Source organism: Streptomyces sp. NPDC002476, from assembly GCF_042889785.1.
GTDB lineage: Bacteria > Actinomycetota > Actinomycetes > Streptomycetales > Streptomycetaceae > Streptomyces.
The window spans coordinates 1-55,289 of sequence record NZ_JBIARH010000003.1; the positions used below are offsets into that span (position 1 = coordinate 1).

The following is a 55,289-nucleotide window of genomic DNA, read 5'->3' on the forward strand; positions in this document are numbered from 1 at the left end:
GCACCGCGCAGCGAAGCGGGAACCCACCCGACACCGCAGCCTTCAACGGCGCGGTAGACGGGAATCGCCCTCGTTCACGGGGGCGAGGATGTCAAAGAGTCAGGCCGTCTTCGAGCGCGCCCAGCGCCTGCCGGATGAGCGCCGGCAGATCGTCCTGCTGACCGTGCTCGCCCCAGTACAGAGTCACCTCGCGCAGCACGCCCAGCGCCGCCGCGACGAACACCCGGACCACCAGGTCGTCGGCGCCGCGCCCGCTGCGCTCGGCCAGCACCCGGGCCAGCATCCTCGCCGTGTCCGACATGGTCTCCGTCATCCGTGCCCGGACGGCGGGGACCTCCACCACCAGTCGGGTGCGCCGACACACCTCCTCCTCGTCGCTCACGAGGAACGTCGGCAGTATCTCGGTCATGACGATCCGCAGCGACTCCAGCGGCGGTTCACCGGCCGGCCGGTCGCGCAGCCCGGCCTCCAGGACCGGGCCGTACGCGTCGGTGAGGACGATGTCCTCCTTGGTCGCGAAGTAGCGGCACACCGTGCTCGGCGACACCTCGGCCGCCTCCGCGATCTGCTCGATCGTCGTCGTCTCGTACCCCTGCTCGGCGATCAGCCGGTACGCCGCCCGGCGGATCGCCGTCCGGGTCTTGAGCTTCTTCCGCTCGCGCAGCCCCGGCTGCGACGGAATCCCGGACACGGCGGACTGTCCCCCGGACACGGTGGACGGCGCCCCGGGAACGGAAACGGAAGGGGTACGGGAGGTGACGGCCATGGTCGTCATTGTCGGCCATCCATGGGTCCGGGGGCCATGGACGGCCATGAAAACGGCCCCGAACGAGGCGTGGCCGCGGCTCGGGAGCCACGGCCACTGGGCGAGGACGACGGGTAACGGCGGACGGGTAACGGCGGGAAGCGGAAGGCCAGGGAGCGGGCCGGGCGGGTCGGCGGGGCCACGAGGGTCGGGAAGCGGGGGAGCGGGCCCGCATGGGAAGACGTGGGCGGCGCGGGAAGGCGTGAGTGCGCAGCCGGGTGAGGCTGGGCGGCTCAGGAGTGGTTGTAGGCCACCAGCGAGATGCCGACGTAGTGCACGATGAAGGCCGCCAGCGTCAGCGAGTGGAACACCTCGTGGAAGCCGAACCAGCGCGGTGACGGGTTCGGCCGCTTGATGCCGTAGATGACGCCGCCGGCGCTGTAGAGCAGCCCGCCGACGACGACCAGCACCAGCACCGCGATCCCCCCGGTGCGCAGGAAGTCCGGCAGGAAGAACACCGCGGCCCAGCCCATGGCTATGTAGCAGGGCGTGTAGAGCCAGCGCGGGGCGCCCACCCAGAACACCCGGAAGGCGATGCCCGCGGCCGCCGCCGCCCACACCGCCCACAGCAGCGGCCGCGCGGTCGACTCGGGCAGCAGGAGCAGGGTCAGCGGGGTGTAGGTGCCCGCGATGATCAGGAAGATGTTGGCGTGGTCGAGGCGGCGGAGCACCGCCTCGCCGCGCGGGCCCCAGGTGCCGCGGTGGTAGAGCGCGCTCACCCCGAACAGCAGGCACGCGGTCAGGGCGTACACGGCACAGGCGATGCGGCCCCGGGCGCTGTCGGTCAGCGCGATCAGCGCGATCCCCGCGACGATCACGGCGGGGAACATCCCGGCGTGCAGCCAGCCACGCAGCCGTGGCTTCAGCGGGACGGTCGGTGCGGTCGGGACAGTCGAAACGGCGTCGGGTGCGGCTGTGTCCGGTCCGGCCGGCTCGGGCGCGGCTGTGGCGGAAGTCATTCCCGCATCGTACCTACGGGACCGTAGGTAACGGACGGAAGTGGCCATGCTCACGTGTGCGGCCCTCTGGACATATGGGCACAAGGGTCGGATGATCAAATGAGTGCGGTCGGCACCGGATGAGCGCCAACGAATTCGAAGGGGACGAAGCGTCCGGGTCGCAGCCCCCACGGGGCCGAACAGCAAATACCCTCGACAAGGAGCGATCGTGGCGCGCGACATCGCGGCTCCCCTCACTGCCCCCACCAACCATCAGGCCCTCGTCTCCTGGGTGAACGAGATCGCTGCCCTCACCGAGCCGGACCGGGTGGTCTGGTGCGACGGTTCCGAGGCCGAGTACGAGCGCCTGTGCGGGGAGCTCGTGGCCAAGGGAACGTTCAAGAAGCTGGACGAGACCAAGCGTCCGAACTCGTACTACGCCGCCTCCGACCCCAGCGACGTCGCCCGGGTCGAGGACCGTACGTTCATCTGCTCCGAGAAGGAGGAGGACGCCGGTCCGACGAACCACTGGAAGGCCCCCGCCGAGATGCGGGCCATCTTCACCGGTGAGAAGGGGATCTTCCACGGCTCCATGCGCGGACGCACGATGTACGTCGTGCCGTTCTGCATGGGCCCCGTCGGCTCCCCGCTCTCCGCGATCGGTGTCGAGATCACCGACTCCGCGTACGTCGCCGTCTCCATGCGCACCATGACCCGCATGGGCCAGGCCGTCCTCGACGAGCTGGGCACCGACGGCTTCTTCGTCAAGGCCGTCCACACGCTCGGCGCGCCCCTGGAGGAGGGCCAGGAGGACGTCCCGTGGCCGTGCAACTCCACCAAGTACATCTCGCACTTCCCCGAGGACCGCGAGATCTGGTCCTACGGCTCCGGCTACGGCGGCAACGCCCTGCTCGGCAAGAAGTGCTACGCACTGCGTATCGCCTCCGTCATGGCGCGTGACGAGGGCTGGCTCGCCGAGCACATGCTGATCCTCAAGCTCACCCCGCCGCAGGGCGAGGCGAAGTACATCGCCGCGGCGTTCCCGTCCGCCTGCGGCAAGACCAACCTCGCCATGCTGGAGCCGACCGTCCCCGGCTGGACCGTCGAGACCATCGGCGACGACATCGCCTGGATGCGCTTCGGCGAGGACGGCCGCCTCTACGCCATCAACCCCGAGGCCGGCTTCTTCGGCGTCGCGCCCGGCACCGGCGAGCACACCAACGCCAACGCCATGAAGACCATGTGGGGCAACTCCGTCTTCACCAACGTCGCGCTCACCGACGACGGCGACGTCTGGTGGGAGGGCATGACGGAGACCGCTCCGGCCCACCTCACCGACTGGCGGGGCAACGACTGGACGCCCGCGTCCGACACCCCGGCCGCCCACCCCAACGCCCGCTTCACCGTCCCGGCCGGCCAGTGCCCGATCATCGCGCCCGAGTGGGAGGACCCCAAGGGCGTGCCGATCTCCGCGATCCTCTTCGGTGGCCGCCGCGCCTCGGCCGTTCCGCTGGTCACCGAGTCCTTCACCTGGCAGCACGGCGTCTTCCTCGGTGCCAACGTGGCCTCCGAGAAGACCGCCGCCGCCGAGGGCAAGGTCGGCGAGCTGCGCCGCGACCCGTTCGCCATGCTGCCGTTCTGCGGCTACAACATGGGCGACTACATGGCCCACTGGCTGAAGGTCGGCGCGGACAAGCCGGACCAGTCGAAGCTCCCGAGGATCTACTACGTGAACTGGTTCCGCAAGAACGACGCGGGCAAGTTCGTGTGGCCCGGCTTCGGCGAGAACAGCCGCGTCCTGAAGTGGATCGTCGAGCGCCTGGCGGGCAAGGCCGAGGGCGTCGAGACGCCGATCGGCATCCTGCCCACCAAGGACGCCCTGGACACCGAGGGCCTGGACCTCTCCGACGCCGACCTGGACTTCCTGCTCACGGTCGACAAGGACGTCTGGCGCGAGGAGGCGGGCCTGGTCCCCGAGCACCTCAACACCTTCGGCGACCACACCCCCAAGGAGCTGTGGGACGAGTACCGCGCCCTGGTCCAGCGACTGGGCTGACCCCACGGGGCGCGCCCCGTGGGCGGGCGCGCCCTCGCACGCCCCGTGGCCGGGCCATCGGACATCCGCCCTGACCTGTGGGGCCGACGGCCCGCCGCGGTCCGGCCCCCGGAACCCCCTCACGGTTCCGGGGGCCGCCCCAAGGACAGCACTTGGCTCGCCCGTCACCCCCGTACAACGGCGTACGGGGGTGACGGGTGTACGGTCCCGCGCCCAGGGCGGAGTACGGGTGGTGCGGGAGGCGGAGGGACGCGGCCCGCACATGGATCAGTGGCGACGCAGCCGCTTGCGGACCTTCCGCGCGACCGTGCGCCAGTCCGCGGCGACCAGCACCACACGCCCGTCCGGCCGCTGTGCCATCCGTGCCGCCATCGGCCGGACCCCGTGCGCGTACAGCCGTTTGGCGCGTGCCCGGTTCGGGAGGGGGCGCCGCTTCCCGCCCCCGTCGGGTGCCGGGAGCAGCAGTGGCACGTCATGGCTGCCCGGGCCGACGTCGGCCGTCACGCGAAGCAGGATCTCCCACCGGCCGGGGCGGTGGGCGTACCGGTGGAGGTCGAGCGGGTCCAGGACGACACGGGCGGTCAGCGGGGCGTCGGTGGGCGTGGCCCTCCCCACGGGAATCAGCACCTCGTGGCCGTCGGCGTGGCGCAGCACGACGCTGTGCCGGACCCGTCGCGAACCGGTGCCGCGGTAGTGCGAGCTGCGTACCAGCAGGGCCGTCCGCCGTCCGCCGTCGAGCCATTCCAGGGCGTCGGGGCCGGGTTCGAGTTCGGCCCAGGCGAGGCTGTCGTGGCGGGACAGGGAGCGCAGTTCATCGATCCGCCCGCCCTCGCGCAGCAGCCGGGCGCGCAGCTGGACGAGCGGTGAGAAACCGGTCATGACCTCCTGCGGGATGAACTCGCGCAACACCTCGCCCGCGATGCGGGCGTACGACTCCTGGCGCTCGGCGGAGGTCCAACGGTGGTAGTTCGGACCGAACTTCGCCATCAGCTCCACCTTGGCGAACCGCACGAGCAGCTCGTTGCGCCGCTCGCCGGGCTCGGTCAGTTCCACGATCGAGCCCAGGGCCGCGCGCACCGCCGAGTAGAACGACTCGGCCGGTGGCTGCTGCTTCGTCAGATGGGCGAACCCCTCGCGATCGACGAGGTAGTAGCAGTCGTAGTCGGCGACCACCGAGATCGCCCGCGCCCGCAGATAGGCGGGGACGATGAACGGCTGTTCCTCCGCCAGCCGCACTCCTTCGGCGAAGCGCAGACCGTGTTCGACCACGAGCGAGCGCCTGAAGAGTTTCTGCGGGGTCAGGCTGAACATCGCCCTGGTCGACCACACGTCGCCCCGTTCGACGGTCGCGGCGAACGGCTCGGTCGGGGCGCCCCGGCCCACGCCCCGGATCCGGCCCAGCACCACGTCCGAGTCGTTGCGCTCGGCGATCTCCACCATCCGCCGCAGCGCGTCCGGGCCCAGGTAGTCGTCCGGGTCGGCGAAGAACAGGAACTCGCCCCTCGCCATGTCCATACCCCGGTTGCGAGGACCGCCGGGGGCCCCGGAATTGCTCTGGTGCACGACCCTGACGTTGGTGTGCCGCTCGGCCCACCCGTCCAGTACCGCACCGCCGGCGTCGGTGGAACCGTCGTTCACGGCCACGACCTCGATGCGCTCGAATCCCAGGCTCTGCCGCGCGATCGACTCCAGGCATTCGTCCAGGAAATCGGCAGCGTTGTAGACCGGGATGATCACGGTGACCGCTACGTCACTCATGTCGACCTCTCCGCAGTTGCTCTCACGCTCCGGACGGGCGTGACACCGTCCAGACGGTCGGTGTGCGGGGAGGGTTGCCCGCTGCGGACAGCGGATCCCAACGATGGCGCGCGTGACATCTGTCCGTCCGCGGCCATTCACCGGGGCGTTCGAAGAAAGCGGCGAAAGGGGTATTTCTCCGTTAGTTGAATGACGCCCGGTCCGCCGTGCCTCGGCGGCCCGTGGACCGGCGCCGTCAGAGGGCGCCGACCAGTCGTGACGGGGTGCCGGACGCGGTGGGCGAGGCCATCGCCGCCGTGTGGGCGTCCATGCGCTCGGCCGCGAGGATCGCGGCGACGGTGTCGGCGCGGGACGCGGCCACCACCAGCGCCCGGCCCGCGAGGGCGTGTGCGCGGCGGTGGAGGGCGGGCGCGGGTGCTTCGCTCCGGCCGGCGTGCCGGGTCGGCGGAGTACCGCGCAGCCGGGCGACCTGCTCGGCGATGCGGTCGCCCGCCGCGTCCAGCCCCAGTTCGTCGGTGACCGCGAGCAGCGCGGCCAGGTGTCCGGCGAGCTGGATGTCCAGCTCCTCCTCACGGGAGCGGTGCGGGAAGTCGCCGGCGCGGTCGGCCGGTGTGTGGACCGATTTGGTGCGGATCGGTTCGTACATGGATGGCCTCCTGGTGTCGCTGTGAGACCATCCTACATTGGATCTAGTCTAAAGTTGTCTGTGATCGAGGCGGGGGTGATGTCCGGCCGCGGCGGGCCCGAGGGCTGCGGCGGGGCCGTACGCCGTGGCCGGTCTGTTCGGCGTGGCGGGGTCCGTTCGGCGTGGCGGGCATCGACCCGTCAAGGCTGGCCGTATCCGTCCAGGAAGTGCGCGATCCTGGTCACCGCGTCCGCCAGGTCCTCGGCCGAGGGCAGGGTCACGACGCGGAAGTGATCGGGCTCCGGCCAGTTGAATCCGGTGCCGTGCACGACCATGATCTTCTCGGCGCGCAGCAGGTCGAGCACCATCTGCCGGTCGTCCTTGATCTTGTAGACCTTGGGATCGAGGCGCGGGAAGAGATACAGCGCCCCCTTGGGCTTCACGCATGTCACGCCCGGGATCCGGGTCAGCAGGTCGTACGCGACGTCCCGCTGCTCCCGCATCCGGCCGCCCGGCAGCACCAGCTCGTCGATCGACTGCCGTCCGCCGAGGGCGGTGGCCACGGCGTGCTGGGACGGCATGTTGGCGCAGAGCCGCATGTTGGCGAGGATCGTCAGACCTTCGATGTACGAGGCGGCGTGCGCCTTCGGGCCGCAGACCGCCAGCCAGCCCGACCGGTATCCGGCCACCCGGTAGTTCTTGGAGAGCCCGTTGAAGGTGAGCACCAGCAGGTCGGGGGCGATCGTCGCGGTGGGGGTGTGGGTGGCGCCGTCGTACAGGATCCGGTCGTAGATCTCGTCCGAGCAGACGACCAGGTTGTGCCGCCGGGCGATCTCGGTGAGCCCGCGCAGCATCGCCTCGTCGTAGACCGCGCCCGTCGGATTGTTCGGGTTGATGATCACGAGCGCCTTGGTGCGGTCGGTGATCCTCCGTTCGATGTCGGCGAGGTCCGGCATCCAGTCGGACTGCTCGTCGCAGCGGTAGTGCACCGCCGTGCCGCCCGCCAGCGAGACCGACGCCGTCCACAGCGGGTAGTCCGGAGCGGGTACCAGCACCTCGTCGCCGTCGTCGAGCAGCGCCTGCATCGACATCTGGATCAGCTCGGAGACACCGTTGCCCAGATAGACGTCCTCGACATCGAGGTCGATGCCCTTGGTCTGGTAGTGCTGCACCACCGCCCGCCGCGCGGACAGCAGTCCTTTCGCGTCGCCGTAGCCGTGCGCCCCGGAGAGGTTGCGCAGTATGTCCTCGAGGATCTCGGGCGGGCACTCGAACCCGAACGCGGCGGGGTTGCCGGTGTTGAGCTTGAGGATGCGATGACCGGCCGCCTCCAGCCGCATCGCCTCCTCCAGCACGGGGCCCCGGATTTCGTAACAGACGTTGGCGAGCTTCGTGGACTGGATGACCTGCATGTCCCGGAGCTTACGGCCGGGCCTCCGGGGGCGCCGGGCTTTCGTCGCCGGTTGCCCCGCCCGGCGCATCGGGCCGCCGCCACCGTGTCTTCCATAGCCATGTGTCCCCCGTCCCCGGACCGTGGGATCGCCGGTCGGGGACGGGGGCGCGGCTTGGAATGGGCCGGAACGGGGACGTGACGCACGCGGACGGGTGAGATGGGACACGTGCGTGTGCCGGGTGCTCGCGTGGGCGGGACGTCCCCGAGGGCCCCGGTCCGGGCATGCGCCGAACCGGGGGCCCGACCGAACCGGGGACCCGACCGAACGGGGCACGGACTGTCGGGTCCGCGGGGAGTCGCATTCCCTAGCGTGACTGTTCGCAAGGGAAGGAGTCCGGGGTGCTGGAGCGGCTGAATCAGGCCATGGAGCACATCGAGGGCGACCTCGGTCGGCGGATCGAGGCGGCCGAGCTGGCGCGGATCGCGATGACGTCGGAGTACCACTTCCGGCGGATGTTCTCGGCGCTGGCCAGGATCCCGCTGTCCGAGTACATCCGGCGCAGGCGGCTCACGCTCGCGGGGGCCGAGGTGCTGGCGGGGGAACGGACGCTGCTGGAGATCGCCGTGCGCTACGGCTACGGCTCGGGGGAGGCGTTCGCGCGGGCGTTCCGGGCGATGCACGGGGTCGGTCCCGGCGAGGCCAGGCGGACCGGTGCGGTTCTGCGCTCCCAGCCCCGGATGTCCTTCCGGCTCGTAGTCGAAGGGAGCGGAAGTATGCGATACCGGATCGTGGAGAAGGAAGCATTCCGTGTGGTTGGCAGGAAGGCGCGGGTTCCGCTGGTGCACGAGGGGGCGAACCCGGCCATCGTCGCGTTCGTCCGGGGCATTGAGGGCCAGGGGGACCCCTCCGGCGGTGCCGAAATGCCCCCGTAGCTCCGTCCGGTTGAGACACATGGCGACTCCGGGCCGGCCCGTCGAGGGCCGGGCCGGGGCGCTGGCCGGAAATCGCCCCTTGTTGGGGATCCCTTCCGTACGCAAGCATGCGCATGTCAAATCGAAGGAACTTCGGTAGCCGGGGTCGTCGAGGCCCCGCGCATGTCGCTGGAGGGGACCCCCACATGAAGAAGCCTCTCGTCGGTGCGCTCTTCGCCGTTCTGCTCCTCGGGGCGGGAACCGCACCCGCCGTCGCGGCCACCGGTCAGGAAGCGGCGACGGCCGGCAAGGCAGCGGCCGGCCCGGCCGCGGCCGACACGGTCAAGGCGAAGGTCACGCCCCAGGCGGTCAACTTCGCCGGGACCGTGGCGCTCAGCAACTGTTCCGGCTCCGTCGTCCGCACGCCCGACTCCCAGCCCTCCGACCCCGCGCTGGTGCTCTCCAACGGGCACTGCATGGAGACGGGCTTCCCGGGCCCGGGTCAGGTGGTGTTCAACCGGTCGTCCAGCCGTAGCTTCACCCTGCTGAACGCCTCCGGCAGCGGCGTCGCCACGCTGCGGGCCAGCAAGATCGCGTACGGGACGATGACGGACACCGACATCTCGGTGTACCAACTCACCAGCACCTACGCGCAGATCGAGAGCAAGTACGGCATCAAGGCGCTGGAGCTCAACACCGCGCACCCCGTCCAGGGCACCGCGATCACGGTGGTCTCCGGCTACTGGAAGCGCACGTACTCCTGCAACGTGGACGGATTCGTCTACCGGCTCAAGGAGGGCCAGTGGACCTGGAAGGACTCGGTCCGCTACACCTCCGCCTGTCAGACCATCGGCGGCACGTCCGGTTCCCCGGTGATCGACAACGCCACCGGCAAGGTCGTCGCGGTCAACAACACCGGCAACGAGGACGGCCAGAGCTGCACGGACAACAACCCGTGCGAGGTGGACGAGAGCGGCAATGTGACGGTGCGTGAGGGAATCAACTACGCCCAGCAGACCTACGGCATCGTGCCGTGCATCGGCCCGGGCAACAAGTTCGACCTCAACCGGGCGGGATGCGCCCTGCCCAAGCCGTGAGCCGCTGAGCCCTCCGTCGCCGTGGCCGCCCGTGCCGACCGGGCGGCCGCGGCGACGCCGTGCGTCGCGGCCCGAGGCTCGCGGGCCCAGAGCTTGCGGGTTCGGGGCTTGCGGGTTCAGGGCCTGCCCGTGCGCCTGATCGCTGCCTCGATCCCGTCGAGCAGTACGTCGAGGCCGACGGCGAACGTCTTCCGTGCCTCGCGCTCCAGGAACGGCATCGTCTCCTTGTCGCCCCCGTCCGATCCTCCGCCCGTCTCCTCGCTGTACCCGCCTCCGCAGACGCCCTCGTCCTCGTCCTCGCCCTTGTCAGTGGCGGACGGCGGTCGCGGCGCGTCGGCGCGTTCCATCGCGCTCAGGCTCGGGTAACGGTCCGCGAAGTCCGGAGCCACCTCGCCCAGCAGCGCCGAGCGGGCGAACCACCACTCCTCGTCCGGCTCGCCCGTCGCCACCGCCGCCTCCCGTGCCTCGGCGACCGTTCCGGCGCAGCCCCGCACGAAATGGGTCAGCGTGCCCACCAGTCGCCGCACCAGCCGCGCTTCGAGCCCGGTTCCGGTCAGCAGGCGTACGAGGGTGTCCAGTGCGGCGTACTCGTGCGGGCCGAGGACCGGACGGGCCTGGGAGACCTGGAGCACCCAGGGGTGGCGCAGAAGGAATTCGAGCGTGTCCCGCGCCCATGCGGTCAGCCCGCCCCGCCAGTCGTCGCCGCCCGGCCGCTCTCCTTCGGTGCTCGGGTGCCTGCCGCCCTCCGGTGCGTGTGCCTCGGTGAAGGCCGCGTAGTCCCGGGGCAGTTCGGCGTGGACCGCGTCGTACATGAGGTCCAGCAGCTCGCCCTTGCTGGGGACGTACGTGTACAGCGCCATCGCCGTGCGGCCCAGCCGCTCGCCCACCGCGCGCATCGAGAGCGCGGCCATGCCCTCCTCGTCGGCGACGGAAATCGCGGCGGTCACGATGGCGTCCACGCTCAGCCCCGGCCGGGGGCCCGGACCGGGGGTGCGGCGCGGCTGCTCCGGCCGCTCCGCGCGCCACAACAGGGACATCGAACGCCGGGCGTCGCCCTGTCCGGCATAGACCACCACTTGCAACTCCTTACGCCATAAAGTAATCTCGCCGAGGCGATTTCAATTCCTTATGGCGTAAAGTATCAGGAGAGGTCGGTGTCGGGATGGGGCACGCGTTGCCTGTGTCATACGTACGGGTCGTGGGCGTGGAGCGGATCACTCCACGGGTCGCGCGCGTCTCCTTCGTCGCGGACGTGGGCGTGGGCGCGGGCGTGCGGAGTCTCGCGGAGATCCTGGAGGACCGCCCCGATCAGCAGATGAAACTGTGCTTCCCCCGGGAGGGGCAGGGCGTGCCCCGGCTCCCGGTGCCCGACACCGACGACGCGCACGGCATGCGGTGGTACGAGGCGTACCTCGCGATCCCCGAGCCCGAACGTCCGCTCATGCGCAGCTTCACCGTGCGCGGGTACGACCGCGCGAGCGGTGTGATGACGGTCGACTTCGTCCTGCACGGTGACGACGGCCCCGCCGCCCGCTGGGGCCGGGGCGCGCGCCCGGGGGACGTGCTCGGCATGGTCGGCCCGTCGGCGGCGTACGCCCGGCCGCTGCCCGCGGCCGACTGGTTGCTGCTGGCCGGTGACGAGACGGCACTCCCGGCGATCGGGACGCTCCTGGAGTCCCTGCCGGCCGGGGCGCGCGCGGTCGTGTACGCCGAGGTCGCCGACGCGGCGGAGCGCCAGATGCTGCACTCGCCGGGCGAGGTGTCCGTCCACTGGGTGGACCGGGACCGGGGCGGGGCGTTGGTGGACGCGGTACGGGCGGCCGAGCTGCCCGCCGGGCCGGGGGCCGCCTGGCTGGCCGGTGAGGCCGGGGCGGTACGGGCGCTGCGCCGTCACCTGGTCGGGGAACGCGGACTGCCCCGGAACGCCGTGGAGTTCAGCGGCTACTGGCGGGCGAACCTGACCCAGGACGACGCGCCGACCGAGGAGGACCTGGCCTGGGCCAGGGAACGGGCGGCGGAGGTGGCAGAGGCGGCCAAGGCGGCGGAGGTGACGGAGACCTCGTAGCCCCATAGGCCTCATGGCCCCCATAGGCTTCATGGCCCTCATGGGCTCCGTCGGGGCCCGGGGGCCGCTGCGGCCTTCATGCGAGGGCCCAGCCCTCGCCCCGGCCCTCACCCCCGTACGGTCCGGCCCTCGCCGCCGCCACATCGGCGCGCCGGCCGGGAGAGCCGGTGCCGTCGATGACGTACGCGTCGCGGATGACCAGGTCCACGGGATCGCCTGTCTGTGGATCGAGCGACTGATCGGGGATCGGGGCCGATCGGGGATCGGGGCCGATGGGGGATCGGGGGCGATCGGGGATCAGAAGAAGGTGCGGATGTAGTCGATGACGGTGCCGTCGGCCTCGACCAGCGGGATCAGCTGCCACTTGTCGAAGCTGGTGCACGGATGCGACAGACCCATGCCGACCCAGTCGCCGACCTCCAGCTCGGCACCGGGCTCGGTGCGCAGCCAGGTGTGCTGGTCGTACGCCGCGTCCCGCTTGCCCGCGTTGAGGAACGCCTGCCCGGGGGAGGGCCGGGAGACGACCTGGGCCCAGAGCCGGAAGGCGGGCCGCAGGGCTCCTTCCTCGGGGACACGGTTGAACGGGGTGAGGCGGCGGTAGTGGCCATCGTCGTGCGAGACGTACGCCCCCGAGCGCAGCAGCTTCAGTACGGGCCGGGAGAGTTCGGGGATCTGCGCGAACACGTCCGCCACCGCGTCGAACCACGCACTGCCGCCCGCACTGATCACGATGCCGTCGTCGGGGGCGTCCGCCACGCGTCGCGTGGCCGCTCCGGCCTCTGCCGCGTCCGGTTCGGATTCTCCCCCGGCCGGTTCGGCCGCTTCCGTGGCCGCTCCGGTTTTTTCCGGTGCCGTTTCCGATGCCGCGAGCGGGCCTCCCCGGACCTTCCGGCCGAACCTGCCCTCCCGGTCGAAGGCGACGGCCAGCGCGACGAGCCGCCGCAGCCACTCGCGGACCCGCTCGCCCGACGCGTCCGGCACCTCGCCCTCGTACCCGGCCACGCCCACCAGCCGCAGGGTCCATGGTGACGTTCCTGCCGTCGCGGCCCGGCCGTCTCGCCGACGTGCCCTCCTTCAGCCGCGGCATCGGCGGCGCCGAGTCCAATGTCGCCTGCGCGCTCGCCGGGGCAGGCCACCGGGCGGCCTGGGTCAGCAGGGTCGGCGCGGACGGCTTCGGGGACCACCTCGTCGAGGCCGTCGCGGGGTACGGGGTCGACACCTCCGCAGTGCGGCGCGACCCGACGCGGCCCACCGGCATCTACTTCCGTACGGCGACGGACCGGGGCACCGACGTGCACGAGGTCGCCTACTACCGGGCCGGTTCCGCCGCCTCCGCGATGTCCCCGGACAACGTCCCGTACGAGGCGCTGTTCGCGGCCCGCGTCCTGCACCTGTCCGGCATCACGGCGGCGCTCTCCGCCGACTGCCTGGCCCTGCTCCGCGACCTGACCTCGCCCCGCCCCGGCCGCCCGCTGGTCTCCTTCGACGTCAACCACCGGCCGGGCCTGTGGCGCGACGCCGCCGCGGGCCCCGGAGTGCTGCTGGACCTGGCGCGCGGCTGCGACCTGGTCTTCGTCGGCGAGGACGAGGCGGAGGAGGCGTGGGGACTGAACGGGGCCGAGGCGATCCGTGCGGCGCTCCCGGGGCCGGCGGTCCTGGTCGTGAAGCGCGGGGCCGAGGGGGCCACGGTCTTCTCGCGTACGGGAGGCACGGTCGCAGAGGAGGCGGGCGACGAAGCAGCGGATGCCGGAGAAGCGGACCCCGGACGGACCGACTCCGGACGGACCGACTCCGGACGGACCGATACCGGGCCGACGGACACCGTCACCAGCGTCCCCGCCCTCCGCGTCGATGTCGTCGCACCCGTCGGCGCCGGTGACGCCTTCGCCGCGGGGTTCCTCTCCGCGACCCTGCGGGGCCTGGGCGTACGCGACCGGGTCCGGCACGGTCACCTCATGGCCGCCGCCGTGCTCACCGTCCCCGGGGACCTCACGGCCCCACCGTCCCGCGCCCGCGCCGACGCCCTCGCCGCGCTGGACGACGACGCCTGGGGGAGACTTCGTCTCGGCCCCGGGTGGACGGGGGAGGAGCAGGAGGTACGTACGACGTGAGCGACCGCGACCAGCGAACGGGCGGCACGGGCCGGCCGGGCGCCCCGAGCGAGCATCCGGCCGAGCGCCCCTCCGGGCCTTCGGCCGAGCAGCCGTCCGGGCATCCGGCCATGGGCGGCGAGGGCCTCAGGAGCGGCGAGGGCCACATGAGCAGCGAGGACAGCGAGTACTGCGGGGACAGCGAGGCGCGCGCATGAGCCAGACCGTCGACCGCGCGCTGAGCATCCTGCCGCTGCTCGCCCAGGGGCCCGCCGATCTCGGACAGGTCGCCGAGCGGCTCGGCGTCCACAAGTCCACCGCGCTGCGCCTGCTCCGTACGCTCCACGAACACGGCCTCGTCCACCGCCAGCAGGACCAGCGCTACCGCCTCGGTGCCCGCCTCTTCGCCCTCGCGCAGGAAGCCATGGAGAACCTCGACGTACGCGAGATCGCCCACCCCCACCTCGTCGAGCTCAACGAGAGCTGCGGTCACACCGTGCACCTCGCGGTGTACGAGGAGAACGAGGTCCTCTACATCGACAAGGTCGAGAGCCGCTACCCGGTCCGCATGTACTCCCGGATCGGCAAGCCCGTCGCGATCACCGTCGCCGCCGTGGCGAAACTGCTCCTCGCCGACCTTCCCGAACCCGAGCGGCGCGCCGTCGCCGAGAGGCTCGACTACCCCATGCACACGCCTCGTTCGACCCCGAACGCCGGTGCCTTTCTCAAGGAACTCGCCGTCGTCCGCGAACAGGGCTGGGCGACCGACCTCGGCGGCCACGAGGAGTCCATCAACTGTGTCGCCGCCCCCGTCCGGGGCGCGGACGGACGCGTGGTCGCCGCGATGTCGGTCTCCGCGCCCAACGTCGTCGTCACGGCCGAGGAACTCCTCACCCTGCTCCCGCTGGTGCGCCGTACCGCCGACGCCATCAGCCGGGACTACTCCGGCACCAACCGACCAGGAGAGCCTGAACAGCCATGACCGAGAAGATCGCCCTCACCCCGAGCACCCACACCACGCCGCCGGCGACGTTCTCGCACGGGGTGAAGAAGGGCAACATCCTCCAGGTCGCCGGCCAGGTCGGTTTCCTCCCCGCCGTCGAGGGCCAGGCACCGACCCCGGCCGGTCCGACGCTGCGGGAGCAGACCCTCCAGACCTTCGCCAACGTCAAGGCGATCCTGGAGGAGGGCGGCGCGACCTGGGACGACGTGATGATGATGCGCGTCTACCTCACGGACGTGGACCACTTCGCCGAGATGAACGAGATCTACAACGCCTACTTCGCCGAGCAGGACCTGAAGGCCCCGCCCGCTGCCCGCACCACGGTCTACGTCGGCCTCCCCAAGGGCCTGCTCATCGAGATCGACGCGCTCGCGGTCCTCGGCTGATCCGACCCCGTACGGCACCGCAGGGCCGCGGAGCACCGCACCGCGCTCCCGCGGCCCCGGCTGCACGGTGGTCGAGCCGTGGCGGGGTTACGGCAGTCCGTGGACGTGCGGGGCCACCGCGTTCGACCAGGCGTTGCCCGACTTGGCGTCCCAGTTGGTCGACCAGGTCATCGCGCCGCGGATGCCCGGGTACTTCTTCGAGGGCTTGAAGCTGCCGCAGTTGGTGCCCGAGGCCAGGCAGTCCAGGGCCGCGTTCACGACCGACGGGGAGACGTAGCCGCTGCCCGCGCCACTGGTGGAGGCGGGGAGGCCGAGGCCGACCTGCGACGGGTCGAGGCCGCCCTCCAACTGGATGCAGGCGAGCGCGGTCAGGAAGTCCACCGAGCCCTGCGAGTACACCTTGCCGTCGCAGCCGAGCATCGAACCGCTGTTGTAGTACTGCATGTTGACGACGGTCAGGATGTCCTTGACGTTGAGCGCCGTCTTGAAGTACTCGCCCGAGGTCGACTGCATGTCGATCGTCTGCGGCGCCATCGTGATGACGAGGCCGGAGCCCGCCTTCTGCGACAGCTGGCGCAGCGCCTTCGTCATGTACGTGGAGTTGAGGCCATTCTCCAGGTCGATGTCGACGCCGTTGAAGCCGTACTCCTGGATGAGGGTGTGGATCGAGTTCGCGAAGTTGGCGGCGGAGGCGTCGTTGTCGACCGAGACGGTCCCCTTCTCGCCGCCGACCGAGATGATGACGTTCTTCCCGGCGGCCTGCTTGGCCTTGATGTCGGCCTTGAACTGGTCGACGGTGTAGCCGTTCAGCCCGGCCGTGTCCAGGTTGAAGGTGACGGCACCCGGCGTGGTCGTCGCGTCGGCGAAGGAGACCGCGATGATGTCGTAGTTAGCGGGCACGTCGCTGAGCTTCTGCACGGTCGCGCCGTTGTTGAAGTTCTGCCAGTAGCCGGTCACCGCGTGCTTGGGCACGGAGGGGTTCGGATTGGGGGTGCCGCCGCCGTCCTTGGCCGTACGGGCGCCGACGGACGCGGAGCTGACGGACTCGCCGGCCGCGTTGGTGGCGGTCACGGCGAACTGGTACGCCGTGTCGGCGGTCAGGCCCGTGATGGTGGCGGAGGTCCCGGTGGCCGTGGTGGCCTTGGCGCCGTCCTTGTAGACCGTGTAGCCGGTCGCGCCGGACACCGCGTTCCAGGAGAGCGACACGGAGGAGGCCGTGGTCGTGCCGACCGCCAGACCGGCGGGCGCGCCGGGCACCTGCGGCGTCTCGCCGCCACCGCCGCCGTCGGGGCCGCTGACCGAGACGTCGTCGACCAGGTAGGCGGCCTGCCCGTACCAGCCGTGCGTGTACACCGTGACCGAGGTGGTGCTCGGGCCGGTCTTGAACGTGGTCGTCAGCTGGGTCCAGCCGGTGGAGCCGGGCGACCAGGTGGAGACGTCGGTGGTCCCGGTGCCGTCGGCGCCGAGGTACGCGTACCCGCCCTGCACCCAGGAGCTGAGCGTGTAGGTCGAGTCCGGCTTCACCTTGACGGTCTGGGAGCAGCGCGCGTTGTTCTGGCCGGCCGGGGTGGCCCTGAGAGCGCCGGTGCCGCCGTGCACGGGGGAGGAGACCGCCTCGCCGGTGCCGCCGGAACACGTCCAGTCGGCCAGACCCGCCTCGAAGCCCGGATTCCTGGCGACGTTGACGTCGGCGGCCTGGGCGCTGCCGACGAGAGCGGTGGCGGTGAGCGCGCCGGCCGCGAGGACGGCCATCGCGGTGCCGCACAGCGGGCGGGTGTGGCGCATCCGGGCTCGGGGCCCGTGGGCGGGAGAGAGTTCCACTTCGCTGCCTCCGTGGGGGAGTCGGGGGGAATCGGACGGTGAGAGCCGACGGGTGGGGTCCGGCGGGTGGGGAAGGCGGACGCGGCTCACGGGCCGGTGTCCGGGGGTGGACCGGGGAGTGGTCGGGGCGGGGGATCCGGGCGGCGGCGGTCGCCGCCGGCCGCTAAAGCTGGTCCAGACCAATCGAGTTGTCAAGGGCTCTGGCAGCGACCGCGGTCGGGTGCCCGACCGGCCGGGCGGATTCCCAGTCGGCCCGCCGGTCGTTCGCGAACGTCCCGTGAACACCCCGCGAACCCTTCACGATCGCCGCCGGGCCTCCATGGATTGACGTTTTGTTGACTGTGGCCCGCCCCGTGCGGGTGAGGTGGTCCAGGTGCTCGGACAGTGACCGCCCGCCCGTCGCCGGGTCGTCGGGCGCGCCGGTTCCGCATCCGGCCTGACATGCGGAGACGAATGCGGGCTCACGGGCCGCCGGAAGGCCGATCCGTAACTCTCCGCAGTGGTACAGAAGTTAACGATTTTCGATTTGATCCGATTTGACGCGCGGGCGTTGACCCGGTGTCTTCCTCACGTTGTCGTACTGGCCTTCAGAAAGTGTTCTCTGCCAGGTAAGACGTGGATAAAGTGCTGAGGCAGAGCGCGGATCAGAAGTAATTGCGGCCGGCGTCAAGACCGATGTTTGGCCGGAGTTGAAACGGGGAACGGTGTGCCGACCGCAATAGCAGTGACAAGTGCTGATCTGGTACTGCCTCCGACCGACCAGCAGACGCCGACCGCCGCGCTGCTGCAGGCTCCGGACGCCCAGCCGCTGGAGATGGCCATCGGGGATATGCATGTGCTGCTGGAGCAGCACGGCTACGTCGTCGTTGTCTACCCGGGTAGCATCGCTCCCGCCCATGAACGTCGGCTATACTCCGTGCGTTCTGTTCTGGAGAGCGATCGCATCGCTCTGCTCAAGGTGGACCTTCCTCCACTGGGCGTCGCCGTGCTCGTGCGGCAACTGCGCCAGTTGTCCATCTGCGACTTCAGCCCGGGAGTGGTCGCCTCCGCCGCCCGGCTGCTGTCCCACTACATCCATGCGGGCGCGCTGCTGCACTCCGTCACCAAGTTCGACAGGGTGCCGGTCGACCTCCGTACCCATGCCAAGTCCTGGGTGCCCGGCTCCCAGTTCGCGGTGGTCGCGAGTCCGGAGCCACAGCTCGTCACGATCGGCCCGAAGGCGGAACCGCCGACCGGCCCGGAATTCCCCACCGAACTGATGACCGCCAAGGGGCAGTCGCAGTCCGAGTGGGTCAAACAGACCCTCGCGCCCGCGTGGAAGGTCCAGACCGTTCACGAGGCCGCACTTCCCTCCGGCTCCCCTGGCTGGTGGGGAACCGGAAAGCTGGTGGAATTCGCCGCCTACCTGCCAGACATCTCCGTCCTGCACCAACTGGTGTGCTCCGTACGCCGGGACATCTGCCGCTGGTGCGGAATGGAACTCATAGGTGACCTCTGCGGGTTCTGCTCCTCGCCGCTGCCCGCGGCGGAGAACCGAATGCACCACGCCGGTGTCCTCGGCCACGGAGCGCCCGTACCACCACGGTCCTAGCGCTTCCGCTTTCCTCCGTGGACGCCCTCCTGTCCGCTGCCCCACGCATCCGAATCGAACGAGGTTGTCCGGCCCATGAACTCCCGCCAGCGCCGCGGCGTGATACTCCTGCTCCTGTCGGTTCTGTGCGCCTTCGGCGCCTTCGCCGGCGTGCTCTCGGTGATCAGCGACGTCAACTCCAAGGTGGGCCCAGAGGTTTCGGCCTACCAGCTCAAGTCCGACGTCGCCCCCTATACCGCCCTGTCGTCCGGGCAGTTCGAGAAGATCTCGATGCCCAAGCGCTGGCTCTCCACGAACGCCGTGACCGACCTCTCCGAGGTGAACGGCAAGATCGCCGTCACCCAGCTGCGCAAGGGCTCCCTGCTCCAGTCCGACATGATGCAGAAGCGCCCCGAACTCCAGCCCGGGGAGCAGGAGATCGCCATCATGATCGACGCCGCGACCGGCGTCGCCGGCAAGATCACGCCCGGTGCCACCGTCAACATCTACGCCACGTTCGCCGGTGAGCGCGACGGGGACCCCTCCCAGTCGAAGGTCATCGTCTCCAACGCCAAGGTGCTGGACGTCGGCAAGCTGACGGCCCTGGAGCCGAGCCGCGACGGCAAGTCCAACATGGGCACCGAGGCCGTCCCGATCACCTTCGCCCTGAACACGCTCGACACCCAGCGCATCGCCTACGCCGAGTCCTTCGCGCAGCACGTACGCCTCGCGCTCCTGGCCTCCGGAAGCGACAGCACCATCCGTCCGGGTGACCGCACCTACACGCTCGACAAGGACAAGTGAGGATCGGATGACCACGAGGATCCTCCCGGCCGTCGGTGACGTCGACGCGGCCAGATCCGTCACCACCCTGCTCAGCCAGCTCCCCGACGCCGAACCGGCCGCCCCGGTCGGCGACTCGACGCAGCTCATCGACACCCTCGCCCGGCTGGCCGGCGAGTCGCTCGACGAGCTGCCCGAGGTCGTGCTGGTCCACGAGCGGATCGGTCCGGTGCCGGCACTGGAACTGATCCGGGAGGTCTCGCTGCGCTTCCCCGCGATCGGGGTCGTGCTGATCACCGCCGACGTCACCCCCGGCCTGTTCTCGTCCGCGATGGAATCGGGTGCGCGAGGCGTCGTCACCCTGCCCCTGAGCTACGAGGAACTCGTCAACCGCGTCCAGTCCGCGGCCCAGTGGTCCGCGGGCGTCCGCCGCCACCTGAGCACCGGCGCCGAGGTCTTCACCGGCCCCGGCGGCGCCGTCGTCACGGTCAGCGGCGCCAAGGGCGGTGTCGGGACCACCGTCACCGCGGTACAACTCGCCCTGGCGGCCCAGGCGTCCGGGCGCAATGTCGCCCTGGTCGACATGGACCTCCAGGCGGGCGACGTCGGCTCGTACCTCGACGTGCAGTTCCGGCGGTCCGTCGTCGACCTCTCCACGATCACCGACATCACGCCGCGCGTCCTGTCCGACGTCGTCTTCACCCATGGCACCGGGCTGTCCCTGCTCCTGGCACCGGGCGAGGGCGAGAGCGCCGAGGAGGTCAGCGACCGCTCGGCCCGGCAGATCGTGAGCGCGCTGCGCACGCGCTACGAGGTTGTGGTGATCGACTGCGGCAGCCAGCTGCAGGGCGCGAACGCGGCGGCCATCGAGATGGCCGACACGGCCCTGCTGGTCACCACCCCGGACGTCATCGCGGTGCGCGGTGCCAAGCGCCTCGTACGGATGTGGGACCGGCTCCAGATCCGCAAGGCGGAGGAGACGGTCACCCTCGTCAACCGCTTCACCCGCAACACCGAGATCCAGCCGCCCCTCGTCGAGAAGATCACCGGAACGCGGATGGCCGAGACGGCCGTTCCCGCCAACTTCAAGGAACTCCAGGCCGTCGTCGACGCCGGCCGGCTCCACGAACTCGACTCCAAGAGCACGGTCAAACAGGCCCTCTGGGCCCTTGCGGGCGAGCTCGGCATCGTCAAGGTTCCTGAGAAGCCGGAGAAGAACGGCGCGAGGAGCGGCGCGAAGTTCAAGAACGACCGGGGCTCGATCGGCCGCCCCCGCGGCGGCCGACGCGACGGCGACTCCCGGAACCGGGCGACGACCAAGGGGGCAAGTTGACCGATGGCACTCACCGAGACGACAGACACGGGGATACCGGGAAGGCATTGCGCTGATCCTTCCCGGCCGGGCGCCCACGGGGTTTCCCGGGTGCGCGGCCGGTCGCGCCACGGGCTGAACGGACGCGAGCGGGTGCACGGGCGGCCGCGGCTGCGTGAGCGGATGTCCGGGCGCGAGCGCGACCGGGGCCAGACCGCGATCGAGGGCCTGGGCATGACCCCGCTGATCATCCTGCTCGGCATCGCGCTCTGGCAGTGCGCCCTGATCGGCTACACCTTCTCCCTCGCCGGCAACGCCGCCGACCAGGCCGCGCACCAGGGAGCCATCACGGAGGGGATCCGGACGCTGGAATGCCAGGAGGCGGCCAAGGAGGACCTCCCGGATGCCTGGGAGGAGACGATGAGGACGACGTGCAGGCGCAACTCGTCGGGCATGTACACGGCCCAGGTCAGGCTCAAGGTCCCGGTGCTGGCGCCCGGAGTGCTCAACTGGCCGTTCACCGTCACAGGCCGCGGCGCCTACCCGATGGAGGGCTGAGCGATGAGCGCGCGCACACCCGGCCGTACGGCCCCGAACACCACTGATGCCACCCGCCGCGACCGCGGACAGGTCGCCATCGAGTACCTGGGCTTCCTGCCCCTGCTGCTCCTGGTCGGCCTTCTCGCGATCCAGACCGGCATCGCCGCGTACGCCGCCAACCAGGCGGGCACCGGGGCCCGTGCGGGGGCCCGCGCGGCCAGCATGTCCATGGGCGGTTGCGACAAGGGAGCGGCCAGGGACGCGATGAGCGGCTGGACCGCCAAGCGGGCCAAATTCCGCCCAGGCGGCTCCTCCTTCGACGAGGTCACCTGCACGGTCAGGGTCGAAGTGCCCGACATCATCCCCGGCGTCAACATCTGGGGCACGGCCGAACGCAGCTCCACGATGCCCCGCACCTGACCCCGGGCCGTACGGCACGGCCGTCCCGTAGGCGGTTCAACAAGCAAGTCGGAAGAGGAGTGACGCAATGAGCCTGCGGGCACGCATGAACGCCCCCGAGAAGAACGGCGGGGGGCGGGAGGACAGCCACATGGTGGCGGCCTACCGTGCCAAGCTGCTCGAAGAGATCGACCTGGCCGAGATGTCCTCGCTCGCCGCCGCAGACCGGCGGGCGAGGCTGGAGCGCGTCCTCAGCCACATCATCAGCCGCGAAGGTCCGGTCCTCTCGACCGTCGAACGCACCCAGCTGATCCGCCGGGTCGTCGACGAGGCACTCGGCCTCGGCATCCTGGAACCGCTCCTGGAAGACGCCTCCATCACCGAGATCATGGTGAACGGGCCGGACCAGATCTTCGTCGAACGCAGCGGCAGGGTCGAACAGCTTCCGATGCGCTTCAGCTCGCACGAGCAGCTGATGCAGACCATCGAGCGCATCGTGTCGACCGTCAACCGCCGTGTCGACGAGTCGAACCCGATGGTTGACGCGCGTCTGCCCAGTGGTGAGCGTGTCAACGTGATCATCCCGCCGCTGTCGCTGACCGGCGCGACGCTCACCATCCGACGGTTCCCCAGGGCCTTCACGCTCCAGGAGATGATCAGCATCGGCTCGCTCGACGAGCAGATGCTGATCCTGCTGTCCGGCTTCGTCCAGGCCAAGCTCAACGTCATCGTCTCCGGCGCCACCGGCACCGGAAAGACGACCCTGCTCAACGCGCTCTCCGGACTCATCCCGAACAGCGAGCGCATCGTCACCATCGAGGACTCCGCCGAACTCCAGCTCCAGCAGAACCATGTGATCCGGCTGGAGTCCCGCCCGGCCAACGTCGAGGGCAAGGGCCAGATCAGCATCCGCGACCTGGTCCGCAACTCCCTGCGTATGCGCCCCGACCGCATCGTCGTCGGTGAGGTCCGAGGCGGCGAGTCGCTCGACATGCTCCAGGCCATGTCGACCGGTCACGACGGTTCGCTCGCCACCGTCCACGCCAACAACGCCGAGGACGCGCTGATGCGTCTGCAGACCCTGGCGTCGATGTCCGAGATCGACGTCCCGTTCGAGGCGCTGCACGACCAGATCAACAGCGCCGTCGACGTCATCGTCCAGCTCACCCGGCACGCCGACGGTTCCCGAAAGATCACCGAGATCGCCGTCCTGGACTCGCACGGCCGCGACCCGTACCGCATCGTCTCCGTCGCCCGTTTCGACGCCCGGCCGATGGACTCCGAGGGGCGGATCAACGGCGAGTTCCAGTACCTCCCGATCCCGCGCAGGATCGCCCAGCGCCTCTACATGGCCAGCCAGCCCATCCCGCAGGCCTTCGGGGTCGCCGATTCCGCCGAACAGCTCGCCACCCGAGAGGCCAACTAGGTACCGAGCCATGACCAATCTCCCTCTTCTCACGATCGGCGTCACCCTGCTGGCCGGCGTCACCGGCGTCGCCGGTCTGCACGCCTACTCCGGCGGCAAGGCCGATAGCGACGCCCTGGTGGACCGGCTCTCGCGCACCGGCCCGGTCACGGAGGGCGGGCGCGCCCGCCGCTTCCGGGCCATCGACAGGAGGCTGCGCAAGACCGCCCTCGGCGAGAAGCTCGAACTGAAGCTGGCCACCACCGGCCTGGAGATCACCCCCGGCGAGTTCTTCGTCTACGCGATCCTCGCCATGGCCGGGCTGTGGATGATCGCCTCGTCCATGCTCGCCAGCTTCTTCGGCCCGGTCGCCGCCCTGATCGGCCTCTGGGGCACCAACGCCTTCCTGAACTGGCAGCGGACCAAGCGCACCGAACGCTTCATCAACCAACTGCCCGAACTCGCCCGCATCCTGGCCAACGCCACCCAGGCCGGCCTCGCCCTGCGCACATCCATCGGCATGGCCGCCGACGAGATGGAGAACCCGGCGGGCGAGGAACTGGCCAGGGTCGCCCGGCGTCTCGCCGTCGGTGAACCCCTCGAGGACGCGCTGAGCGAGATGACCGACCGGCTGCCCTCCCGCGAACTCGTCGTCCTCGTCACCACCCTCGTCCTGTCCAACCGGGCCGGCGGTACGGTCGTCAGCTCCCTGCGCAACCTCACGGAGACGCTGGAGGAGCGCAAGGAGACCCGGCGCGAGGTCAAGACCCAGCTGTCGCAGGTGACCGTCACCGCCTACGCCGTCCCGATATTCGGCCTCGGCGCCATGCTCCTGATGAACGCGGTGATGCCCGGCGCGCTCGACCGCATGACCGGCGCCTTCATCGGCCAGGTCGCGGTGGTCATCTCCATCGCCCTCTACACGATCGGATTCATCGTGATCCGCCGCATGTCCCGGATCGACGTCTGATGGGCGGGGGAAACATGGCCCTGTTGCTCGCCGGCCTGATGGGCCTCGCGGTCTACGGAATCACCGCCGGTATCCGTATGTACCGGCGCGACGCGAAGCTCCCCGGCGACCTCGCGGTCGCCCTGGAGGTCGGCGCCACCCGCACCAGCGCCGTCGGCTCCGGCATCGACCGGCTCGGCATGCGCTGGGCGCCCGCGGTGCTGCGGATGATGGGCCCCAAGGCCGTCAACAAGAAGCGCCGCCAGATCGACCTCGCGGGCAATCCGGGCGGTCTGACCATCGACCGCTACGCCGCCCGCCGCGCCGTCTACGGCGGCCTCGGCGCGTTCGGCGCCCTCACCATGCTCATGCGCGGCCAGCTCTTCCTGGCCCTGGTGCTGATCGCGTTCGGCCTGTTCTGGGTCGAGGTCGGCATCTGGTCCGCGGTGCGCGTACGCCGTGACCACATCGACCGCACCCTCCCCGACTTCCTCGACGTGCTGGCCGTCGTGGTCTCGGCCGGCCTCGGCTTCCGCCAGGCCCTGGCCCGCGTCGCCGAGAAGTACGAGGGCCCCTGGGCCGACGAGCTCAGCATCACCCTGCGTCAGATGGACATGGGCGTCAGCCGCCGCGAGGCCTTCGACCAGCTCCGCAAGCGCAACGACTCGGAGCAGGTCGCCATGTTCGTGACGACGCTCCAGCAGGGCGAGGAGCTCGGTGCCCCGATCGTCGAGACGCTGATCCAGATCGCCAACGACATGCGGCGTACCGACGCCCAGAACGCGCGCCGCAAGGCCGCCAGGGCAGTCCCCAAGGCGACCTTCGCGGTCACGACCTTCCTGCTCCCCGGAACGCTGGTGCTGCTGACGGTGGGCTTCGTCTACGGAGCCAACGTCGACTTCGGCTTCCTCACGGGCGGATGACGTGAACGGCGAGGCCGGCGAGTCCGGCGGGCAGGACGGGGCAGGGGAGGTGACAGGCTCATGTCTTTTCCACTCGGTGGAACCCAGACCGGACTGGACGCCGAGGTGCGCCGGGCGATAGCCGACCCGGGTTCGCGCCCGGCGTTCGCGATCCAGCTCAACGCGCTCCAGGCGATGTGTCGGCAGGTCTTCGGTTTCCGGCTCGCGATGATCGCCATGGCCACGCCGTTCGCGATCGCCCATACCGCCCCGGGTGCGCCCATCTGGCTGATCGGCTCGGCCGTCCTCGTCACGTTCATGGGCAGCTACGTCCTGTTCCGCGACTGGGAGCGCTTCGGCCCCGTGCTGCTGCGCCACCCCTGGCTGCTCGGCATCGACGCCTTCTTCGGGGCCCTGCTGCTGGTCACGGCCACGCCCGAATCCACACTCGCCTATGTCACCGTGTGCACCCCGCTGCTGGCCGGTCTCGTCTCCGGCTGGCGGGGTGCGGCGGTCTTCGCCGTTCTCCAGGCCGTCATCGTTCTGGGTGTGTACGCCACCGGTCCGAAGCTGTACTCCGTCGACGCCACGGCGGTCCTCCTGCCGGGCTTCTGCGTCATCGCGGGCGCACTCGGTGTCACCCTGCGCAATCTGCTTCTCCGTTTCGGAACGGCCAGCCAGGCCCTGACCGAGACCCGTGCCCGCCTCGCGGTGAGCGAGGCCGTGGAGAGCGAACGCACGCGCCTCGCCCGCGAGATGCACGACTCGGTCGCCAAGACCCTGCACGGCCTGGCTCTGGCCGCCGACGGTCTGGCCGGTTCGTCCGACCGTATGGACTCGTCCACCATCAAGCACCAGGCCGAACTGGTCGCCCGCGCCGCCCGGCGCGCCGCCGCCGAATCCCGGGAGCTCCTCTCCGACCTGCGCCGCGAGTCCGGACTCGACGGAGGCGTGGACGTCGTACGCGAGCTCCAGGCCCGGACGGAGGACTTCAGCCGCCGTCACGACCTCAAGGCCACCTTCCGCCTGTACAACGACGTCCCGGTGCCGAAGGTCCCCCAGGCGGTCGCGCGCCAGCTGCTCACCGTCGCCTCCGAGGCGATGGAGAACGCCCACCGCCACGCCTGTCCCACCTACCTCGTCGTGCTCGCGGGCGTGGAGGGCGACGTCCTGCGCGTCAGCGTGTACGACGACGGCTGCGGCCTGCCCGCGGGCATCACCCTCGACGACCTGCGGCACGCCGGACACTTCGGCCTCGTCGGCATGGTCGAACGGGCCGCGACCATCGGTGCCCGCATACGCATCGGAAAGGGCCAGGCGGCCAAGGGCACCGAGGTCCGCCTGGAACTTCCGATCGCCGCTCTCAGCACCACGACAGAGACGAAGCAACCCGGATGACCGGCCTTCGACAGGCCACTGAACCCGAACAGCGGCCGGACCCAACCGATCGAAATCCACCCTCACCCCCCATAGAACCCTGAGAGGAGGTCGCAGATGCCGGACGACGTCTCCCGCGCGTCGGACCAGGACTGGACGGCGCGGAACCACGCCTCCCAGCACATGTCCTCGCACGTCACCCCGCTCACCTCAAAGACCGGTGCCCAAGCGTTCCCGGTCCCCGTACCCGTCACCCAGCAGTCCGCGGCATCCGAGTCCCTGCCCCCCTTCCCCGCGCCGCCGGCCCCACCGGCCGTCGGCGCCCTGCGGGTCGTCGTCGCGGACGACAACCCCGTCGTCCGGGCCGGCCTGGGCGTCCTGCTGTCCGGCCGGGACGACATCGACGTCGTAGCCGAGGCCGTGGACGGACGGCAGGCCTACGACATGGCTGTCCGGCACCGCCCGGACGTCATCCTGCTCGACGTCCGGATGCCCGGCGTCGACGGCATATCCGCGCTGCCGCACCTCGTGCAGGTGGCACCGGTCATGATGCTGACCTACAGCCGCGAGAACGAAATAGTCCACGAGGCGCTGCGTCTGGGCGCGAGCGGCTATCTGGTCCACGGCGAATTCACCGCCGACCAACTGGTGCAGGCCGTACGCGACACGAAGAACGGTCGCGCCCATTTCACCGCCACCGCAGCCAACGCCCTCCTCGCCCACATGCGTCAGGGCCCGGTCCCGCAGGGACGGCCCCTTCCGGAGGGGCTCGGCACGGCCCTGACCACGGCCGTTCCGTACCAGAACATGGGCGCCGACGGCCACGGCCCGGGCCTCGCCGGGCACCACGATGCGCCTGCATACGTCCCCGAGCCCGAAGCCGCCCCACCTGCGACGCGAGAAGCTCGATCGCCGCAGGGTCTTTCGCATCTGCAACCGATTGTGGCACAGTCTTCCATGGCCGGGGGATCGAACGCACCCCTCAACAGACAGCAGTACGGGCTGAGTTCACGGGAGGTGGAGGTCATGGAGCTGATCGCGTCCGGCATGAGCAATCAGCAGATCGCCGCCACCTGCTTCATCAGCGAGAAGACGGTCAAGAACCACATCAACCGCATCTTCACCAAGTTGCACAGCGCAAGCCGCAGCGAGGCCATCGCCCGCTGGCTCGGCACGGCTCCCGCGACGGTGCCCGGGGCGCGTGGGTCCGGTGGTCGCCGTGGCTGATCGTGCGAGCGCGAACGGCAACCGGATCGCCGGCGTACGTGCGGGGCGTGGGGCCCAGTGCGCACCGGCCGAGACCCAACTGACGCTTTGGGCCCGGGAATGGGCCCTGGGACCCTCCGGCGGACTGGGTGAGCCACCGTATGTTTCTCACGTCGCCGGCGGCTCCGGCCAGGAGGAAGCCGGATCCGCGGGCGACACCCACGAAACGTGCGAGTCGGCCGTCCACCGGTCGGCCGAATCCGGAGGGGAACACCATGTCGAACATCACCCTGAAGACCGCCGTTCGCGTCAACGGTTGGGCCAACACGGCGGTCAGCGCCATCCAGAAGCGCTACGAGGCCAAGGACCGCGGTCAGACGGCGTTCGAGTACCTGGGCATCATCCTGGTGGTCGTGGCGATCATCGGTGCGATCGTCGCCACGGGCATCGGCAGCGCGATCTCGGAGCGCATCAAGGGCTTGGTGGATTCCATCACCGCCGCCTGATGATTGGTCGCCAAGGCCGCGATGCAGGGCAGGTTTTCCCCATCTACATGATGATGGTGGCATTCCTGCTCTTGCTCGCGTTTGCGTTCTTCGCTGTCGGTAAGGCTGCGGCATTGCGCAACGGGGCTCAGGGTGCGGCGGACTCAGCAGCGCTGGCCGCCGCATCCGAGTCCCGTAAGCAGTTTGAGGGGCCTTTCCTCGCTTCGCTCCCCGGAAAGATGCTGGACGCGTTTCTCCAGGGTCACCCAGTACTCGGCTGCCCCGCCGCGAGCGGGTTCGCATCTGAGAATGATGCGAAACTTGACAGATGCCATGCGATGCCTGGCGGCTATCGAGATCGGATCGAGGTCAAGGTCACAGGCCGAGGTTCGGTCGACTCACCGGTGCTTCCTGGTTCCGAGAGGAATCGGGCGGAGCGCACGGCAACGGCCGTGATCGAGTGGCGTTGCCCCGATTGGGATTCTGTGGACTTCAACGACGACGGCGTCCAGGACATCTATTTCTTCTCCTGCAAGGGAGGGGACTTCCTGGAGATCCGGCCGAGCAGTCCGCCCCCGTGGGACCGGGTGAGCAAGATCCTCTTTGACGTGCGTCTGGTCGACGACTGACAGCGAACGACGAGTAAAGGAATCAGAATCCATGAGCATTCGGTGCTCCACCAGGTCCCGAAGAGTCGTGGCGGCCGTCTCGCTGACGGCGGCCCTGACTCTCACTGTGGCCGGTTGCGGTACAGATGACGGCGGAAAGTCGGAGAGTAACGGTTCACCGTCCTCCGCCGTGCCGTCCACGTCCTCCGACTCCTCTGACGAGGAGAAGGGCGCCAAGCAGGAGGACACCGCTGCCGGCGAGAACGTGGACCCGAATGTGAAGCTCGCTGAGGTCAGGGGGCAGAACGGGGTCACGCTCATCGTTCACCAGGTCAAGCGCGACTCCGGCGGCTTCGTCACGGTGCAGGGCGAGATCAAGAACGAGAGCGACGAAGCCCGGCCCGTAGCGGGGTGGGCCGGTTCCGAGAGTCTGATCGTGCAGAAGAATCCGAACTCCGTCGCAGGCGCCGCGCTGATCGACAAGGTCGGGAAGAAGCGCTACTACGTTCTTCGCGACACCGAGAACCGCTGCTTGTGCACGACGAACCTCGTGCCGCTCCAAGTTGGCAAGTCGACCTCGGTGTTCATGCAGTTCCCGGCACCTCCCGCCACCACCACCGAGGTCGACTTCACTCTGCCGACCTTCGCCACCACCTCGCTGAAGATCTCTGGGTGATGGCCGACATGACCCACACCTTGACCCGCCGCAGGCCAACGCGGCTCGCGGGCCATGTCGTCGCGGTCGCTCTGCTCGCGGCGAGTTCCATGGTCTTGGGGGCATCGAACGCGGTTGCCGATGATGTCCCCACAGTGCCGCCGGGCATGGAGGCCAACTCCGTCCCGCCCGTGCAGGTGGACGCCAACGATCCCGATCTGAAGATGCCCGAGGGCGGCACGCTCGCACCCGCGAAGGTCCTCGACATAGTCCAGGTGATCGAGGACGAGGGCGGCGAGGAGCGTCGCGAGGACAGCAACGCGAACGTCAAGTTCGCGCTCCAGGCCGAGGTCCTCTTCGGCAAGGACAGCGCGAAGCTGAGCCCCGCCGCCCATTCCCGTATCGCGGCCATCGCGGCCGAGATCAAGAAGCAGAACGCCACGAAGGTGCGGGTGTTCGGCTTCACCGACAATCTCGGTTCGGCGGCCCACGGTGACGTGCTGTCCAAGCAGCGCGCCAACGCGGTGCAGTCGGTGCTGGTCAAGGACCTGGGCCCGACCGTCGCCTTCGACATCCGGGGGTACGGCGAGCAGTACCCCGTCGCGAGCAACAGCACGGAGGAAGGCCGCAAGAAGAACCGTCGCGTGGAGGTCTCCTTCCCGCGCAGTACGTCTTCCTGACGCACCCGAGCTCACACAGGGGCCCGGCACCGCGAGCGCGTCTCGCGGCGCCGGGCCCCTGCTGTTACAGCAGGTGGTCGGCTTTGCCGGCCTTGATGTCGCGGATCATCTGCTGAAGCGCCTCGCGGCTGTCGGTGAGGAAGTGTTCCTCCTCGCCCCGTATGGCGATGAAGCCATTTCCCTCTGCGTCTGTGCCCAGGCGGAAGCAGTTGTTTCCTTCGCCGCAGAAGGCTTCTTCCCAGCTGATCTCTGGCATCTTGAAATCCCCTAGATGTGACGAGCGATAGCGTGAATGAAATCCCGGGACTCGGCGGAGGGGAGTGAGGCATCCTCCATCCAGTCCAGGTGCGCACGATATTTGGCCAGCTGTGCAGGCGCGTGCATGAAATCAGGGCCGTGAGCCGAGTCGAGCTGGACTGTGTCGAGGTGGGGTACGGCGCCGTGCGCGTAGAGGAGGGCGTGCCCGGCTCCGGGGAACGCGCCTCGGTCCACCGGAATCACACGTACGTCGACATGCTCGCGTTCAGACATGTGGCAGAGATGGAGCAGCTGCTCACGCGTGACGTCCCGGCCGCCGAACTGCATGTGCAAGGCGGCTTCGTGGACGTATCCCACGTAGGGGACTGGTGATTCACGGTCGAGTACCTGTTGCCTCTCCATCCGGTGCGTCACCCGCAACTCGATCTCCAGGCACGACAGTTCGGGTAGCACCGCACCGAATACGGCGCGGGCGTATCCGTCGGTGTGGAGCAGGCCCGGGAGGTGCACGGTCTGCGCTGTGCGGATGCGAGCCGCGTGCCATTCGAGCTCGGCGATATCCAGCAGACCTGACGGAAGCGTGCCCCTGTACTGCTCCCACCATCCACGTTCGCGCTGCTCGGCCATCTCTACAAGCGCTTCGACGTATTCGGCGTCCGGGCAGGCGTAGTTGCAGGCCAACGTGCGGACGCGCGCGGGGGTGATCGGGCGGACGCCGACCTCCATGTTGGAGATTTTCGTTCGGTCGATTCCCAGCAATCCGGCCGCGTAAACAGTGGTCGCCTCGGCTGCGATGCGCATCTTGCGGAGTTCGGCGCCAAGTCGCTTCTGGCGCTCCGTAGGAGTGGAACTGCTCGGCATGTGCCCTCTCTTCCACGGACTGTGGGCACAGTCTGCCGTCGCGCAAGGCGCCTCGTCCAACAGTCAGGAGGCAATTGCCTCTGATTCGATGACACGAGTGCCACTCCTGGGCTACGTTGGGTGACGCACCGCTCACGCAGTGATGAGTCGGAAGTGCATCGCGCGGTTCTGCCCGCAGCCTCCTGCCCTGGGAGGGGCAGGTCCGTGCCAGGGAGACAGGCCACTGCTCGTCCGCAGTGCGAGAGCCACTCGTGCGCGCCCACGCCCAAGAGGGAAGCCATCAACTCGCCATGCAGATCGAGGAGTTCGCCATGCGTACGTATCCGCTCACCCGTCTGTGCCCGGTTGCCGCCGAGTCGGGAATGCCGGGCCCGAGTCCGTATCCGCCTCCGTTTCCGCAGTCCGGTGGTCGTTCGGACGCGCGGCAGTCCCCGGGGCCGTATCTGCACTCCCAGGGGCGCTCCCGCCGGGCGCTCGCGATGGGTTTCACGCTTCCCGGTGACGTCCGCAGCGCTTTCATCAGCCGTACGGCGGTCGGCGCCGGTTTGGCGGGGCACGGGCTCGGCCCGTACGTCTGGCCGACCGTGCATGTGGTGTCCGAGCTGGTCGCGGTGGCGGTCAGGATGAGTCCGGACAAGGAGGTCTACGTATCCGTCCGCCACCGCGACGACGCGCTGCGCATCGTCGTGTGGGACCAACATCCGCGCCACGCCGACCCGGACATGGCCGCGCTCTGCGAGGCGCGTCGCAGGCGGGCGCTCTGGCTGATGGAGGCCGTCGTGGACGACTGGGGTGGTGAGCGGGGCGCCTGTGACGCCCCCTCGCCGCATCGTGGCACCAAGTCATGGGTGGTGCTGCCGCGTTGACCAGGAAGGAGCGCGTGAGTACGTGCTCCGCGAGGGGACACGGCAGAGAGCCCCGTGGCCCCTCAAGCGGCTTCGATCAGCCGGAAGTGGACTTCGAAGCGCCGACCGCACCGGAGGGGCGAGGGCCGGTGGGGGGCCGGAGCGGCGCGGATGTGGGCGTTCTAGGGTGGTCGGTGGAGGCCACGGCACCGGCCGGGGAGCGAGAGGAGGGCGCGGAGCGTGAGCGGCGACGGGCAGGAGCTGGGCGAGGCCCGGCGCGAGCACTGGCGGCGGACCTACGTCTCGCATCCGGGCATGTACGGGCAGGGGCCCTCGCTGCCCGCGGGTCTCACCGTCGACGGCACCGGACTGCTCTGCGTCACGCTCCTGCTCCGTCTGAGGAAGGCGATCGACGGTGCGGAGGCGGGCACCGTCGTGCATGTGATCGCCACCGACCCGGCCGCCCCGCTCGACCTGCCCGCCTGGTGCCACATGACCGGCCACGAGTACCTCGGCCCCGTTCCCGGCGAGCAGCCGGTGTACGCCGTGCGGCTGTCCGCGGACGCCCGCCCCACCCGGCCCGACCGGCCGTGGCACCGGGCCAGGGACTGACCCGTACGCGCTGTGGGCCCGGGTTCTCCGAGCACGGGTTCTCCGAGCACAGTCATTCGGACCGGCAGGCGCCTGCCGCCCCGCCGACGCCCCTGACCCGTTTGCTTCGGCCGGGCGGCAGAAGGCGCGCGGCCTCGCATAGCGTGGCCATCGGGCACCCGGAGCAGTCGGCCGGTGTGCGGGTGGCCCGCGGTCCGGCTTCCGCCCCGGCCGCCCTCCCCGACCCGCGGAGGCCGCACATGAAGCTCGGCTTGCACTACTGGAACTACTCGACCCCGGCCGACCCCGCCCTCATCGCGCCGACCCTCGCGGAGTCCGTACGCGTCGCCGAACAGGCGGACATCGCCTCGTTCACCGTGATGGACCACTACTTCCAGATGGAGACCGGGCAGACCGTCGCCGACGATCCGATGCTGGAGGGGTACACCACCCTCGGCTACGCGGCGGCGCTCAGCGAACGGATGACGCTCGGCCTCATGGTCACGGGCGTGATGTACCGGCACCCCGGCCTGCTGGCCAAGATCGTCACCACGCTCGACGTACTGTCCGGCGGCCGGGCCAGGCTCGGCATCGGGGCCTCCTGGTACGAGCGGGAGCAGTACGGGCTCGGCGTGCCGGTCGTCCCGGTCGCCGAAAGGTTCGAACGGCTGGAGGAGACGATCCTCATCTGCCTGCAGATGTGGAGCGACGACAATGGCCCGTTCCGGGGCCGTCACTACCAGCTCGCCGAGACCCTGTGTGTACCCGAACCGATCGGCGAACGCCCGCCGATCATGATCGGCGGCGGAGGCGAGCGGAAGACGCTGCGCCTGGTCGCCCGGTACGCGGACGCCTGCAACCTGTTCGCCACCGGCCCGGAGGAGGTTGCCCACAAGCTCGGCGTGCTGCGCGCGCACTGCGCGGCGGAGGACCGCGACTACGACGCCATCGAGAAGACCGTGATGTACAACGGGCCGGTACTGGAGAGGCCGGACAGGTTCCTCGCCGACGCGGAGGCGTACGCGCGTCTGGGCGTCGGGGAGATCCAGGTCCTCCCGGACCGCCATCCGGTCAGCTTCACCCACCAGATCGCCGAGCACATCGCGCCCCGGGCGGCGCTGATCTGACAGGGGCGACCCGGGCCGGGACCCATGCGTCCGGGGCAGGCCCGAGGGGCCGGACGGACAGGCAGGGTTTTACGTGTCCGGGCCGGGGCCCCATGCGTGCCGGGCAGGGCCCCGTCCCGGTCCCGGGCAGGGCCCCGGCCCGTTGCTCAGACGCCGGTGGTGCCGTCGACGATCTCCCGGATCAGGTCGAGATGGCCGTTGTGCCGGGCTGTCTCCTCGATCAGATGCAGAACGATCCAGCGCAGGTCGGGATGTCTGCCGTCCGCGCGCGGACGCTTGGCGGGCGTGTCCAGGTCGTGGGACGCGACCAGTTCGCGGTAGCGGGCCGTCCGTGCCTCGTACGCCGACAGCACGTCCGCGAGCGGCATGTCCACCGCGATGCGCATCTCGCGGTCGGGGTCCTCCTCCGTCCAGGGCCCCTCGTCCTCACCGCCGAGGAACGCCACCTCGAACCAGTAGTACTCGACCCAGCTGAGGTGGTTGATCAGCCCGGCGATGGTCATCAGGGGAGAGCCGGGGAGTGGGGCCCGGCGGGCGTCCTCCGGCGAGATCCCCTCGCATTTGGCGCGCGCGGTGTCGCGTGCGTAGTCGAGGAAGGTGGCCAGCTGGGTGCGCTCGTCCCAAGCGGGAGGCGAATCGGTGCGTGTCATCGGCGTACACGATCTGGCATCCGGGAGCCTCTGTCCACCGCATTCTCCCAATGGGGCCCGTGGCTGGGTCCGTGGGCCCACGCCCGGGCGGGCGTGGCTCATTACGCTCGTACCGACCAACAGTGAGCCCCCTGGATGGCGCCGCCACGAGCGCCCGTCCGGTGTGCCACACGCACCTTGATCTGCACGCTCCACCTGATTCCGTTTCATGGGGTGATGTGTCGATGAGTGATGGTTTCTTCTACTCGTACCACCTTGGCTGGAGCCGCCCCGACGCCGAGTCGCTTCTCGGTGACCTCGACGCGGCGGGACTCCGGCTCAACCACCCCGTCACCAGGCGGGTCACGCTGGTCGGGCCGGGGCCCGACCCGTGGGGCACCCTGTCGTGGGTGACCCGGGAACAACTCGTTCTGCTGGCCGGTCTGCAACGGATCGACAGCGTCGACTTCCTGCTCTGGACGGACGGCGGGACCGACGTTCCGGCACGGATCAGGAAGACGGGCGACGGCGTCGTCGCGCTCGAATTCGGCCTCGGGCAGCTGACGCGGGACGAGCAGGAACTCGCCGCGCGGGCCATCCGGGAGGCGATAGGGCGGGCATCGGTCCTCTGCATCGGGTTCGTCGTCGACCGAGAGGGCGCCTCCGCCGCGACCGACTGGAACAGGGTCGTCGTCAACGGGACGACGTTCTTCGACAGCTGGCCCGACACGCTCGCCGTGCGGCACGAGATCGCCGCGCTGCAGCCGCAGTTGTCCGGGGTGGCGTCGTTCGACCAGTCGCCGTGGATGCTGTTCGGGAGCGAGGTCCCCAGCCGATAGGCGGCGGGGCGGTCCACGCGGCCGAAGGGTCCGGCCGACGCCGGCCTGTTCGACTCGCCTGCCGCCTGCCGCCTGCCGCCTGCCGCCTGCCGCCTGCCGCCTGCCGCCGGTCGTCCGCGCACGCCGATGGACCCGTGACCGTGGACGGGCCCGTCGAATCCGTGGCCGCAGACCGCCACCGACCCGCGACCGCAGACCGCCACCGACCCGCGTCCCCGCGGGCCGCTACGCCCTCAGAGCCAGCCCCGCATCGCCGCGAAGCCCGCCAGCAGCCCCGCCGCGAACACCCCCAGCATGAGCGCGAACAGCGCGGGCATCACCACCGGGCCCCATGCCCCCGGCCCGGCCACCGTGGCGTGCTTCGCCGGGTCGGCCGGGTCGTAGCTGACCCGGACGGGCGCCCCGACCTCGAAGCCGAACGGCCCCGGGGCGTGGTCGGTGAACTCGATCTCGCGGCCGTCGCGGGTCCGGAACGCGAAGACGTACTCGACGGCGTAGCCGCGGTCCGAGCCCGGGCCCCGGTCGACCGTACGGCGGTCCGCGCACCGCCCCTCGACGCGCTCACCGTGCCGGATCAGCCGCAGCACCCGGCGCAGCCGCAGCGCGGACCGGACGGCGAACGCGCCGAGGAGCAGGCCGAACAGAAGCAGGAAGGTGGCCGTGCCCCCGGGCAGGATCTGCATGAACGAGTGCCCCTGATCCGTCGACTCGACCGGGTGCGCCTGATCCGTCGACTCGACTCCGTGAGTGCGCTGCTGCTGAGTGCGCTGCTGTTGAGCGCGCCGTTACGCGGCCGGACTGCTCCACGGACGCCGCCGCGTGTCCGCCCGACGCTACTTGACCGTGATCGACTCGACGAACGCGTCGAGGTCCTGCCGGCTCAGCGAGCCCTTGACCGCGTTGATCCGCACGGCGAACGGCACGTGCTTCGAATCGACACCCGCGATCACGACGCCCGTCATCGGCGTGCCCTGCGCCGGGGTCCGGTCCTTGCCGCTCGACGTGAACTCGTAGTCGATCCTTCGGGCGTCCCGGGCGCTCTCCGCCCCCGTGAGCCGCACGTCCGAGGTCTCCTTGCGGGTCGCCCCGAGGCCGATGCCCGCACCCGCGGCGGCCGCCGCCTCAGCAGCGTCGTCCACGCCCGTGGCGAAGTCGAGCTGCACGGAGACCATGCCGGTGCGCAGCCCGCCCTCCTCCTTGAGCGCCACGGCGGCGTTCGCCTTCGCGCGCTCGGCGGCGGGCTGCTCCTTGTACCCCTTCTTCTCGGGGTACCCGACGGACAGGCTCTTCGTATCCAGTGTGCCCCAGCCCTCCGGGACGGAAGCGGCCTCGTCGCCGCAGCCCGTGAGCAGGGTGAGACCGATGGCGGCGGCGGTGACCGCGCCGATTGCCCGGGACATCTTCATCGTCGTCGTCATCGTCCATCGCCTCTTCGTCGTGCGTGATTTCCGTGCGCCGTCCGTCGAACGGGCGGCCGTACCCGTGGCCGGTGCCCTTACCGGCCGCCGGCGCCTCTCGTGGCACCCGCGCCCTTCCCGGCACTACAGCTACAGGTACGGCCGCCTCTTTGGCCACCCGTGCCGGCGACCCGCGCCGGCACGGCCGTGCTCCCTCGTCCAGCGGTTCCGCGCTACTTCGCGCAGTAGCTGTACGGGAGGTAGGAGCGCTTGTCGCCGTTCGGGGCCCCGAGGAACTCCGCGTCCGTCAGGGTCTCCTTCTTGTGCTCGTCCGACATCGAGAACCCGAGGCTCATGCCGAGCGACACCTCGAAGCCGAACTCCTGGGCATCCGACTGACCGTGGTACTTCATCGTGCTCGACAGGCCGTCCTGGAACATCAGCTGCTTGAACGGGTCGGTTCCGGCCGGCTTCTGCTGCATGGAGTGGTCGCCGAACAAGTACTCGAACGGGGCGGTGTTGTTGCCGGAGCCGTCCAGCCACTGCTCCGCGATGGCCCGCTTGTCCTCGGTGGCCTGGTCGGTGTCCTTGCCGAAGATGATCGAGTTCGTCGTCACCTCGATGCCGGTGTCGCCGGAGGAGTCGCCGCCGCTGACCTTGCCGCCGCGCTTGTCGCCGTCCTTCTTGCCGTTGTCGCCGCTGATGTCGCCCTTGTTGGCCGTCGAACCGCCCTCATGGGTCTGGGTCATGTCGATGCGGACGATCTTGCCGGTCTTCTGGTCGCGGGTGACGGTGATCGCCCCGGTCCGGCTGTCCTTCGCGGAGGCGGCGCCGCCGTACGGGCCGACCGTGCCGCTGACCTTGCCCTCCAGTTCGAGCTTGGCGGTGTACGTGTACGACTCGTTGCCGTTGACGTCGTCCTTGGTGATGGTCACCTCGGGGGAGAACTTGGCCTTGCCGCCGAGCTTGGCGCCCAGCCTGGTCTCGTCGCCCGAGCTGATGGAGAGACCGCCGTCGGCGTACGCGTTGAGGCCGATCGTCGAGTACGAGATCTTCTTGTCGCCGATCTTCTTCTCGACGTCCTTCTTCTTGTCGGCCCACTTCATGCCGGAGTACCAGCCACCGCCGTAGCCACCGCTGTACTTGGTGGAGGTCTCCCACATCTTCATCTCTTCGATGTCGTCGCGCATCTTCTGGGCCTCTTCCTCGCTCTTGAAGACCCAGGTGTCACCGTTGGTGATCTTGATGCCGCCGCCGACGTCCACGTCCGCCTTGCCCAGCTTGCCGAGCTTGGCGCCGGGCGTGCTGGCGGTGGCTCCGGCGGACATGGCGTCCGTGAACGTCATGTAGACCAGCTTGTCGTTGTCGTCGACCTTGCCGTCGCCGTTCACGTCCGTGTTGGCCTGGCTGACCTTCTGCTGGAAGCCGTACTCGTTGCCCCACTCGAACCAGCCGATCTTGACCTTGCCGCCGACCGTGTCGGAGATGCTGGAGACCTGGCACATCCTGGGCTCGTAGTCGGCGTCCGTCTTCGGCTTCGCGGTGGTGTCGCCGCCGCCGCCCGAGGAGCAGCTGCCACCGCCGCCGCCCATCGAGCTGATCACGCAGAGGATGCGCTCGCCGATCTGTCCGCCGATGCCCGCCACGGCCATCGCGCCGATCATCGTGACGACGAGGACGATCACCCCGAGGTACTCCATCGCGGTGGCCCCGCTGTCCCGCCAGGAGTACGGGTAGGAGGTGGGCGACTCCTGGTCCTCGCGGTCCTCCAGCAGCCGGTGCACGGCCAGTCCCGCGGCGGAGCCGGTCGCCAGTGTGACGACCGGCATCAACGTGCCCTCGAAGTCCACGAGATGCCAGGAGACGGCGAGTCCGTAGACGACCGCGGCCACCGGGACACCCAGCGCGGCGAGCAGCGTCAGCACCCGGGATTCGCGCCGCTCGTACGGGAGCACACGGACTGAGGCGAGGACCGTGAGCACCGTGGTGATGACGTTCGGCACGTGCAGCAGGCCGAGGCGCCAGCCGAACGAGGCGAGCCGCTCCTCGGTGGCGAGCAGTTCGACGAGCCCGCGCGAGACCAGGTATCCGGCGGCGATGTAGACCAGGGCGCCGGCGGCCCAGCTGCGGGTCAGGGCGAAGAAGACGCCGCTGCCCGCACCGGAGGCACCACCTCCGCCCCCCGGTGGTATGTGGCCCGCGCTACCGCTTCCCCAGCCCCCGCCACCCGTCACGGTTCTTCCTCTCCGACGCCCACATGCCTTGCCCGTACCCGCGGTTGTGCATGCGGGTGTGGACGTGAGCGTACGGACGTACGAACCGGGTGACCTGGGCCCTTGGCCCCAAACTCGGGCCCAACGGCCGATGCCCCGCACCGCCCGCGAGGGATACGGGTCAGAGCGGGGCAGCGGCGCGGGGAGGGCCGGGGCGGGAAGTGCGGGACGGGTGGCGGAGGTCGGTCCAGGTCGTTCGCGAACGTTCCCGCCCGCTCCGCCACTTCCGGCTTGTGTACGCGGCCACCGCGCCCGGTACGTACCCACCGCCCTTCGTGCGCGGCTAGGGCGTGTTGCGAAAGTCCCGTCCGGCCCGCGACGCCTGGCACGGCGCCTCGCCACGTTGTCGGGATCGTCCACGTACGCTCCGTACGAGGGCGACCCTCCGCCTTGCGATGCACCGCACCGGACGCCGCGGGCCCCGCCCTTCGGGCCGACGACGCTACTTTCGAAACACGCCCTGGCGCGACCGGTCCGTCTCCTCCTGGACGATGCTCACCCGCGTCCCCGGCCGCAGCCCCCACGACTCCATCGCCCCCGCCTCCGACTCGATCACGTGCCGGGCCCGCAGCCGGGGCAGCCCGAGCCGGCCCGGCTTCATCGTGCGGACGGCTATCACGTTGAACTTCCGGTCCACGTACGCCACATCGATGGTGAACCGCATCCCGAAGGTGTGCACGCTCCCGCACGGGGTGATCAGCAGGGCGCCGTCGATCCCGTCCTGTCCGAGCAGCCCCCGGCTCCTGGTCCGGTACGTGGCCGCGACCCGCAGCGGTATCGCTGGTGTCTCCGGTGCTCTCGGCCCCTGCCCTTCCCGTGCGTCGGTGACCGTCAACGTGCCGTTGCCATTGCGCCATTGAGCCATGGCCACGACGGTAGCGTCCGGTGACGGCCGCTGGGTCCGGAACGGTACGAGGTGGGCCCCAGGGCCCATGACCCGTGTCCGGCGCCCGCCTAGGGTCGGCAACGTGTACGCCATGCTGACAGCGCTCGCCGCACTCTGGGGAGCGGCGTCGGGGCTGCTGGTCCCGCGCGCCGCCTACCGGTTCTCCGTCGAACCGGAGGAGACCTGGCGCGACACCTGCCCTGCGGGCCATGCCCTGACCGGGGCTTTCGGCGGCTGGCTCGGCTCCGCGCGGTGTGCCGCCTGCGCGGGGGCGGTGCCGGTGACGACCGCCACGGCCGCCGGGTCCGGAGCCGCGGGCGGCGGTACGGGCGAGCCGGCCGACGCTGCGGAGGGCACGGCCGCCGGGCCGAAGGACGCGGATCCGGACCCGGGCGACGTGCCGAAGGACGCGGACGCCGTGCGGCCCGGGGGCCGTTACGCGGCCGGTGTGCTCGTGCCCCTGGTCACCGCCCTCGCCTGTGCCGTCCTCGCGGCGGCCGTCGGCCCCCGCCCCGAGCTCGCCGTGTGGCTGCTGCTGGCCCCCGTCGGCGTGCTCCTCGCGGCCATCGACCGCCGGGTCCACCGGCTCCCCGACCAGCTGACCCTGCCCGCCGCCGGAGCGGTCACCGCGCTGCTCGGCGTCGCCGCGCTGCTTCCGGCGCACGCCGGGAACTGGGTGTCCGGCCTTCTCGGCGGGGCGGCTCTCGGCGGCTTCTACTTCCTGCTCTTCCTGATCAACCCGAACGGAATGGGCTTCGGGGACGTCAAGCTCGCCCTGTCCCTGGGCGTGGCCCTCGGCTGGTACGGCTGGACGGTCCTGTTCGTCGGCGGCTTCGCGGGCTTCCTGCTCGGCGCGTTGTACGGGTTCGGGCTGATGGTCCTGAAGCGGGCCGGGCGCAAGACGGGTATCCCGTTCGGCCCCTTCATGATCACGGGCGCGCTGATCGGCGTCCTCCTCGGCGGCCTGGCCGCCTGACCCTGCCCGCCGAATCGCGGTCGCGCCCGCCGTGCCCCGGCTGGCACGATCCCTGTATGTCCGGGACACCCGCAGAAACACCACGACCAGAGCCAGGACCGGGAGCCGAAGCGACAGGAGCGACGGCAGAGGCGACGGGGGCGCGAGCGGCGTCGGAACGCGCACGCTTCGACGCCCTCGTCGACGAGGCGGCCACCGCCCCCGTCGACGGCTGGGACTTCTCCTGGCTCGACGGCCGGGCCACCGAACAGCGCCCCTCCTGGGGTTACGCCCGCGCCATGGCCGACCGGATGGGCCGCGCCGGGGCGGCGCTCGACATCCAGACCGGCGGGGGCGAGGTCCTCGCCTCCGTACCGAGGTTGCCGCCCCTCGTCGTGGCCACCGAGGCGTGGTCGCCGAACGTCGCCCGCGCCACCGCCCTGCTGCACCCGCTCGGCGTGGCCGTGGTCGCCGACCCGGACGAGCCGCCGCTGCCGTTCGGGGACGGCGCCTTCGACCTGGTGGTCAGCCGACATCCGGTGACCACCTGGTGGCCGGAGATCGCACGGGTGCTCGCGCCCGGGGGCACGTACTTCTCGCAGCAGGTCGGCCCGGCCAGCGTCTTCGAACTGGTCGAGTACTTCCTCGGCCCGCAGCCGCCCGAGGTGCGCGGCGCCCGCGACCCGGAACAGGCCCGGGCCGAGGCCGAGGCGGCCGGGCTCGACGTCGTCGATCTGCGGATGGAGAAGCTGCGTACCGAGTTCTTCGACATCGGCGCCGTCGTCTACTTCCTGCGGAAGGTGATCTGGATGGTGCCGGGCTTCACCGTCGAGGAGTACCGCCCGCGACTCGCCGAACTGCACCACCGGATCGAGACCGAGGGTCCGTTCGTCGCCCACACCACCCGGTACCTGATCGAGGCACGCAAACCCGGGTAGGCCGCGGTCTCTGCTCACGGACAGGGGTGCGACCCTGTACGGAGAGTACGTGGGAGGGAACTGGCCATGAGGACGGGCGACGAACAGGGAGCGCCGCGGGTACCGCGGCAGGGCAGGGCGGACTGGCTCAGGGGAGCGCGCATCGTCGGGGTGTACGGCGTCCGCTACCGGCCGGAGGGTCTGATGGGGGAGCCCGAGGCCGTCGAGTTCCTGCTGGCCGACGGGCAATCGGTGCTGCTGACCTGCGCCTCCGACTGGACCCTGCGGGTCGGTCCCGGTTCGTGGCCGCGGCTGCCCAGCTGGTGCGTGCCGTCCGGGCAGTGGGAGTTCGCCGCCGTGCCGAACTTGCCGCGGCCCCCCGAAGGCGGCTGGACCGTCACCCGTACCGAGGAACGCAGGGACGAGCGGGGCGAGGTGTGCGAGGCCGTCATCCGGTGCGAGGACGGGCGTTTCGTCGTCATCGGCGGCGAGACCCTGGCGGTCCGTTTCAGCCGCGACCACCGCGGCGCACCGGCCACCGCCTGAGAGCGTGTCGGGTGACCTTCGATCGGAAAGTGGACGCGGCATGGTGCGTGCGATTCCAAGGCGCCGGGATGTCTTCGTAGTGGAGCTACGAGGGCATTCCGGCAACGCCGGAGGGGGTCCCCCTGGCCCTTAAGGCCTTGGGGGAGTGCGTGCCAGGGCGTGGCCGCCTGGTCAGAGGTCACCCGACAGGCTCTGAACCCTCCCGGCCCCGTGACGCGCCGCTCCGCGGCCGGGAGCGCATCGGAGTCCTGCGAGTTCGCAGAGTAATTGCGGAGTGGCGTGGCACGCAGCACCACTTACGAAGGGTTATGGTGGAAACCCCCCCTCGGGCCGGTCCGTAACCCCCCCCACGGACCGGCCCGTTTTTTGCGCCGGATCCGGGCTCGGTGTCCAGGCGCCGTATCCGCGCCGAGCCCTGTGCCACGGCCCTCCGCGCCGCTCCCGTCCGGCGGGAAGACAGCCCGCCTGCCCCGGGGAAGGACGCCCGCCCATCCGGCCGGGCCACCCTCCCGGACGGGGCCGTCAACGCGGATCGTCAAGGCCGCACCCCGAAGGCAATCCGCCTCCGTCCCGGGTTCGGCCCCGCCCCCGTCCCCGGCTCCGCCCCGGCCCCACGCAGGACCGGGACCGGGAGACGCCCGGTCTCCGCACCCGTCCCCGGCCCCGTCCGTCAGCCGCGTCCGGCCCAGATGTTGGTGCCCTCGGTGTCCACGGCGAAGGCGTCGATCTCCCGCAGCTCCTCGGCGGACAGCGGCGGACCGGCGAGCGCCGCGACGTTCTCCTCCAGCTGCCGCACGTTCGACGCACCGATCAGCGCCGAGGTCATGCGGCCGTCCCGCAGCACCCAGGTCAGCGCCAGCTGGGCCAGCGACTGGCCGCGCCGGGCCGCGATGTCGTTCAGCCCGTTCAGCCGGCGGACCACCTCCTCGGAGAGCAGCCCGGGATCCAGCGACTTGCCCTGGGTCGCGCGCGAGCCTTCCGGGATGCCCGCCAGGTACTTGTTCGTGAGCAGGCCCTGGGCCAGCGGCACGAAGGAGATGCAGCCCATACCGGCCGCCTCCAGGGTGTCGAGCAGCCCGTCGTTCTCGATCCAGCGGTTGATCATCGAGTAGGACGGCTGGTGGATCAGGGCCGGTACGCCCATCTCCCTCAGCAGCCGGGCGGCCTCGGCGGTCTGCTCCGCGTCGTAGGAGGAGACACCCACGTACAGGGCCTTGCCCTGCTGGACCGCGGAGGCCAGCGCCCCCATCGTCTCCTCCAGCGGAGTGTCCGGGTCGAAGCGGTGCGAGTAGAAGATGTCGACGTAGTCGAGCCCCGTCCGTCGCAGCGAGGCGTCCAGCGACGACAGCAGGTACTTGCGGGAGCCCCACTCCCCGTACGGGCCGGGGTGCATCTCGTAACCGGCCTTGGTGGAGACGAGCAGCTCGTCCCGGTACGGGGCGAAGTCCTGCCGGAAGATCTTGCCGAAATTGAGCTCGGCGGAGCCCGGCGGAGGCCCGTAGTTGTTCGCCAGGTCGAAGTGGGTCACGCCGAGATCGAAGGCGCGGCGCAGGATCGCCCGCTGGGAGTCGAGCGTGCGGTCGTCGCCGAAGTTGTGCCAGAGGCCGAGGGAGACGGCGGGGAGCTTGAGCCCGCTGCGTCCGGTGCGGCGGTATTCCATGGAGTCGTAGCGCGAACCGGCAGCGCGGTAGAAGAGAGGAGAATCAGTCACGTATCCCTCCTTATCACGGACTTGTGACAGGCCGGGTTGGGCCCGTCTGCCGCCCGCGCAGTAATGTTGCGGTCCCGGGGACAGCGAGGGCACGCGCGGAGCGATGGACTTTGCGGGGCGGTGCGGCGATCCCCAGAGAGGCGACCCCGAACCCCGGTCGATGGGGCGGGCGGGCCCGGATGGAACCGAGAGGTGAACTCAGTGAACTTGCGCGACCTGGTGTACAGGCTCTATGCGCGCCGGGTGGAGGCCCGCCTCGACCACACCCAGGTGCCCAAGCACATCGGCGTCATCCTCGACGGCAACCGGCGCTGGGCGAAGGCGTCCGGCGGCACGGCCGCGCAGGGGCACCAGGCCGGGGCCGACAAGATCCAGGAGCTGCTCGGCTGGTGCAGCGAGACCGATGTGGAGGTCGTCACTCTCTGGCTGCTGTCCACGGACAACTTCGACCGGCCCGAGTCCGAGCTGACCCCGCTTCTTCGCATCATCGAGAACACCGTGCGCGACCTCGCGGCGGACGGCCGCTGGCGCGTCCACCACGTCGGCACGCTCGACCTGCTGCCCGCGCACACCCAGACCGTCCTCAAGGAGGCCGAACAGGCCACCCTCGGCGTCGACGGAATACTGGTCAACGTCGCCGTCGGCTACGGCGGGCGCCAGGAGATCGCGGACGCGGTCCGCTCGCTGCTGCTGGAGCACTCGGCCAGGGGCACGTCCTTCGAGGACCTCGCGGAGATCGTCTCCACCGACCTGATCTCCGAGCACCTCTACACCCGGGGCCAGCCCGACCCCGACCTGGTCATCCGCACCAGCGGCGAGCAGCGGCTGTCCGGCTTCATGCTCTGGCAGAGCGCCCACTCCGAGTACTACTTCTGCGAGGTCTTCTGGCCGGCCTTCCGCCGCGTCGACTTCCTGCGCGCCCTGCGCGACTACGCGGCCCGCCACCGCCGCTTCGGCGGCTGACACCGCACGGCGCGGGGCACCGCCGCGCCCGGAGCACCGCCTGCGGGGAACGGAACCCCGCGGAGACACAACCGCGGGGGACATCACCCGCGGGGGACGGCACTCGCGGAGACAGCACCTGCCAGGACGTCATATGCCCCGGACAGCGGCACCGCACAACCGGGCCGTCACATGCCCGGGACACCTCACCCGGCCCCCCCCCCGCGCCCACGGCGCGGCATGGCTTCGCGTGTTCGAGGGAATACCTCTGGCAGGTCGACGTCCGGTCGCAGGCAAGGCGGACGTCGTGTCCAAGTGAGCGGCATGGAGTCCGCTCGCCCGGGAGGCCCTTTGCACACGAAGGACCGTACACAGTGCGTCCGACGCGGAGGGCCGGCGCTCGGCCCGTGCATCGGGGCCGCAGCCCGGTCCGTCCTCTCCCATAGGGATGTTCCGCGACGCCGTCCACCCCAACCTCGTCCGAGGGGGTACGTCCTTCCGTGGTGACCAGCACAAAGCGCCGCATGTCCGACAGGCGCACCTACGTTCTCGACACCAGCGTCCTGCTGGCCGATCCCAACGCCATGGCCCGGTTCGACGAGCACGAGGTCGTGCTCCCGATCGTGGTGGTCACGGAACTGGAGGCCAAGAGGCACCACCCGGAGCTGGGGTACTTCGCCCGGCAGGCCCTGCGCCGGCTGGACGACCTGCGGACCCGGTACGGCCGCCTGGACGACCCCATCCCGCTGGGGGACCTGGGCGGGACGCTGCGCGTCGAGCTCAACCACTCCGACCCCGGCGTACTGCCCGCCGGTTACCGGTTGGGCGACAACGACTCACGGATCCTCGCGGTCGCGCGCAACCTCCAGGCCGAGGGATACGACGTCACGGTCGTGTCGAAGGACCTGCCGCTGCGCATCAAGGCGTCCTCGGTCGGGCTCCTCGCCGAGGAGTACCGCGCCGAGCTGGCCATCACCGACTCCGGCTGGACGGGCATGTCGGACCTGCCCCTGGCCGCCGAACAGGTGGACCTGCTCTACGGGGAGGAGACGCTTTACGTCCCCGAGGCGGCGGACCTGCCGGTGCACACCGGGCTGGTCCTCCAGTCCGAGCGCGGCAAGGCCCTCGGCCGGGTCACCGCCGACGGGAACGTCCGCCTGGTGCGCGGCGACCGCGAGGTCTTCGGCATCCACGGCCGCAGCGCCGAGCAGCGCATCGCGCTCGACCTCCTCCTCGACCAGGACGTCGGCATCGTGTCGCTGGGCGGCCGGGCCGGCACCGGCAAGTCGGCGCTGGCCCTCTGCGCCGGTCTCGAAGCCGTGCTGGAACGCAGGCAGCACCAGAAGGTGATGGTCTTTCGCCCGCTGTACGCGGTCGGCGGGCAGGAACTGGGCTATCTCCCCGGCACCGAGGCCGAGAAGATGAGTCCCTGGGCGCAGGCCGTCTTCGACACCCTGTCCGCGGTCGCCGGGCGCGAGGTGATCGAGGAGGTGCTGGGGCGGGGGATGCTGGAGATCCTGCCGCTCACCCACATCCGGGGCCGCTCGCTGCACGACTCCTTCGTGATCGTCGACGAGGCGCAGTCGCTCGAACGGAACGTCCTTCTGACCGTGTTGTCGCGGATCGGGACGAATTCCCGCGTGGTCCTCACGCACGACGTGGCCCAGCGGGACAACCTGAGGGTCGGCCGGTACGACGGAGTCGTCGCCGTGGTCGAGAAGCTGAAGGGGCATCCGCTCTTCGCGCATGTCACGCTCACCCGTTCCGAGCGTTCCCCGATCGCCGCACTGGTGACCGAAATGCTGGAGGAAGGCCAGATCTGATACGGGATACCACAGTTGATGCCGCCCGGCGAGCGCAGCAGCTTAGCCGGGCGGCATCGTGCTGCGGTGGCATTTCCGTAAATCACTTGCTCCAAACGAGGTGTGAGCTTTCACACGCAACGGAGAATTGCTTCCTGGCGTGACGTTCCGGCAGAGTCTTGCTTCCGTCAGGCCCCGCATACGGCACACCCGCACCTCCAGAGGTGCCGCGCACCACACAACTCAACAACCGTCCGCCGTATGCCGCCCGCGAGTACCACGCGGCGCTCCCCCTCCGGGGGCGCCCACCGGGCCCGTGCCTCCCGTGACCCAAGCAGTAGGGAGGCCAGTGCCAGGGGCACGATTGCGCCCGCGAGGTCACCTAAGCGGGCGATGCTGGAAGGAAACCGTGTGAGCCGGATCTCGGTCCGGGGGTTCGCAGTGGCATCGGCCACCGCGGTCACCACCGTCGGCGCCGTCGTAGGCGTTGCCTCGGGCAGCACTCCCGCTGCCGACGACAACAACTTCGAGGCGACCGCAGCCGACACCACGCTGCTCGCGGACATCCCCGCCGGCCAGCAGGCCCAGGTGCAGACCGCCTCGCTCACGCAGCAGGCCGACGCCCAGGCGTCCGCGGCCGACGCGGCGGCGAAGAAGTCCGCAGAGGAAGCGGCCCGTATCCAGGCCGCCAAGGACGCCAAGACGAAGAAGCAGGCGGCCGAGGCGAAGCTGGAGCAGGAACGCCAGGCGAAGAAGGCGAAGGAAGCCGAGCGCGCCAGCCGTTCCGAGATGCGCAGCACGGCCACGTTCGCCCAGCAGAGCTCGTACACCGTGGCCCAGGTCCAGGCGATCGCGCGGCAGATCGTGCCCGCCGACCAGTTCCAGTGCTTCAGCAACATCGTGAACCACGAGTCCACCTGGAACTACCGGGCGAGCAACCCGTCCTCCGGTGCCTACGGTCTCGTGCAGGCGCTGCCCGGCTCGAAGATGTCCTCCGCCGGTGCCGACTGGCAGACCAACCCGGCCACCCAGATCAAGTGGGGCCTCAGCTACATGGACGGCCGCTACGGCAGCCCCTGCGGCGCCTGGTCGTTCTGGCAGGCCAACCACTGGTACTGAGTCCCCGGTACCGAGGTCTGAACCTTCCGAAGCCCCTCACCGTCCTACGGTGAGGGGCTTCGCGCGTGTACGGTCAGGTCCGGACGGACGGCCGGGCGGGCGCGGGAGCGCGGCGCGCGGCGGGGAGAGGGAGCGGGGGAAGAGAAACGATCATGTCGAGACTTCCGGGGTGGCTCGGCCGCCTGGGCACCGAACTGACCGCGCTGGGCGAGCGATTGGAACAGCGTACGGCCGGGATCGAGGGGGGCGAGGGTGCCATGGCTGACGAGGCTGCGCCGGTCGGGCCGCCGATGACGAGCGCGCCCGTACCGGACGACGTGGTCCGGCGCGAACCCGCCGACCATGTGCCGCCCCCGCCCGCGTACGCCCCGTCGGTCGCCGCCCGGCCCGATCCGGTCGCGGCGATCCCCTGGAGCATGCGGGTCGCGGCCGAGGCGGGCTGGCGGCTGCTCGTCCTGGCGGGCACGCTCTGGGTGCTGGCGCAGGTGATCAGCACCGTGCAACTGGTGGTACTGGCGTTCGTCGCCGCGCTGCTCGTCACCGCGATGCTCCAGCCCACCGTCGCCTGGCTGAAGCGGCGCGGGCTGCCGCGCGGTCTCGCCACCGCGGTCACCGCGGTCCTGGGCTTCGTCGTCATCGGCCTGGTCGGCTGGTTCGTGGTCTGGCAGGTGATGGACAACATCGACACCCTCTCCGACCAGGTGCGGGCGGGGATCGAGGAACTGAAGCACTGGCTGCTCGACAGTCCGTTCCACGTCACCGAGCAGCAGATCAACGATGTCGCGAAGAACCTCAGCGACACCATCGGCACCAATACCGAGGAGATCACCTCCGCGGGGCTGCAGGGCGTCACCGTGGTGGTGGAGTTCCTGACCGGGGCGCTGCTGGCGATGTTCTCGACGCTCTTCCTGCTGTACGACGGGAAGCGCATCTGGCAGTGGATGCTCAAGCTGGTGCCCGCCCAGGCCCGTCCGGGCTTCGCGGGGGCCGGGCCGCGGGCCTGGCGGACACTGACCGCCTACGTGCGGGGCACGGTGCTGGTGGCGCTGATCGATGCGATCTTCATCGGGCTGGGGATCTGGTTCCTCGACGTGCCGATGGCGGTGCCGATCGCCGTGTTCATCTTCCTCTTCGCCTTCATCCCGCTGGTCGGCGCGGTGGTCTCCGGGGCGCTCGCGGTGGTCGTGGCGCTGGTCACCGAGGGCGTGTTCACGGCGCTGATGGTGCTGGCCGTGGTGCTCGCGGTGCAACAGATCGAGGGCCACGTACTGCAGCCGTTCATCCTGGGGCGCGCGGTGCGCGTGCATCCGCTCGCCGTCGTCCTGTCCGTCGCGGCGGGCGGCATGGTCGCGGGCATCGGGGGAGCGGTCGTCGCGGTGCCGCTGGTCGCGGTCACCAACACGGTGGTCGGCTATCTGCGCGCCTACGGACAGGAGGAGGCCCTGCGGCACTCCCCGCCGCCGCGCGGGGCGACCGCGCTGGACATCGCTCCCACACCCGCGCCGGGCTCACCGCCCGAGGGCCAGGACGGCGACGCCGGGAACGGCGGTGGCGGGAAGCACGGCGCCGACGGGCCGTGACCGGCGGCGACCGGTGCCGGGGAACCCCTTGCGGGAAACGCGAGGCGGAAAGCGGGAAGCGAGGCAGCAGGAGGAGCGGCGCGGGACACACGGAGGAGCCCCGGGGACGGTCGGTCGTCCTCGGGGCTCTTCCCGTGCCAGGGGCGGTGCCGGTCCTACTCGGCGAGCACGGCCTCGGCATCGAGGGTCACGCCGACCGCCTGGATCACCGCAGCGATCTTGAAGGCCTCCTGGATCGTCTCACGGTCCACGCCGGCCTTGCGCAGCACCTGCTCGTGGGAGTCCAGGCACTGGCCGCAGCCGTTGATCGCGGAGACGGCGAGCGACCACAGTTCGAAGTCGGTCTTCTCCACACCGGGGTTGCCGATGACGTTCATCCGCAGACCCGCGCGCAGCGTCCCGTACTCGGGGTCCGACAGCAGGTGTCGGGTCCGGTAGAAGACGTTGTTCATCGCCATGACGGCGGCGGCCGACTTCGCGGCGGAGTACGCCTCCGCGGAGAGGTTGGCCTTCGCCTCCGGCTCCAGTTCGCGCAGCACCCTCGGCGAGCGCGAGGCGATCGCGCAGGCGAGGACGGTGCCCCACAGCTGCTGCTGCGGGAGACCGCTGTTCCCGATGACCGAACCGAGGTTCAGCTTCAGGTCCTTGGCGAAGTCCGGGACGGCGGCCTTCAGTTCGTCGAGTGCCATGGTGCTGTCAGCTCACTCGCCCGCGAGGAGCGCGACCGGGTCGAGGGTGTCGTCGCCCTTGGACCAGTTGCACGGGCACAGCTCGTCGGTCTGCAGGGCGTCGAGGACCCGCAGGACCTCCTTGGGGTTACGGCCCACGGAACCGGCGGTCACCATCGTGAACTGGATCTCGTTGTTCTGGTCGACGATGAAGACGGCGCGCTGGGCGAAGCCGTCCTCGCCCTCGATGCCGAGCGCGCGCATGAGCTCGTGCTTCGAGTCGGCCAGCATCGGGAAGGGCAGGTCGGTCAGGTCCGGGTGGTCCTTGCGCCAGGCGTGGTGCACGAACTCGGAGTCACCGGAGAAGCCGAGGACCTGGGCGTCACGGTCGGCGAACTCGTCGTTCAGCTTGCCGAAGGCGGCGATCTCGGTGGGGCACACGAAGGTGAAGTCCTTCGGCCACGCGAAGACGATCTTCCACTTGCCCTCGTAGGTCTTGTGGTCGATCTGCTCGAACTCCTTGCCCTTCTCCAGCGAGACACAGGCGGTCAGGTCGAACTCGGGGAACTTGTCACCGACAGTGAGCACGCGCTCTCCTTGCAGCGTGGAACTCCCGGGTCGGGGGAGTTCCTGAGGGTTGGACGATCACCACCTTGGCACAGAGTGCATTGATAGCGGAAATAGCTACAATCGGTCGTGATGATCGGAGGTGCCTATCAGTGGCGCGAGGTAATCATGGCGGCCAGGGGCACCGGACGAAGCAGCCCAGCCTGTCACAGCTGCGGGCCTTCACGGCCGTCGCGGAGCATCTGCACTTCAGGGACGCCGCGGCGGCCATCGGGATGAGCCAGCCGGCGCTCTCCGGGGCCGTGTCGGCGCTGGAGGACACGCTGGGCGTGCAGCTCATCGAGCGTACGACGCGCAAGGTACTGCTCTCGTCGGCGGGGGAGCGGCTCGCGGTCCGGGCGCGGGCGGTGCTGGAAGCGGTCGGCGAGCTGATGGAGGAGGCCGAGGCGGTCAGGGCCCCCTTCACCGGAGTGCTCAGGCTCGGCGTGATCCCCACCGTCGCCCCGTATCTGCTGCCGACCGTGCTGCGCCTGGTCCACGACCGCTATCCCGAACTCGACCTCCAGGTGCACGAGGAACAGACCTCCTCGCTGCTGGAGGGGCTGGCCTCCGGACGGCTGGACCTGCTGCTGCTCGCCGTGCCGCTCGGGGTGCCGGGGGTGAGCGAACTCCCGCTCTTCGACGAGGACTTCGTGCTGGTCATGGAGCGGGACCACTGGCTGGGCGGACGCGCCGACATTCCGCGCGAGGCGCTGCGCGAGCTGCCGCTGCTGCTGCTCGACGAGGGGCACTGCCTGCGTGACCAGGCGCTCGACATATGCCGGGAGGCGGGGCGCGCGGAGGGCGCGGCGGTCACCACGTCCGCGGCCGGGCTCTCCACGCTGGTGCAGCTGGTGGCCGGCGGCCTCGGGGTGACGCTGCTGCCGCGTACCGCGGTGACGGTCGAGACCAGCCGCAACGACGCGCTGGCCACCGGGTACTTCGCGGAGCCCGCGCCCTCGCGCCGGGTGGCGCTGGGGATGCGGACGGGCGCGGCGCGGCGCGAGGAGTTCGAGGAGTTCGCGGTCGCGCTGCGCGAGGCGATGGGGACGCTTCCGGTGCGGGTGACGGCGGGGGAGTAGCGCCGGAACGGGGACCGGAACGAAGAGGACGACGAGGCAGCGGAGCGTGAGCAGAACGAAAGGGGTGCGGTTCCCGAGGACTCCGGGAACCGCACCCCTGATCAGCCGGAACGACCGTCACTCCGTACGCAGGCCGTCCGGGCGCATCATGCGCCACAGCGGCGGCAGCGACAGCAGGGTGACGAGCAGGATCATCGCCGCGCCCGCCCCGGCCATCGGCAGGAACAGCCACCAGTCGGTCACGGTCTTGTCGATCATGCGGATCATCACGGCCCCCAGGCCGACACCGCCGACGACCGCGACCACCAGGCCGACGAGCACCGGGACGGCGGTCTGCCAGAGCACCGACCAGCCCAGCGTCGACCGCCGCGTGCCGAAGGCGACCAGCACCGACAGCAGGCGCTTGCGCTCCCGCAGCTGCTCCAGCTGCGAGACCAGCATCGCGGCGGCGATCAGTGCCAGCGTCGCCGTCCCGCCGACCTGAAGGCCCCGCTGCACGGTGGCGTACTGCTCGTCATGGACCGTCGAGGTCAGGGCGACGACCCGCATGGCGGGATCGAGCCGGGCCGCCGTGTTCCGCACGTACTCCGAGACGTCCTTCACGCCCCGGTCCACCTGGATCTGCGCGTTGGTCTGGGCGTGCGGCAGGGTGCCCGGGTCGATCGCGCCGGGCGTGGCCACGATGCCCGTGTGCTCCTGGCCCATCGGGTCGAGGCGGGCGGCGACGGTCGGGGCGTCGGCGGGCAGGGTCCACAGCAACGACTTCTCGCCGGGCTGCCGGCCCGCCAGGGAGTTGAGCTCGACCGGCTTGCCCTTGCGCGCCGTCTGGTCCACCCAGTCGGCCGACTCCTTGTCCTCGGGGTGGACGACGAAGACGTCGCCGTCCGCGCAGGAGCGGAGCCGGGCGATCTCGCGCAGGGTCGGGCAGTCGCCGATGATCAGCGAGGTGGTGGGCTGGGCGTCGCCCTCCTTGTACGTGCCGGGCTTCATCGCGTACGCCTCGACCATCCCGATGACGCCGGTGACGCCCTTGGTGGCCCGGAACTGCTCGATGGTCCGGGCGGCCGTGTCACCGGTGGCGACGTCGGAGAACATGTAGAACTGGGCGCGTTGCGTGTCCTGCCCGGTGAGCCGGTTGAACTCGTCGCCCACCGCCACGAACAGCATCTGCAGGGCCACCGCCCCCGCCACCGCGACCGTGATGCCGCTGACCGCGCGGGAGGCCGGGCCGCTGTTGAGCTGGAGCCGCCGGGTGGCGAGCTGCCAGGACACCGGACCGCCGCGCAGCCGGTTCACGCACGCCTCGATCAGCCAGGGCAGCAGCAGGGCGAGCCCGATCAGCACCAGCACGGCGCCGCCCGCGACCGGATACGGGTTCACGTCGCCGTGCGTTTCCACCTTGCCGGTCAGCACCAGCACCGCCAGACCCGCGACCGGGATCAGCAGCCGCCACCAGAGCCGGCGTCCGCGACCGCGGCCGCTCCGCATGACGCCGAGGGGCTCGACCGCCACCGACCGCATGGCGAGCAGCGTGACGAGCACCGCCGCCACCGGCACCGCGACCACGACCAGCGCCGCGAGCAACGGGGCCGGGACCAGGTCCGCCGGGAAGGCGCTGACGCCCCACACCGTGACCGTGCCCGTGAAGTACCGCCCCACCAGGAAGAACGCCACACCGGCCAGCAGGCCGAGCACCGCCCCGAAGAGCGCCTCGCCGGCCGCGATCCGGCGGGTCGTCCGGATGTCCGCGCCGACCAGGCGCAGCGCGGCGAGCCTGCGGTCGCGCCGGTCGCCGCCGAACCGCACCGAGGTCGCGATGAAGGTCGCCACCGGCATCAGCAGGACGACGCAGATCAGGATGACGAGGATGACGAGGATCGGCGGCATCGGCTTGCCCGGTTCCGGGTCGCCGTAACCGGCGATCCGGTAGCCGCCGTTGTCGATGGTCAGGGTGGAGCTGCCCGCGTAGAAGAGCAGCTCGCCGGGGGAGACCAGGCCCGGGTCGGCGACCGTGCCGGTGATCCGGTACGGCAGCCGGTCCCTGAGCAGATCGCCCTCCGGGGAGCCCAGCAGCTCCTTCAGTGCGGGGGAGACCACCATGTCGCCCGCTCCGGGGAAACGCTCCACGCCCGGCGGGAGGGCGGGGCGGGCGCCGTCCGGGCGCATCACGAAGCCCTCGACGTCGCGGCCGCGGTACTCCGTCGCCGCGCCGGCCCGGACCACCGTGGTGTCCGACTTCTTCACCGCGTCGTCCGGCGAGTCGGACACCTTGCTCTCGGAGCGCGCCTGGCTGCGCGCGGCGCGCTCCTCGATCAGGTGCGGCGCGGAGGCGGCCGCGAGCAGCAGCGCCACGCCGAGGCCGACGCCGACGGCGGTCAGCAGGGTGCGGATCCAGCCCTCGCGGCCGCCCGCGGCGGCGAACCGGACGCCCAGGGCGAGGTCGCGGGCCCAGGAGGCGGAGCCGTTGGGGCGGGGCGGGGCCCCGACAGGGGTCTTCTCGTGGACGGGTGCGGTCATGCCGGGTGCTCCAGGTCGCGGACCCGGCCGTCGCGGACGGTGATGTCGCGATCGGAGTACGCGGCGACCCGGGCCTCGTGGGTCACCAGCACCACGGCGACGTTGTCGGACCGGGCCGCCTCGGTCAGCAGCTCCATGACCCGCTCGCCGTTGAGGGAGTCCAGCGCGCCGGTCGGCTCGTCCGCGAAGATCACCTTCGGCGAGGCTGCCAGCGCGCGGGCGACCGCGACCCGCTGGCCCTGGCCGCCGGAGACCTCACCGGGGCGCTGGCCGGCGACGCCCTCGACCTCCAGGCGCTCCAGCCAGTGCCGGGCGGTGCCTTCGGCGGTCTTGCGCGGGACGCCGTTCAGCCGGAGCGGCAGGGCGACGTTCTCCACGCAGGTCAGCTCCGGGACGAGCTGGCCGAACTGGAAGACGAAGCCGAAGTCGGAACGGCGCAGGGCGCTGCGCTCGGCGTCGGACATCGCGGAGAGCTCGCGGCCCGCGTAGGTGATCGTGCCCCGGTCGGGGGTGACGATTCCGGCGAGGCAGTGCAGCAGGGTCGACTTGCCGGAGCCGGACGGGCCGAGCACGGCGACGATCTCGCCGGGGTGGATGGAGAAGGAGGCGCCGTCGAGCGCCGGGGTGGAGCCGTAGGACTTGTACAGGCCGTCGGCGCCGAGCAGCGAACCATCGGGGATCACGCGGTCACCTCCGCGGCCAGCCGGTCCAGCCGGGCGGCGGTGACTTCGAGCCAGTGCAGATCGGCTTCGAGGTGGAAGAGCGCGTGGTCGCAGATCAGCTGGTCCGCGAGGTCGCCACCGCGCTTGCGCTCGGTGAGGGCGCGCATGAGGCGCAGGTGCTCGCTCCGCTGGGTGTCCAGCACGGCCTCGGCGCTGCGGCCGGTGAGCAGGGCCAGGACGACCTTGGTGTAGAGCGTCGACTGGAGGTACGGCTCGGGCTTCTCCGGCTCGGCGAGCCAGGTGGTGACGTCGGTGATCCCGGCCTCGGTGATGGCGTAGCGCTTGCGCTCGGGACCGCTGCCGCTCTCGACGCCGTCGACCTCGACGAGGCCGTGCTTCAGCAGCCGGGACATGGTCGAGTAGACCTGCCCGTAGTGCAGGGGGCGGTCGTGGCCGAACCTCTCGTCGAACGCGCGCTTGAGGTCGTAGCCATGGCGGGGGCCGGACTCCAGGAGTCCCAGCAGGGTGTGGCCGATAGACATGCGGAGCACTGTACACGGTGTGTATACATCGGGTTTATACGTGGGTGGAGGCGAGCGCGAGGGGAACGGCCGACGGCGGGGCCCGGAGCGGATTCCGTCCGCTTCCGGGCCCCG

The 55,289-nt window shown here is 70.5% G+C and carries 55 protein-coding genes and 1 pseudogene; 34 read left to right on the plus strand and 22 right to left on the minus strand.

Translation table 11 applies throughout. The annotated features are described in order from the left end of the window. Positions 1 to 91: 91 nt before the first annotated feature. Positions 92 to 766, minus strand: a complete 675-nt coding sequence (locus ACFYXM_RS03865; protein ID WP_389286580.1) for a TetR/AcrR family transcriptional regulator — start codon at positions 764 to 766, stop codon at positions 92 to 94. 272 nt (positions 767 to 1,038) lie between these two features. Then, complete coding sequence (locus ACFYXM_RS03870; protein WP_389286582.1) at positions 1,039 to 1,764, minus strand: hemolysin III family protein; 726 nt, start codon at positions 1,762 to 1,764, stop codon at positions 1,039 to 1,041. 208 nt (positions 1,765 to 1,972) lie between these two features. Here ACFYXM_RS03870 and ACFYXM_RS03875 point away from each other — a divergent pair, with 208 nt between their 5' ends. Continuing rightward, positions 1,973 to 3,799, plus strand: coding sequence for a phosphoenolpyruvate carboxykinase (GTP) (locus tag ACFYXM_RS03875; RefSeq protein ID WP_389286584.1), 1,827 nt, complete (start codon positions 1,973 to 1,975; stop codon positions 3,797 to 3,799). Between the two features lie 267 nt (positions 3,800 to 4,066). Here ACFYXM_RS03875 and ACFYXM_RS03880 read toward each other — a convergent pair whose 3' ends face one another. From ACFYXM_RS03880 to ACFYXM_RS03890, 3 genes are all read right to left on the minus strand, one after another. Next, a complete protein-coding gene (locus ACFYXM_RS03880; RefSeq protein WP_389286586.1) occupies positions 4,067 to 5,557 on the minus strand; it encodes a glycosyltransferase in 1,491 nt (496 codons plus the stop codon). Positions 5,558 to 5,792: 235 nt separating this feature from the next. Then, positions 5,793 to 6,203 carry a hypothetical protein gene (locus ACFYXM_RS03885; RefSeq protein WP_389286588.1) on the minus strand — a complete coding sequence of 137 codons (411 nt, stop codon included), beginning with the start codon at positions 6,201 to 6,203 and terminating at the stop codon, positions 5,793 to 5,795. A gap of 179 nt (positions 6,204 to 6,382) precedes the next feature. Then, positions 6,383 to 7,594 carry a pyridoxal phosphate-dependent aminotransferase gene (locus ACFYXM_RS03890; protein WP_389286590.1) on the minus strand — a complete coding sequence of 404 codons (1,212 nt, stop codon included), beginning with the start codon at positions 7,592 to 7,594 and terminating at the stop codon, positions 6,383 to 6,385. Between the two features lie 380 nt (positions 7,595 to 7,974). Here ACFYXM_RS03890 and ACFYXM_RS03895 point away from each other — a divergent pair. Beyond that, positions 7,975 to 8,463, plus strand: a pseudogene (locus ACFYXM_RS03895) (helix-turn-helix domain-containing protein); the annotation flags it as partial. A 230-nt stretch (positions 8,464 to 8,693) separates the two neighbouring features. After that, the gene (locus ACFYXM_RS03900) at positions 8,694 to 9,584 is read left to right on the plus strand and encodes a serine protease (protein WP_389286592.1); all 891 of its coding nucleotides are present in this window, start codon (positions 8,694 to 8,696) and stop codon (positions 9,582 to 9,584) included. A gap of 116 nt (positions 9,585 to 9,700) precedes the next feature. On the opposite strand, the gene ACFYXM_RS03905 is transcribed toward ACFYXM_RS03900, so the two are convergent. Further along, positions 9,701 to 10,660, minus strand: a complete 960-nt coding sequence (locus ACFYXM_RS03905) for a TetR/AcrR family transcriptional regulator (RefSeq protein WP_389286594.1) — start codon at positions 10,658 to 10,660, stop codon at positions 9,701 to 9,703. Between the two features lie 86 nt (positions 10,661 to 10,746). Here ACFYXM_RS03905 and ACFYXM_RS03910 point away from each other — a divergent pair, with 86 nt between their 5' ends. Beyond that, positions 10,747 to 11,649 (plus strand): siderophore-interacting protein, encoded by a 903-nt coding sequence (locus ACFYXM_RS03910; RefSeq protein WP_389286596.1) that lies wholly within the window; start codon positions 10,747 to 10,749, stop codon positions 11,647 to 11,649. A gap of 76 nt (positions 11,650 to 11,725) precedes the next feature. Here ACFYXM_RS03910 and ACFYXM_RS03915 read toward each other — a convergent pair whose 3' ends face one another. Further along, positions 11,726 to 11,857, minus strand: a complete 132-nt coding sequence (locus ACFYXM_RS03915) for a hypothetical protein (RefSeq protein WP_389286598.1) — start codon at positions 11,855 to 11,857, stop codon at positions 11,726 to 11,728. Between the two features lie 89 nt (positions 11,858 to 11,946). Then, the gene (locus ACFYXM_RS03920; RefSeq protein WP_389286600.1) at positions 11,947 to 12,657 is read right to left on the minus strand and encodes a hypothetical protein; all 711 of its coding nucleotides are present in this window, start codon (positions 12,655 to 12,657) and stop codon (positions 11,947 to 11,949) included. Positions 12,658 to 12,671: 14 nt separating this feature from the next. Here ACFYXM_RS03920 and ACFYXM_RS03925 point away from each other — a divergent pair, with 14 nt between their 5' ends. Genes ACFYXM_RS03925 through ACFYXM_RS03940 form a run of 4 tightly spaced genes read left to right on the plus strand, consistent with a single transcriptional unit; the run spans position 12,672 to position 15,128 of the window. Further along, on the plus strand, positions 12,672 to 13,760 hold the full coding sequence (locus tag ACFYXM_RS03925; protein ID WP_389286602.1) for a sugar kinase: 1,089 nt from the start codon (positions 12,672 to 12,674) through the stop codon (positions 13,758 to 13,760). Beyond that, positions 13,757 to 13,957 carry a hypothetical protein gene (locus ACFYXM_RS03930; RefSeq protein WP_389286604.1) on the plus strand — a complete coding sequence of 67 codons (201 nt, stop codon included), beginning with the start codon at positions 13,757 to 13,759 and terminating at the stop codon, positions 13,955 to 13,957. The genes ACFYXM_RS03925 and ACFYXM_RS03930 overlap by 4 nt, the downstream gene beginning before the upstream one ends. Then, the gene (locus tag ACFYXM_RS03935; protein WP_389286606.1) at positions 13,954 to 14,721 is read left to right on the plus strand and encodes an IclR family transcriptional regulator; all 768 of its coding nucleotides are present in this window, start codon (positions 13,954 to 13,956) and stop codon (positions 14,719 to 14,721) included. Before ACFYXM_RS03930 ends, ACFYXM_RS03935 begins: the two co-directional genes overlap by 4 nt. Beyond that, positions 14,718 to 15,128, plus strand: a complete 411-nt coding sequence (locus ACFYXM_RS03940; RefSeq protein ID WP_389286608.1) for a RidA family protein — start codon at positions 14,718 to 14,720, stop codon at positions 15,126 to 15,128. Before ACFYXM_RS03935 ends, ACFYXM_RS03940 begins: the two co-directional genes overlap by 4 nt. A gap of 87 nt (positions 15,129 to 15,215) precedes the next feature. Here the strand turns inward: ACFYXM_RS03940 and ACFYXM_RS03945 are convergent, their stop codons facing one another. After that, positions 15,216 to 16,880, minus strand: a complete 1,665-nt coding sequence (locus tag ACFYXM_RS03945; protein ID WP_389287159.1) for a chitinase — start codon at positions 16,878 to 16,880, stop codon at positions 15,216 to 15,218. Positions 16,881 to 17,673: 793 nt separating this feature from the next. Between ACFYXM_RS03945 and ACFYXM_RS03950 the strand changes: the two genes are divergently transcribed. From ACFYXM_RS03950 to ACFYXM_RS04015, 14 genes are all read left to right on the plus strand, one after another. Beyond that, complete coding sequence (locus ACFYXM_RS03950; protein WP_389286610.1) at positions 17,674 to 18,540, plus strand: hypothetical protein; 867 nt, start codon at positions 17,674 to 17,676, stop codon at positions 18,538 to 18,540. Between the two features lie 75 nt (positions 18,541 to 18,615). Continuing rightward, positions 18,616 to 19,323: a Flp pilus assembly protein CpaB gene (cpaB, locus tag ACFYXM_RS03955; RefSeq protein WP_073781699.1), complete on the plus strand. Its 708-nt coding sequence runs from the start codon at positions 18,616 to 18,618 to the stop codon at positions 19,321 to 19,323. 7 nt (positions 19,324 to 19,330) lie between these two features. Further along, the gene (locus ACFYXM_RS03960; RefSeq protein WP_389286613.1) at positions 19,331 to 20,635 is read left to right on the plus strand and encodes a CpaE family protein; all 1,305 of its coding nucleotides are present in this window, start codon (positions 19,331 to 19,333) and stop codon (positions 20,633 to 20,635) included. 132 nt (positions 20,636 to 20,767) lie between these two features. Further along, positions 20,768 to 21,172 (plus strand): TadE/TadG family type IV pilus assembly protein, encoded by a 405-nt coding sequence (locus ACFYXM_RS03965; RefSeq protein WP_389286615.1) that lies wholly within the window; start codon positions 20,768 to 20,770, stop codon positions 21,170 to 21,172. A gap of 3 nt (positions 21,173 to 21,175) precedes the next feature. Then, positions 21,176 to 21,574: a TadE/TadG family type IV pilus assembly protein gene (locus ACFYXM_RS03970; RefSeq protein WP_389286617.1), complete on the plus strand. Its 399-nt coding sequence runs from the start codon at positions 21,176 to 21,178 to the stop codon at positions 21,572 to 21,574. A gap of 67 nt (positions 21,575 to 21,641) precedes the next feature. Continuing rightward, positions 21,642 to 22,979 carry a CpaF family protein gene (locus ACFYXM_RS03975; protein ID WP_389286619.1) on the plus strand — a complete coding sequence of 446 codons (1,338 nt, stop codon included), beginning with the start codon at positions 21,642 to 21,644 and terminating at the stop codon, positions 22,977 to 22,979. Positions 22,980 to 22,989: 10 nt separating this feature from the next. Then, entirely contained in the window at positions 22,990 to 23,928 is a 939-nt protein-coding gene (locus ACFYXM_RS03980) for a type II secretion system F family protein (protein WP_389286621.1), read from the plus strand. 14 nt (positions 23,929 to 23,942) lie between these two features. After that, the gene (locus ACFYXM_RS03985) at positions 23,943 to 24,830 is read left to right on the plus strand and encodes a DUF5936 domain-containing protein (protein ID WP_389287161.1); all 888 of its coding nucleotides are present in this window, start codon (positions 23,943 to 23,945) and stop codon (positions 24,828 to 24,830) included. 60 nt (positions 24,831 to 24,890) lie between these two features. Continuing rightward, the gene (locus ACFYXM_RS03990; protein WP_389286623.1) at positions 24,891 to 26,207 is read left to right on the plus strand and encodes a sensor histidine kinase; all 1,317 of its coding nucleotides are present in this window, start codon (positions 24,891 to 24,893) and stop codon (positions 26,205 to 26,207) included. 96 nt (positions 26,208 to 26,303) lie between these two features. Continuing rightward, positions 26,304 to 27,413: a response regulator gene (locus tag ACFYXM_RS03995; RefSeq protein ID WP_389286624.1), complete on the plus strand. Its 1,110-nt coding sequence runs from the start codon at positions 26,304 to 26,306 to the stop codon at positions 27,411 to 27,413. Between the two features lie 254 nt (positions 27,414 to 27,667). Next, positions 27,668 to 27,898 carry a hypothetical protein gene (locus tag ACFYXM_RS04000; protein ID WP_389286626.1) on the plus strand — a complete coding sequence of 77 codons (231 nt, stop codon included), beginning with the start codon at positions 27,668 to 27,670 and terminating at the stop codon, positions 27,896 to 27,898. Continuing rightward, positions 27,898 to 28,506 carry a pilus assembly protein TadG-related protein gene (locus ACFYXM_RS04005; protein ID WP_389286628.1) on the plus strand — a complete coding sequence of 203 codons (609 nt, stop codon included), beginning with the start codon at positions 27,898 to 27,900 and terminating at the stop codon, positions 28,504 to 28,506. Before ACFYXM_RS04000 ends, ACFYXM_RS04005 begins: the two co-directional genes overlap by 1 nt. Positions 28,507 to 28,675: 169 nt before the next feature. Then, complete coding sequence (locus tag ACFYXM_RS04010; protein ID WP_389286630.1) at positions 28,676 to 29,161, plus strand: hypothetical protein; 486 nt, start codon at positions 28,676 to 28,678, stop codon at positions 29,159 to 29,161. An 8-nt stretch (positions 29,162 to 29,169) separates the two neighbouring features. Beyond that, positions 29,170 to 29,820, plus strand: coding sequence for an OmpA family protein (locus ACFYXM_RS04015; RefSeq protein ID WP_389286632.1), 651 nt, complete (start codon positions 29,170 to 29,172; stop codon positions 29,818 to 29,820). Between the two features lie 64 nt (positions 29,821 to 29,884). Here the strand turns inward: ACFYXM_RS04015 and ACFYXM_RS04020 are convergent, their stop codons facing one another. Both ACFYXM_RS04020 and ACFYXM_RS04025 read right to left on the minus strand, forming a co-directional pair. Further along, a complete protein-coding gene (locus ACFYXM_RS04020; protein ID WP_351517469.1) occupies positions 29,885 to 30,076 on the minus strand; it encodes a hypothetical protein in 192 nt (63 codons plus the stop codon). 11 nt (positions 30,077 to 30,087) lie between these two features. Continuing rightward, entirely contained in the window at positions 30,088 to 30,939 is an 852-nt protein-coding gene (locus ACFYXM_RS04025) for a helix-turn-helix domain-containing protein (RefSeq protein ID WP_389286634.1), read from the minus strand. 290 nt (positions 30,940 to 31,229) lie between these two features. On the opposite strand from ACFYXM_RS04025, the gene ACFYXM_RS04030 reads away from it, so the two are divergent. The 3 genes from ACFYXM_RS04030 (at position 31,230) to ACFYXM_RS04040 (ending at position 33,502) form a co-directional block, all read left to right on the plus strand. Then, positions 31,230 to 31,805 (plus strand): ATP-binding protein, encoded by a 576-nt coding sequence (locus tag ACFYXM_RS04030; RefSeq protein WP_389286636.1) that lies wholly within the window; start codon positions 31,230 to 31,232, stop codon positions 31,803 to 31,805. 294 nt (positions 31,806 to 32,099) lie between these two features. Further along, a complete protein-coding gene (locus ACFYXM_RS04035; RefSeq protein ID WP_389287163.1) occupies positions 32,100 to 32,396 on the plus strand; it encodes a sulfurtransferase TusA family protein in 297 nt (98 codons plus the stop codon). A 239-nt stretch (positions 32,397 to 32,635) separates the two neighbouring features. Continuing rightward, positions 32,636 to 33,502, plus strand: a complete 867-nt coding sequence (locus tag ACFYXM_RS04040) for an LLM class F420-dependent oxidoreductase (protein ID WP_389286638.1) — start codon at positions 32,636 to 32,638, stop codon at positions 33,500 to 33,502. A gap of 146 nt (positions 33,503 to 33,648) precedes the next feature. Here ACFYXM_RS04040 and ACFYXM_RS04045 read toward each other — a convergent pair whose 3' ends face one another. After that, complete coding sequence (locus ACFYXM_RS04045; protein ID WP_362020324.1) at positions 33,649 to 34,152, minus strand: DinB family protein; 504 nt, start codon at positions 34,150 to 34,152, stop codon at positions 33,649 to 33,651. A 224-nt stretch (positions 34,153 to 34,376) separates the two neighbouring features. Between ACFYXM_RS04045 and ACFYXM_RS04050 the strand changes: the two genes are divergently transcribed. Beyond that, positions 34,377 to 34,970 (plus strand): hypothetical protein, encoded by a 594-nt coding sequence (locus tag ACFYXM_RS04050; protein ID WP_389286640.1) that lies wholly within the window; start codon positions 34,377 to 34,379, stop codon positions 34,968 to 34,970. A 233-nt stretch (positions 34,971 to 35,203) separates the two neighbouring features. Here ACFYXM_RS04050 and ACFYXM_RS04055 read toward each other — a convergent pair whose 3' ends face one another. The 4 genes from ACFYXM_RS04055 to ACFYXM_RS04070 form a co-directional block, all read right to left on the minus strand. After that, positions 35,204 to 35,653 (minus strand): DUF3592 domain-containing protein, encoded by a 450-nt coding sequence (locus ACFYXM_RS04055; RefSeq protein WP_389286642.1) that lies wholly within the window; start codon positions 35,651 to 35,653, stop codon positions 35,204 to 35,206. Positions 35,654 to 35,803: 150 nt separating this feature from the next. Further along, positions 35,804 to 36,388, minus strand: coding sequence for a hypothetical protein (locus tag ACFYXM_RS04060; RefSeq protein WP_389286643.1), 585 nt, complete (start codon positions 36,386 to 36,388; stop codon positions 35,804 to 35,806). Positions 36,389 to 36,600: 212 nt separating this feature from the next. Further along, positions 36,601 to 38,601 carry a hypothetical protein gene (locus ACFYXM_RS04065; RefSeq protein WP_389286644.1) on the minus strand — a complete coding sequence of 667 codons (2,001 nt, stop codon included), beginning with the start codon at positions 38,599 to 38,601 and terminating at the stop codon, positions 36,601 to 36,603. A gap of 481 nt (positions 38,602 to 39,082) precedes the next feature. Beyond that, the gene (locus ACFYXM_RS04070) at positions 39,083 to 39,505 is read right to left on the minus strand and encodes a DUF192 domain-containing protein (RefSeq protein ID WP_389286646.1); all 423 of its coding nucleotides are present in this window, start codon (positions 39,503 to 39,505) and stop codon (positions 39,083 to 39,085) included. Positions 39,506 to 39,608: 103 nt separating this feature from the next. Between ACFYXM_RS04070 and ACFYXM_RS04075 the strand changes: the two genes are divergently transcribed. From ACFYXM_RS04075 to ACFYXM_RS04085, 3 genes are all read left to right on the plus strand, one after another. After that, positions 39,609 to 40,502, plus strand: coding sequence for a prepilin peptidase (locus ACFYXM_RS04075; RefSeq protein ID WP_389286648.1), 894 nt, complete (start codon positions 39,609 to 39,611; stop codon positions 40,500 to 40,502). 56 nt (positions 40,503 to 40,558) lie between these two features. Continuing rightward, positions 40,559 to 41,419 (plus strand): class I SAM-dependent methyltransferase, encoded by an 861-nt coding sequence (locus ACFYXM_RS04080; RefSeq protein ID WP_389286650.1) that lies wholly within the window; start codon positions 40,559 to 40,561, stop codon positions 41,417 to 41,419. Between the two features lie 66 nt (positions 41,420 to 41,485). Then, positions 41,486 to 41,944: a hypothetical protein gene (locus ACFYXM_RS04085; protein WP_389286652.1), complete on the plus strand. Its 459-nt coding sequence runs from the start codon at positions 41,486 to 41,488 to the stop codon at positions 41,942 to 41,944. A 670-nt stretch (positions 41,945 to 42,614) separates the two neighbouring features. Here ACFYXM_RS04085 and mgrA read toward each other — a convergent pair. Continuing rightward, positions 42,615 to 43,655 (minus strand): L-glyceraldehyde 3-phosphate reductase, encoded by a 1,041-nt coding sequence (gene mgrA, locus ACFYXM_RS04090; protein ID WP_389286654.1) that lies wholly within the window; start codon positions 43,653 to 43,655, stop codon positions 42,615 to 42,617. A 201-nt stretch (positions 43,656 to 43,856) separates the two neighbouring features. On the opposite strand from mgrA, the gene ACFYXM_RS04095 reads away from it, so the two are divergent. The 4 genes from ACFYXM_RS04095 to ACFYXM_RS04110 all read left to right on the plus strand — a co-directional run bounded on the left by ACFYXM_RS04095 (position 43,857) and on the right by ACFYXM_RS04110 (position 49,098). Further along, entirely contained in the window at positions 43,857 to 44,618 is a 762-nt protein-coding gene (locus ACFYXM_RS04095) for an isoprenyl transferase (protein ID WP_389287165.1), read from the plus strand. Positions 44,619 to 45,097: 479 nt separating this feature from the next. After that, positions 45,098 to 46,420: a PhoH family protein gene (locus ACFYXM_RS04100; RefSeq protein ID WP_389286655.1), complete on the plus strand. Its 1,323-nt coding sequence runs from the start codon at positions 45,098 to 45,100 to the stop codon at positions 46,418 to 46,420. 390 nt (positions 46,421 to 46,810) lie between these two features. Beyond that, on the plus strand, positions 46,811 to 47,518 hold the full coding sequence (locus ACFYXM_RS04105; RefSeq protein ID WP_389286657.1) for a lytic transglycosylase domain-containing protein: 708 nt from the start codon (positions 46,811 to 46,813) through the stop codon (positions 47,516 to 47,518). A gap of 152 nt (positions 47,519 to 47,670) precedes the next feature. Continuing rightward, on the plus strand, positions 47,671 to 49,098 hold the full coding sequence (locus ACFYXM_RS04110; protein ID WP_389286659.1) for an AI-2E family transporter: 1,428 nt from the start codon (positions 47,671 to 47,673) through the stop codon (positions 49,096 to 49,098). Between the two features lie 155 nt (positions 49,099 to 49,253). Here ACFYXM_RS04110 and ACFYXM_RS04115 read toward each other — a convergent pair whose 3' ends face one another. Both ACFYXM_RS04115 and ACFYXM_RS04120 read right to left on the minus strand, forming a co-directional pair. Beyond that, entirely contained in the window at positions 49,254 to 49,787 is a 534-nt protein-coding gene (locus ACFYXM_RS04115) for an alkyl hydroperoxide reductase (protein ID WP_389286661.1), read from the minus strand. 12 nt (positions 49,788 to 49,799) lie between these two features. Next, positions 49,800 to 50,354, minus strand: coding sequence for a peroxiredoxin (locus ACFYXM_RS04120; protein WP_389286663.1), 555 nt, complete (start codon positions 50,352 to 50,354; stop codon positions 49,800 to 49,802). A gap of 131 nt (positions 50,355 to 50,485) precedes the next feature. On the opposite strand from ACFYXM_RS04120, the gene ACFYXM_RS04125 reads away from it, so the two are divergent. After that, positions 50,486 to 51,454, plus strand: coding sequence for a hydrogen peroxide-inducible genes activator (locus ACFYXM_RS04125; protein WP_389286665.1), 969 nt, complete (start codon positions 50,486 to 50,488; stop codon positions 51,452 to 51,454). Between the two features lie 117 nt (positions 51,455 to 51,571). On the opposite strand, the gene ACFYXM_RS04130 is transcribed toward ACFYXM_RS04125, so the two are convergent. From ACFYXM_RS04130 to ACFYXM_RS04140, 3 genes are read right to left on the minus strand one after another with little or no spacing between them, the layout of a single operon-like run. After that, positions 51,572 to 53,971 (minus strand): FtsX-like permease family protein, encoded by a 2,400-nt coding sequence (locus tag ACFYXM_RS04130; RefSeq protein WP_389286666.1) that lies wholly within the window; start codon positions 53,969 to 53,971, stop codon positions 51,572 to 51,574. Further along, the gene (locus ACFYXM_RS04135) at positions 53,968 to 54,654 is read right to left on the minus strand and encodes an ABC transporter ATP-binding protein (RefSeq protein WP_389286668.1); all 687 of its coding nucleotides are present in this window, start codon (positions 54,652 to 54,654) and stop codon (positions 53,968 to 53,970) included. The genes ACFYXM_RS04130 and ACFYXM_RS04135 overlap by 4 nt, the downstream gene beginning before the upstream one ends. Next, positions 54,651 to 55,175 (minus strand): PadR family transcriptional regulator, encoded by a 525-nt coding sequence (locus tag ACFYXM_RS04140; protein WP_389286670.1) that lies wholly within the window; start codon positions 55,173 to 55,175, stop codon positions 54,651 to 54,653. Before ACFYXM_RS04140 ends, ACFYXM_RS04135 begins: the two co-directional genes overlap by 4 nt. Between the last annotated feature and the right edge of the window lie 114 nt (positions 55,176 to 55,289).

Bases quoted from the DNA above. Each gene is read 5' to 3' on its own strand.
- ACFYXM_RS03935 (WP_389286606.1), top strand. From the start codon at position 13,954: ATGAGCCAGACCGTCGACCGCGCGCTGAGCATCCTGCCGCTGCTCGCC.
- ACFYXM_RS03900 (WP_389286592.1), top strand. From the start codon at position 8,694: ATGAAGAAGCCTCTCGTCGGTGCGCTCTTCGCCGTTCTGCTCCTCGGG.
- ACFYXM_RS04130 (WP_389286666.1), bottom strand. From the start codon at position 53,971: ATGACCGCACCCGTCCACGAGAAGACCCCTGTCGGGGCCCCGCCCCGC.
- ACFYXM_RS03985 (WP_389287161.1), top strand. From the start codon at position 23,943: ATGGCCCTGTTGCTCGCCGGCCTGATGGGCCTCGCGGTCTACGGAATC.
- ACFYXM_RS04005 (WP_389286628.1), top strand. From the start codon at position 27,898: ATGATTGGTCGCCAAGGCCGCGATGCAGGGCAGGTTTTCCCCATCTAC.
- ACFYXM_RS04015 (WP_389286632.1), top strand. From the start codon at position 29,170: ATGACCCACACCTTGACCCGCCGCAGGCCAACGCGGCTCGCGGGCCAT.
- ACFYXM_RS03980 (WP_389286621.1), top strand. From the start codon at position 22,990: ATGACCAATCTCCCTCTTCTCACGATCGGCGTCACCCTGCTGGCCGGC.
- ACFYXM_RS04110 (WP_389286659.1), top strand. From the start codon at position 47,671: ATGTCGAGACTTCCGGGGTGGCTCGGCCGCCTGGGCACCGAACTGACC.
- ACFYXM_RS03945 (WP_389287159.1), bottom strand. From the start codon at position 16,880: ATGGCCGTCCTCGCGGCCGGCGCGCTCACCGCCACCGCTCTCGTCGGC.
- ACFYXM_RS04140 (WP_389286670.1), bottom strand. From the start codon at position 55,175: ATGTCTATCGGCCACACCCTGCTGGGACTCCTGGAGTCCGGCCCCCGC.
- ACFYXM_RS04025 (WP_389286634.1), bottom strand. From the start codon at position 30,939: ATGCCGAGCAGTTCCACTCCTACGGAGCGCCAGAAGCGACTTGGCGCC.
- ACFYXM_RS04035 (WP_389287163.1), top strand. From the start codon at position 32,100: ATGTACGGGCAGGGGCCCTCGCTGCCCGCGGGTCTCACCGTCGACGGC.
- ACFYXM_RS03975 (WP_389286619.1), top strand. From the start codon at position 21,642: ATGAGCCTGCGGGCACGCATGAACGCCCCCGAGAAGAACGGCGGGGGG.
- ACFYXM_RS03970 (WP_389286617.1), top strand. From the start codon at position 21,176: ATGAGCGCGCGCACACCCGGCCGTACGGCCCCGAACACCACTGATGCC.
- ACFYXM_RS03880 (WP_389286586.1), bottom strand. From the start codon at position 5,557: ATGAGTGACGTAGCGGTCACCGTGATCATCCCGGTCTACAACGCTGCC.
- ACFYXM_RS04085 (WP_389286652.1), top strand. From the start codon at position 41,486: ATGAGGACGGGCGACGAACAGGGAGCGCCGCGGGTACCGCGGCAGGGC.
- ACFYXM_RS04115 (WP_389286661.1), bottom strand. From the start codon at position 49,787: ATGGCACTCGACGAACTGAAGGCCGCCGTCCCGGACTTCGCCAAGGAC.
- ACFYXM_RS03910 (WP_389286596.1), top strand. From the start codon at position 10,747: ATGGGGCACGCGTTGCCTGTGTCATACGTACGGGTCGTGGGCGTGGAG.
- ACFYXM_RS03865 (WP_389286580.1), bottom strand. From the start codon at position 766: ATGGCCGTCACCTCCCGTACCCCTTCCGTTTCCGTTCCCGGGGCGCCG.
- ACFYXM_RS04055 (WP_389286642.1), bottom strand. From the start codon at position 35,653: ATGCAGATCCTGCCCGGGGGCACGGCCACCTTCCTGCTTCTGTTCGGC.
- ACFYXM_RS04070 (WP_389286646.1), bottom strand. From the start codon at position 39,505: ATGGCTCAATGGCGCAATGGCAACGGCACGTTGACGGTCACCGACGCA.
- cpaB (WP_073781699.1), top strand. From the start codon at position 18,616: ATGAACTCCCGCCAGCGCCGCGGCGTGATACTCCTGCTCCTGTCGGTT.
- ACFYXM_RS04050 (WP_389286640.1), top strand. From the start codon at position 34,377: ATGAGTGATGGTTTCTTCTACTCGTACCACCTTGGCTGGAGCCGCCCC.
- ACFYXM_RS03885 (WP_389286588.1), bottom strand. From the start codon at position 6,203: ATGTACGAACCGATCCGCACCAAATCGGTCCACACACCGGCCGACCGC.
- ACFYXM_RS03960 (WP_389286613.1), top strand. From the start codon at position 19,331: ATGACCACGAGGATCCTCCCGGCCGTCGGTGACGTCGACGCGGCCAGA.
- ACFYXM_RS04030 (WP_389286636.1), top strand. From the start codon at position 31,230: ATGCAGATCGAGGAGTTCGCCATGCGTACGTATCCGCTCACCCGTCTG.
- ACFYXM_RS04020 (WP_351517469.1), bottom strand. From the start codon at position 30,076: ATGCCAGAGATCAGCTGGGAAGAAGCCTTCTGCGGCGAAGGAAACAAC.
- ACFYXM_RS03925 (WP_389286602.1), top strand. From the start codon at position 12,672: ATGGTGACGTTCCTGCCGTCGCGGCCCGGCCGTCTCGCCGACGTGCCC.
- ACFYXM_RS03940 (WP_389286608.1), top strand. From the start codon at position 14,718: ATGACCGAGAAGATCGCCCTCACCCCGAGCACCCACACCACGCCGCCG.
- ACFYXM_RS03990 (WP_389286623.1), top strand. From the start codon at position 24,891: ATGTCTTTTCCACTCGGTGGAACCCAGACCGGACTGGACGCCGAGGTG.
- ACFYXM_RS03890 (WP_389286590.1), bottom strand. From the start codon at position 7,594: ATGCAGGTCATCCAGTCCACGAAGCTCGCCAACGTCTGTTACGAAATC.
- ACFYXM_RS04045 (WP_362020324.1), bottom strand. From the start codon at position 34,152: ATGACACGCACCGATTCGCCTCCCGCTTGGGACGAGCGCACCCAGCTG.
- ACFYXM_RS04040 (WP_389286638.1), top strand. From the start codon at position 32,636: ATGAAGCTCGGCTTGCACTACTGGAACTACTCGACCCCGGCCGACCCC.
- ACFYXM_RS03995 (WP_389286624.1), top strand. From the start codon at position 26,304: ATGCCGGACGACGTCTCCCGCGCGTCGGACCAGGACTGGACGGCGCGG.
- ACFYXM_RS04000 (WP_389286626.1), top strand. From the start codon at position 27,668: ATGTCGAACATCACCCTGAAGACCGCCGTTCGCGTCAACGGTTGGGCC.
- ACFYXM_RS04060 (WP_389286643.1), bottom strand. From the start codon at position 36,388: ATGACGACGACGATGAAGATGTCCCGGGCAATCGGCGCGGTCACCGCC.
- ACFYXM_RS03870 (WP_389286582.1), bottom strand. From the start codon at position 1,764: ATGACTTCCGCCACAGCCGCGCCCGAGCCGGCCGGACCGGACACAGCC.
- ACFYXM_RS04080 (WP_389286650.1), top strand. From the start codon at position 40,559: ATGTCCGGGACACCCGCAGAAACACCACGACCAGAGCCAGGACCGGGA.